This is a genomic window from Pseudomonas sp. AS2.8 (assembly GCF_014190935.1).
Classification (GTDB): Bacteria; Pseudomonadota; Gammaproteobacteria; order Pseudomonadales; family Pseudomonadaceae; genus Chryseomonas.
The window spans coordinates 1303345-1360003 of the sequence record NZ_JACHVV010000001.1 but is presented as its reverse complement, the minus strand read 5'-3'; the positions used below and the strand labels follow the sequence as shown (position 1 = coordinate 1360003).

51 protein-coding genes and 1 riboswitch (2 of these 52 running past the window's edge) are annotated in these 56659 nt (G+C 65.9%); of the genes, 28 read left to right on the top strand and 23 right to left on the bottom strand.

The genetic code is table 11. The features are described from left to right. The 8 genes from atzF to FHR73_RS06140 form a co-directional block, all read right to left on the bottom strand. A protein-coding gene (gene atzF, locus FHR73_RS06175) for an allophanate hydrolase (RefSeq protein WP_183630029.1) crosses the window boundary here: on the bottom strand, positions 1–392 show its beginning. The gene continues 1411 nt to the left of window position 1, outside the view; only the first 392 of its 1803 coding nucleotides appear in the window; it begins with the start codon at positions 390–392; its stop codon lies beyond the left edge, outside the window. Positions 393–403: 11 nt separating this feature from the next. Then, positions 404–4003 (bottom strand): urea carboxylase, encoded by a 3600-nt coding sequence (gene uca, locus FHR73_RS06170; protein ID WP_183630028.1) that lies wholly within the window; start codon positions 4001–4003, stop codon positions 404–406. 191 nt (positions 4004–4194) lie between these two features. Beyond that, a complete protein-coding gene (locus FHR73_RS06165) occupies positions 4195–4830 on the bottom strand; it encodes an urea amidolyase associated protein UAAP2 (protein ID WP_108581726.1) in 636 nt (211 codons plus the stop codon). Between the two features lie 9 nt (positions 4831–4839). Then, complete coding sequence (locus FHR73_RS06160; RefSeq protein ID WP_183630027.1) at positions 4840–5550, bottom strand: urea amidolyase associated protein UAAP1; 711 nt, start codon at positions 5548–5550, stop codon at positions 4840–4842. An 11-nt stretch (positions 5551–5561) separates the two neighbouring features. Then, positions 5562–6320 carry an ABC transporter ATP-binding protein gene (locus tag FHR73_RS06155; RefSeq protein WP_183630026.1) on the bottom strand — a complete coding sequence of 253 codons (759 nt, stop codon included), beginning with the start codon at positions 6318–6320 and terminating at the stop codon, positions 5562–5564. Continuing rightward, a complete protein-coding gene (locus FHR73_RS06150; protein WP_027599335.1) occupies positions 6320–7132 on the bottom strand; it encodes an ABC transporter permease in 813 nt (270 codons plus the stop codon). Before FHR73_RS06150 ends, FHR73_RS06155 begins: the two co-directional genes overlap by 1 nt. 23 nt (positions 7133–7155) lie before the next feature. Then, the gene (locus FHR73_RS06145) at positions 7156–8220 is read right to left on the bottom strand and encodes a putative urea ABC transporter substrate-binding protein (RefSeq protein ID WP_183630025.1); all 1065 of its coding nucleotides are present in this window, start codon (positions 8218–8220) and stop codon (positions 7156–7158) included. Between the two features lie 51 nt (positions 8221–8271). Beyond that, positions 8272–8371: riboswitch (guanidine-I (ykkC/yxkD leader) on the bottom strand. A gap of 178 nt (positions 8372–8549) precedes the next feature. Continuing rightward, complete coding sequence (locus tag FHR73_RS06140) at positions 8550–9455, bottom strand: LysR family transcriptional regulator (protein ID WP_183630024.1); 906 nt, start codon at positions 9453–9455, stop codon at positions 8550–8552. Between the two features lie 172 nt (positions 9456–9627). On the opposite strand from FHR73_RS06140, the gene FHR73_RS06135 reads away from it, so the two are divergent. The 11 genes from FHR73_RS06135 to FHR73_RS06085 all read left to right on the top strand — a co-directional run bounded on the left by FHR73_RS06135 (position 9628) and on the right by FHR73_RS06085 (position 22463). Then, positions 9628–11148, top strand: a complete 1521-nt coding sequence (locus tag FHR73_RS06135; RefSeq protein WP_183630023.1) for an ABC transporter substrate-binding protein — start codon at positions 9628–9630, stop codon at positions 11146–11148. 191 nt (positions 11149–11339) lie between these two features. Continuing rightward, on the top strand, positions 11340–12257 hold the full coding sequence (locus FHR73_RS06130) for an ABC transporter permease (protein ID WP_183630022.1): 918 nt from the start codon (positions 11340–11342) through the stop codon (positions 12255–12257). A gap of 8 nt (positions 12258–12265) precedes the next feature. Continuing rightward, positions 12266–13168 (top strand): ABC transporter permease, encoded by a 903-nt coding sequence (locus tag FHR73_RS06125; RefSeq protein WP_183630021.1) that lies wholly within the window; start codon positions 12266–12268, stop codon positions 13166–13168. 15 nt (positions 13169–13183) lie between these two features. Next, positions 13184–14179: an ABC transporter ATP-binding protein gene (locus FHR73_RS06120; protein ID WP_183630020.1), complete on the top strand. Its 996-nt coding sequence runs from the start codon at positions 13184–13186 to the stop codon at positions 14177–14179. Then, a complete protein-coding gene (locus FHR73_RS06115) occupies positions 14176–15138 on the top strand; it encodes an ABC transporter ATP-binding protein (protein WP_183630019.1) in 963 nt (320 codons plus the stop codon). Before FHR73_RS06120 ends, FHR73_RS06115 begins: the two co-directional genes overlap by 4 nt. 14 nt (positions 15139–15152) lie before the next feature. After that, complete coding sequence (locus tag FHR73_RS06110) at positions 15153–16547, top strand: M20 family metallopeptidase (protein ID WP_183630018.1); 1395 nt, start codon at positions 15153–15155, stop codon at positions 16545–16547. Further along, positions 16547–17701: a M20 family metallopeptidase gene (locus FHR73_RS06105; protein WP_183630017.1), complete on the top strand. Its 1155-nt coding sequence runs from the start codon at positions 16547–16549 to the stop codon at positions 17699–17701. The genes FHR73_RS06110 and FHR73_RS06105 overlap by 1 nt, the downstream gene beginning before the upstream one ends. 281 nt (positions 17702–17982) lie before the next feature. Further along, positions 17983–18714: a GntR family transcriptional regulator gene (locus tag FHR73_RS06100; protein WP_183630016.1), complete on the top strand. Its 732-nt coding sequence runs from the start codon at positions 17983–17985 to the stop codon at positions 18712–18714. A gap of 134 nt (positions 18715–18848) precedes the next feature. After that, on the top strand, positions 18849–20138 hold the full coding sequence (locus tag FHR73_RS06095; RefSeq protein WP_183630015.1) for an MFS transporter: 1290 nt from the start codon (positions 18849–18851) through the stop codon (positions 20136–20138). A 28-nt stretch (positions 20139–20166) separates the two neighbouring features. Beyond that, the gene (locus tag FHR73_RS06090) at positions 20167–20997 is read left to right on the top strand and encodes an amidohydrolase (protein ID WP_183630014.1); all 831 of its coding nucleotides are present in this window, start codon (positions 20167–20169) and stop codon (positions 20995–20997) included. A gap of 89 nt (positions 20998–21086) precedes the next feature. Further along, on the top strand, positions 21087–22463 hold the full coding sequence (locus FHR73_RS06085; RefSeq protein WP_183630013.1) for a GntP family permease: 1377 nt from the start codon (positions 21087–21089) through the stop codon (positions 22461–22463). Between the two features lie 110 nt (positions 22464–22573). Here the strand turns inward: FHR73_RS06085 and FHR73_RS06080 are convergent, their stop codons facing one another. Then, positions 22574–23044 (bottom strand): Lrp/AsnC family transcriptional regulator, encoded by a 471-nt coding sequence (locus tag FHR73_RS06080; protein WP_183630012.1) that lies wholly within the window; start codon positions 23042–23044, stop codon positions 22574–22576. 158 nt (positions 23045–23202) lie between these two features. On the opposite strand from FHR73_RS06080, the gene FHR73_RS06075 reads away from it, so the two are divergent. Continuing rightward, positions 23203–24216: a 1-aminocyclopropane-1-carboxylate deaminase gene (locus FHR73_RS06075; RefSeq protein WP_183630011.1), complete on the top strand. Its 1014-nt coding sequence runs from the start codon at positions 23203–23205 to the stop codon at positions 24214–24216. A gap of 34 nt (positions 24217–24250) precedes the next feature. Then, positions 24251–24649 (top strand): hypothetical protein, encoded by a 399-nt coding sequence (locus FHR73_RS06070; RefSeq protein ID WP_183630010.1) that lies wholly within the window; start codon positions 24251–24253, stop codon positions 24647–24649. 23 nt (positions 24650–24672) lie between these two features. On the opposite strand, the gene FHR73_RS06065 is transcribed toward FHR73_RS06070, so the two are convergent. From FHR73_RS06065 to FHR73_RS06055, 3 genes are all read right to left on the bottom strand, one after another. Then, on the bottom strand, positions 24673–25959 hold the full coding sequence (locus FHR73_RS06065) for a HipA domain-containing protein (protein WP_183630009.1): 1287 nt from the start codon (positions 25957–25959) through the stop codon (positions 24673–24675). Beyond that, complete coding sequence (locus FHR73_RS06060; RefSeq protein ID WP_183630008.1) at positions 25956–26207, bottom strand: helix-turn-helix domain-containing protein; 252 nt, start codon at positions 26205–26207, stop codon at positions 25956–25958. Before FHR73_RS06060 ends, FHR73_RS06065 begins: the two co-directional genes overlap by 4 nt. 137 nt (positions 26208–26344) lie before the next feature. Then, complete coding sequence (locus FHR73_RS06055) at positions 26345–27262, bottom strand: LysR family transcriptional regulator (RefSeq protein WP_183630007.1); 918 nt, start codon at positions 27260–27262, stop codon at positions 26345–26347. A gap of 118 nt (positions 27263–27380) precedes the next feature. Here FHR73_RS06055 and FHR73_RS06050 point away from each other — a divergent pair, with 118 nt between their 5' ends. The 6 genes from FHR73_RS06050 (at position 27381) to mgrA (ending at position 33284) form a co-directional block, all read left to right on the top strand. Then, positions 27381–28145: a 5-oxoprolinase subunit PxpA gene (locus FHR73_RS06050; RefSeq protein ID WP_183630006.1), complete on the top strand. Its 765-nt coding sequence runs from the start codon at positions 27381–27383 to the stop codon at positions 28143–28145. Positions 28146–28238: 93 nt separating this feature from the next. Further along, the gene (locus FHR73_RS06045) at positions 28239–28490 is read left to right on the top strand and encodes an acetyl-CoA carboxylase (RefSeq protein ID WP_183630005.1); all 252 of its coding nucleotides are present in this window, start codon (positions 28239–28241) and stop codon (positions 28488–28490) included. Continuing rightward, positions 28487–29860 (top strand): acetyl-CoA carboxylase biotin carboxylase subunit, encoded by a 1374-nt coding sequence (locus tag FHR73_RS06040; protein WP_311629117.1) that lies wholly within the window; start codon positions 28487–28489, stop codon positions 29858–29860. The genes FHR73_RS06045 and FHR73_RS06040 overlap by 4 nt, the downstream gene beginning before the upstream one ends. Next, positions 29857–30729 carry an allophanate hydrolase subunit 1 gene (locus tag FHR73_RS06035; protein WP_183630004.1) on the top strand — a complete coding sequence of 291 codons (873 nt, stop codon included), beginning with the start codon at positions 29857–29859 and terminating at the stop codon, positions 30727–30729. Before FHR73_RS06040 ends, FHR73_RS06035 begins: the two co-directional genes overlap by 4 nt. Continuing rightward, positions 30726–31700 carry a biotin-dependent carboxyltransferase family protein gene (locus FHR73_RS06030; protein ID WP_183630003.1) on the top strand — a complete coding sequence of 325 codons (975 nt, stop codon included), beginning with the start codon at positions 30726–30728 and terminating at the stop codon, positions 31698–31700. Before FHR73_RS06035 ends, FHR73_RS06030 begins: the two co-directional genes overlap by 4 nt. A 546-nt stretch (positions 31701–32246) precedes the next feature. Further along, a complete protein-coding gene (gene mgrA, locus FHR73_RS06025) occupies positions 32247–33284 on the top strand; it encodes an L-glyceraldehyde 3-phosphate reductase (RefSeq protein WP_183630002.1) in 1038 nt (345 codons plus the stop codon). Between the two features lie 93 nt (positions 33285–33377). On the opposite strand, the gene FHR73_RS06020 is transcribed toward mgrA, so the two are convergent. Beyond that, entirely contained in the window at positions 33378–34292 is a 915-nt protein-coding gene (locus tag FHR73_RS06020) for an AraC family transcriptional regulator (RefSeq protein WP_183630001.1), read from the bottom strand. Positions 34293–34540: 248 nt separating this feature from the next. Between FHR73_RS06020 and FHR73_RS06015 the strand changes: the two genes are divergently transcribed. Further along, entirely contained in the window at positions 34541–35848 is a 1308-nt protein-coding gene (locus tag FHR73_RS06015; protein WP_183630000.1) for a sugar ABC transporter substrate-binding protein, read from the top strand. 68 nt (positions 35849–35916) lie between these two features. Then, positions 35917–36690, top strand: coding sequence for an L-iditol 2-dehydrogenase (locus tag FHR73_RS06010; protein ID WP_183629999.1), 774 nt, complete (start codon positions 35917–35919; stop codon positions 36688–36690). Between the two features lie 11 nt (positions 36691–36701). On the opposite strand, the gene FHR73_RS06005 is transcribed toward FHR73_RS06010, so the two are convergent. From FHR73_RS06005 to FHR73_RS05995, 3 genes are all read right to left on the bottom strand, one after another. Next, complete coding sequence (locus FHR73_RS06005) at positions 36702–37295, bottom strand: DUF1349 domain-containing protein (RefSeq protein WP_183629998.1); 594 nt, start codon at positions 37293–37295, stop codon at positions 36702–36704. Positions 37296–37817: 522 nt separating this feature from the next. After that, complete coding sequence (locus tag FHR73_RS06000) at positions 37818–38762, bottom strand: DNA replication terminus site-binding protein (RefSeq protein ID WP_183629997.1); 945 nt, start codon at positions 38760–38762, stop codon at positions 37818–37820. A gap of 119 nt (positions 38763–38881) precedes the next feature. Next, positions 38882–40435 carry an alkaline phosphatase gene (locus FHR73_RS05995; RefSeq protein WP_183629996.1) on the bottom strand — a complete coding sequence of 518 codons (1554 nt, stop codon included), beginning with the start codon at positions 40433–40435 and terminating at the stop codon, positions 38882–38884. Positions 40436–40638: 203 nt separating this feature from the next. Between FHR73_RS05995 and FHR73_RS05990 the strand changes: the two genes are divergently transcribed. Together FHR73_RS05990 and FHR73_RS05985 are read left to right on the top strand one after the other, a co-directional pair. Beyond that, the gene (locus tag FHR73_RS05990; RefSeq protein ID WP_183629995.1) at positions 40639–41907 is read left to right on the top strand and encodes a 3-phosphoshikimate 1-carboxyvinyltransferase; all 1269 of its coding nucleotides are present in this window, start codon (positions 40639–40641) and stop codon (positions 41905–41907) included. A gap of 42 nt (positions 41908–41949) precedes the next feature. Then, complete coding sequence (locus tag FHR73_RS05985) at positions 41950–45009, top strand: hybrid sensor histidine kinase/response regulator (protein ID WP_183629994.1); 3060 nt, start codon at positions 41950–41952, stop codon at positions 45007–45009. On the opposite strand, the gene FHR73_RS05980 is transcribed toward FHR73_RS05985, so the two are convergent. Beyond that, positions 44969–45886, bottom strand: a complete 918-nt coding sequence (locus FHR73_RS05980; protein ID WP_260175600.1) for a helix-turn-helix domain-containing protein — start codon at positions 45884–45886, stop codon at positions 44969–44971. The genes FHR73_RS05985 and FHR73_RS05980 overlap by 41 nt on opposite strands. Positions 45887–46000: 114 nt before the next feature. On the opposite strand from FHR73_RS05980, the gene pobA reads away from it, so the two are divergent. Beyond that, positions 46001–47185: a 4-hydroxybenzoate 3-monooxygenase gene (gene pobA, locus FHR73_RS05975; RefSeq protein ID WP_183629993.1), complete on the top strand. Its 1185-nt coding sequence runs from the start codon at positions 46001–46003 to the stop codon at positions 47183–47185. A gap of 77 nt (positions 47186–47262) precedes the next feature. Further along, positions 47263–48039 (top strand): TSUP family transporter, encoded by a 777-nt coding sequence (locus FHR73_RS05970; RefSeq protein WP_183630208.1) that lies wholly within the window; start codon positions 47263–47265, stop codon positions 48037–48039. Here FHR73_RS05970 and nudC read toward each other — a convergent pair. The 5 genes from nudC to FHR73_RS05945 form a co-directional block, all read right to left on the bottom strand. Further along, positions 48007–48834: an NAD(+) diphosphatase gene (gene nudC / locus FHR73_RS05965; RefSeq protein WP_183629992.1), complete on the bottom strand. Its 828-nt coding sequence runs from the start codon at positions 48832–48834 to the stop codon at positions 48007–48009. The two genes, FHR73_RS05970 and nudC, sit on opposite strands and share 33 nt — an antisense overlap. Next, positions 48831–50510, bottom strand: coding sequence for a ferrous iron transporter B (locus FHR73_RS05960; protein WP_252977123.1), 1680 nt, complete (start codon positions 50508–50510; stop codon positions 48831–48833). The genes nudC and FHR73_RS05960 overlap by 4 nt, the downstream gene beginning before the upstream one ends. A gap of 435 nt (positions 50511–50945) precedes the next feature. Further along, on the bottom strand, positions 50946–51680 hold the full coding sequence (dnaQ, locus tag FHR73_RS05955; protein WP_183629990.1) for a DNA polymerase III subunit epsilon: 735 nt from the start codon (positions 51678–51680) through the stop codon (positions 50946–50948). 18 nt (positions 51681–51698) lie between these two features. Further along, positions 51699–52163 carry a ribonuclease HI gene (gene rnhA / locus FHR73_RS05950; RefSeq protein WP_007161713.1) on the bottom strand — a complete coding sequence of 155 codons (465 nt, stop codon included), beginning with the start codon at positions 52161–52163 and terminating at the stop codon, positions 51699–51701. Then, a complete protein-coding gene (locus FHR73_RS05945) occupies positions 52156–52932 on the bottom strand; it encodes a methyltransferase domain-containing protein (RefSeq protein ID WP_183629989.1) in 777 nt (258 codons plus the stop codon). Before FHR73_RS05945 ends, rnhA begins: the two co-directional genes overlap by 8 nt. Positions 52933–53015: 83 nt before the next feature. Here FHR73_RS05945 and gloB point away from each other — a divergent pair, with 83 nt between their 5' ends. From gloB to fabI, 3 genes are all read left to right on the top strand, one after another. After that, entirely contained in the window at positions 53016–53795 is a 780-nt protein-coding gene (gloB, locus tag FHR73_RS05940) for a hydroxyacylglutathione hydrolase (protein ID WP_183629988.1), read from the top strand. 145 nt (positions 53796–53940) lie between these two features. After that, positions 53941–55575 carry a lytic transglycosylase domain-containing protein gene (locus FHR73_RS05935; protein ID WP_183629987.1) on the top strand — a complete coding sequence of 545 codons (1635 nt, stop codon included), beginning with the start codon at positions 53941–53943 and terminating at the stop codon, positions 55573–55575. Between the two features lie 194 nt (positions 55576–55769). Beyond that, entirely contained in the window at positions 55770–56570 is an 801-nt protein-coding gene (gene fabI, locus FHR73_RS05930; RefSeq protein ID WP_042134086.1) for an enoyl-ACP reductase FabI, read from the top strand. A 56-nt stretch (positions 56571–56626) separates the two neighbouring features. Here fabI and FHR73_RS05925 read toward each other — a convergent pair whose 3' ends face one another. Beyond that, positions 56627–56659: the 3' end of a formate/nitrite transporter family protein gene (locus FHR73_RS05925; RefSeq protein WP_260175598.1), read on the bottom strand. It continues 831 nt past the right edge of the window; 33 of the gene's 864 nt are visible here — the last part of the coding sequence; its start codon lies off the right edge, out of view; it ends in the stop codon at positions 56627–56629.

Below are 56659 nucleotides of genomic sequence, written 5' to 3'. Positions count from 1 at the left end.
CGGGTGCCGTTGAGGCCGGTGGCGAACTGGTCGAGATTGCACTTACCCAGGGGCACGGCGCCCAGGGCGATCAGCTGCTCCACCAGGGTCGCCGAGCGCTCGGGCACATAGGCGTAGGCCGGGCAGGCCGCCGTGGTGGGGATGCCGGCGAGGTCGATATTGTCCTTGATGGCGAAGGGGACTCCATAGAGCGGCAACTCGGCGGGATCGCGGTCGTCCAGGGCGGCGAGATAGGGCTCCAGCTCGGCCAGGGTCAGCAGGTGGATGAACAGCCGGTACTCGGGATTGAGGGCCGCGGCCTGTTCGCGCAGTTCGGCGATGAGCGCGCGCGGGGTCCGGGTTCCGGCGGCATAGGCGACGCTCAGGGTGTCGAGGCGCAGATCGAATGTCATGGTGGCTTCCTTCACGTCTTGTCGATGACCAGCAGGCGCTGGCCGGCGCGGATCGGCGAGCCGGGCTGGACCTGCAGGTCGTGGATCCGGCCGCTGCACGGGGCGAGCAACGGAATTTCCATCTTCATGGACTCCAGGACCAGCAGCGGCTGGCCGGCTTCCACCTGGTCGCCCGGCTGCACCTGGGTCTGCCAGAGATTGCCGGCCACCGGACTTTCCAGGGCCAGCTGGTGGCTGGCGAGAGGCGCATCTTCGGTGGCTTCGACGGCGGCCTCCTGGCTGTCGAAATGCGCCTGGCCGGAATCGATCCAGCGCTGCCGCTCGGCGGCGAAGGCGCTCTGCTGGCGCCCGCGGAAGGTAGCGATGCCCTCGGCTTCACGGGCCAGGAAGGCCTGATAGTCAGCCAGGGACAATTCGCTCTCTTCGATGCGCAGCGGCACGCGACCCAGGGGGAAGTCGGCACGGATGCGCAGCAATTCTTCCGCCGAGACTTCGTAGAAGCGGATCTGATCGAAGAAGCGCAGCAGATAGGGCTGGCCGTGGAAGGCCTCGACCTCGCGATAGCGATTCCACATCTGCAGGGTGCGCCCGACGAACTGGTAGCCGCCGGGGCCTTCCATGCCATAGACGCAGAGATAGGCGCCACCGATGCCCACCGAGTTTTCCGCGGTCCAGGTGCGCGCCGGGTTGTACTTGGTGGTGACCAGCCGGTGGCGCGGATCTAGTGGGGTGGCCACCGGGGCACCCAGATAGACATCGCCCAGGCCCATCACCAGGTAGCTGGCGTCGAAGACGATGCGCTTCACCGCCTCCAGCGAGTCCAGATCATTCACCCGGCGGATGAACTCCAGGTTGCTCGGGCACCAGGGCGCGTCCTTGCGCACCGTGGTGGTGTATTTCTCGATGGCCAGGCGGCAGGCCGGATCGTCCCAGGACAGCGGCAGGTGGACGATGCGCGAGGGCACCCGCAGGTCCTGGGCATCGCCCAGCGCCTGCCAGCAGCGACTGACCGCCGCCAGCAGCTCCGTCAGGGGCAGCGCCTCGGGCTGATAGTGCACCTGCAGCGAACGGATGCCGGGGGTGAGCTCGCACAGCCCCGGCAGCGCCAGGGCGGCCAGTGCCTGCATCAGGCCATGGCCGCGGAAGCGCAGGGCCAGGTCCAGCTCCGCTGGGCCGATCTCCAGCAGCAGATGGGTATCCCCGGACAGCCGCGCCACCAGGCGCTCGGCGCCCTGGCCCAGGTCCAGCACCACGGGATCGCCGCGCTCGGGCGTGATGGCGATCTCCGCCTGCGGCTGCAAGCTGCTTTCCTCGGCCAGGCGTGCCTGTTGCATGCGCCGCGCGGTGGCCAGGTCCACCGGCAGGAAGCGCAGCCGGTCACCGGCCTTGAGCTGGCCCAGTTGCCAGAGATCGGCTTCGATCACCGTGACCGGGCAGACGAAGCCGCCCAGGCTGGGGCCGTCCGGGCCGAGGATGACCGGCATGTCGCCGGTGAAGTCCACGGCGCCGACCGCATAGGGATTGTCATGGATGTTGGAGGGGTGCAGGCCGGCTTCGCCACCGTCTTCGCGGGTCCATTCCGGCTTGGGCCCGATCAGGCGCACGCCGGTACGACTGGAATTGAAATGCACCTCCCAGTCGGTGGCGAGAAAGAGGTCCAGATAGGCCGGGCTGAAATAGTCCGGCGCGCCATGGGGGCCATAGATGACGCGCAGGGTGCGGGTCTCGGCCAGTTGGGTGGTCAGTGCGACGGGTAGCCGGGCCTCCGCATGCGCGTCGGTCAGCGGGTGCAGGTGCAGCACGTCGCCGGCGCGCAGGGCGCGGCCACCGTGACCGCCGAACTGGCCAAGGGTGAAGGTGCTGCGACTGCCTAGGTACTCGGGCAGGTCCAGGCCGCCTCTCAGGCAGAGATAGCTGCGGGCGCCGGCGCCGGTGATGGCGCCCAGGTGCAGGAGGGCACCGGCAGGCACGCGAAAGACGCTGTCCATGGCCTGGGGCTGGTCATCCAGCAGGATCGGCAGCGCCGCGCCGGTAACCGCCACCACGGCCTCGGTGTTGAATCTCAGGGTGGGACCGGCCAGGGTGATTTCCAGGGCGGCCGCGCGGCCGTCGTTGCCGAGCAGGCGATTGCCCAGGCGCAGGGCGCGGTCGTCCATGGGGCCGGAAGGGGGAATGCCCACCGACCAGTAGCCGAGGCGCCCGGGGGCGTCCTGCACCGTGGTCTGGGTGCCGGCGCTGAGCACCTCCAGGGTGGTGGCCTGGTAGGTCAGGCCTTCCAGGCAGCGGGTCCAGGGCTGGCCGGAGGCGAAGGGCGTGGCGGCCAGGATCTGCCGCAGGTAGTCGCCATTGGTTTCCACGCCATAGAGGCGGGTCGCGGCCAGGGCCTGGTCGAGACGCTGTCGGGCGGCGTCGCGGTCAGGTGCCCAGGCGATGACCTTGGCCACCAGGGGATCGAAATAGGGCGGGATTTCGCAGCCGGCCTCGACCCAGGTGTCCAGGCGCAGCGCCCGGCCCTCCGCCGGTGGGAAGTCGACCTGGGTCAGCAGGCCCGGACTGGGCTGGAAGTCGCGACCCGGGTCTTCCGCATAAAGTCGCGCCTGGATGGCATGCCCCTGGGGGCGAAGCTCCTTGGCCAGCTCGGCCAGTGGTGGCAGGTCGCCGGCGGCCAGTTCGATCATCCAGCGCACCAGGTCCACGCCCCAGACCTGCTCGGTGACGCCGTGCTCGACCTGCAGCCGGGTGTTCACCTCGAGAAAATAGAAGCGGTCGGCGGCGCTGTCGTAGACGAACTCCACGGTACCGGCGCTGCGATAGCTTACCGCGCGCGCCAGCTCCAGCGCGGCGGCGCAGAGCGCCTCGGCCATGCCGGCCGGCAGGTTGGGCGCCGGGGTTTCCTCCAGCACCTTCTGGTTGCGGCGTTGCACCGAGCAATCGCGCACACCCAGCGCCAGGACCTCGCCCTGACCATCGCCGAACACCTGCACCTCCAGGTGCCGCGCCCGCTCGATGTATTTCTCCAGGAAGACGCCGGCGTCGCTGAAGTTGTTCTGGCCCAGCCGGCGCACGGCGTCGAAGGCCTCGGCGAGTTCGGTGTCCGTGCGGCACACGCGCATGCCAATGCCGCCACCACCGGCGGTGCTCTTGAGCATCACCGGATAACCGATCTCATGCGCGGCCGCCAGGGCCGCGTCCAGGGTCTCCAGCAGCTCGGTGCCCTCCAGCAGCGGCACGCCCTGGGCGCGCGCCAGGGCCCGCGCCGTGTGCTTGAGTCCAAAGGTGCGCAGTTGCTCGGGGGTGGGACCGACGAAGGCGATGCCGGCGGCTTCGCAGGCTTCGGCGAAGGCGGCGTTCTCGGAAAGGAAGCCATAACCGGGGTGGATGGCCTGGGCGCCACTCTGGCGCGCGACCTCGAGCAGCTTGGCGGTGTCCAGGTAGGTGGCCGCGGCGGCGCCTTCGCCCAGGCTGAAGGCCTGGTCGGCTTCGCTGACATGGCGGCTGGCGCGATCGGCTTCGCTGTAGACGGCGACAGCGGCGACGCCGAGGTCGCGCAGGGTGCGCTGGATGCGGCAGCTGATGGCGCCACGGTTGGCGATGAGCAGGGTGGTGAACATTCGAGGCGTCCTCGAAGGCGGCGGGCCGTCCCGCCAGATAAAAGCTCCCGGGGTCGTCCCCAAGAGGCCGCGCGAGGGCGGTAGGTCAGTCAGCGGCTAGCGCTTGCCGCGGTAGCCGTAGCGTCCGGCGCGGACTTCGCACAGCCGATAGAGCTGCGGCCGCAGCCACTGCCAGAGCTGGCGTGCGCGGGTCAGTCCCATAGCAGCACCTCCGCCGGGGTGGGATTCCAGCCGTTGCAGGGATTGTTGAGTTGCGGGCAGTTGGAGATCAGCAGGATGACGTCGGTCTCGGCGCGCAACTCCACGTACTTGCCGGCGCCGGAGATGCCATCGGCGAAGGTCAGGCCGCCGTCGGCGGTCACCGGCACGTTCATGAAGAAGTTGATGTTGGCGCCGATGTCGCGCTTGCCCAGGCGCCCGTCATGGCCACCGGCGCAGAGGAAGTTGTCGCGGCAGCTGTGCATCTGCCGACGGTCCAGGGCGTAGCGCACCGTGTTGCTCTCCTGGGAGCAGGCGCCACCCAGGGTGTCGTGGCGGCCACAGGTGTCGGCGACGATGGTCAGCAGGGGATTGCCCAGGTTGGAATAGAGCACGCTGCCGGTCGACAGATAGACCCGGCCCTGGCGTCTCAGGGTGCGTTGGGGATCGTAGCGTTCCTGGGGATTGGCGGCGGCGTAGAAGAGGGTGTCCACCGCCTGGTTGCCTTCCAGGTCATGGATGCGCAGGGTCTGGCCGGCCTTGACCTCCTTGAGGTAGGGCGCTCCGGCCGGCAGGACGGCGCGGTAGCTGGCATCTTCCGGGCGTTTGGTGCTGGCGATCAGGGTCATGGCGGGGCCTCAGAGGAAGTAGCGGGCGGTGTTCTGGAAGGCGCGCTCGTTTTCCGGGCGCGAGGTGCGGCAGCGGTCGGCCACCTCGGGCGCGGCGCGCAACTGGGCGAGATCCACCGGGCGCGGTGCATAGACCGGATCCGGGTCCAGCGGATGCTGCAGGGCGGTCAGCACCACCAGGGTGTTCATGGGCGCATGCAGCTCGACCAGATCGCCGGCGCGGGAGTTGCCGGGCACGAAGGCAAAGGCGCCCTCGGCATCCACGTCCACCCGACTGAACAGATTCAGGGTCATCAGCAGGTCTTCCAGCCCCAGGCCCCACTTGGCCAGCTCCACCAGCAGGTTGTCGGTGCCGTTGCGGTGGAAGCCGTTGCGCAACTCCTGGTAGCGACCCGCGCCGTATTTATCGGCCACCTCGGCGGCATTGGCCACGCCGCCAAAGCTGTCGTGCCAGCCGCAGGTGTCGCGCACCACGGCCGCCAGCACCCGCCCCATGTCGGAATAGAGGCAGTGCCCGGCGGTGAGGCGGGCGGTGTGCTGGCCCTTGAGGGTATCCGGCAGGTTCAGCCGCTCGCTGCGGTCATCGGCATTGAACAGCAGCAGGCTGACATTGGCGCCGCCTTCCACATCGGTCAGCCGCAGGGTCTGGCCGCGGCGGAGGATGAAGGAGGCGGTACCGCCGCCGGGGACACGTTCCTGGTAGAGCAGTTCGTCAGTCATGGGCAACCTCGTCAGGTAAGGGCCGGCCGCGCCCCGGCCGCATGCACGGGCCGGGTCTTGGCGGTCAGGGGCAGGTCGTAGGTGATGCGGGCGCCATAGGCGCCAGGGGCTTGCGGATCCTGGCGGACCTTGTCGAACACCAGCACCCGGGTGGCCAGGCTGAAGCCCTCGTGCAGGTCATGGGTGACCATGAACACCGTGAGCGGGCGCTCGTGCCAGAGCTCCAGCAGCAGGGCGTGCATGTCCTTGCGGATGCCGGGGTCGAGGGCGCCGAAAGGCTCGTCCAGGAGCAGGATGCGCGGCCGGACGATCAGCGCCTGGGCGATGGCGAGGCGCTGCTGCATGCCGCCGGACAGCTGCCCCGGGTACTTGCCCAGCGCCTGGCCCAGGCCGACGCGTTCGAGCAGGGCGGCGGCCTGTTCCCGGGCCTGGCGCTTGGCGGTGCCCAGCAGCCGGCCGAGCAGCGGGGACCTGGGCAATTCCAGGCCCAGGGCGACGTTGTCCAGCACGCTCAGGTGGGGAAAGACCGAATAGCGTTGGAAGACCACGCCCCGCTCGGGATCCGGTTCCGCCGACAGCGGCTGACCATCGATGCGGATCTCGCCGCGGCTGGGGCGCTCCTGGCCGAGCAGCAGGCGCAGGAAGGTGGACTTGCCACAGCCGGAGGCACCGACCAGGGCGCAGAATTCGCCTTCGCGCACCTGCAGATTGAGGCCCTCGAGCACCACCTGCTCGCCGTAGCGTTGCCAGAGATTGCGGACCTCGATCATCAGCGACCCTCCCCATACCAGGGAAAGGCGCGCCGCGTCAGCAGGCGCAGGCCGGCGTCCAGCAGCCAGGCCAGCAGGGTGATCCAGGCTACATAGGGCAGGATCACGTCCATGGCCAGATAGCGCCGCACCAGGAAGATGCGATAGCCCAGGCCATCGGTGGCGGCGATGGCCTCGGCGGCGATGAGAAACAGCCAGGCGGCGCCCAGCTGCAGCCGCAGGGCGATGAGCAGGCGCGGCAGCAGCTGCGGCAGCACCAGGCGCAGGATCACCGTCCAGCTGTTGGCGCCCAGGGTCTGGGCCTTGATCAGCAGCTCGCGGGGCAACTCCCGGGCGCGCTGGTCCAGCTCGCGGATCAGCACCGGGGTGACGCCCACCACGATCAGCATCACCTTGGCCAGTTCACCGAGGCCGAAGACGATGAAGAGGATCGGCAGGATCGCCAGGGGCGGGATCATCGAGAGCACCGTCACCAGTGGCGACAGCGGCGCCCCGACCAGGGGCAGGCTGCCCGCGGCGATGCCCACCACCAGGGCGATCAGCGCGGCGATCCCCAGGCCCAGCCCCAGGCGTTGCAGGCTGGCCAGGGTGTCCTGCCAGAACGGATAACCCCCGGTGCGCACGTCGGCGGTAAAGGCCAGGCGCTGCACCGCATCAGCCATCTGCGCCACGCTGGGCAGCAGCTTGTCGTTGGGGTTCTCCGCCAGCCGGGTGGCCGAGCCCACCAGATAGAGCAGGGCGAGCAGGGCGAAGGGCAGCAGGACCAGCAGGAGCCGGCCGCCCCGATCGGGATGCCGATTGATGAAGCGCATGGGCGTCGTCCTCGCGGCGGGGCTCAGAGCTTGCCGTCGGCGGCCAGCTGTACGAAGGTCGGATCGAAGCGCAGCTTGAGATTGCCCGCGTCCCCACTGGTCTTGCCGCCCGGATAGGCGATGCCGATGGCCTCGGCGCTGGGCGCGCCCTGGCCCAGCAGGCCATGTTCGAAGGAGAAGTGGGCGATGCGCTGCATGGTGGTCGGCAGCGCGGGGTCCTTGACGAAGGCCAGGGCCTCGACAGGCGTGGCGAACAGCCGGGTCTTGTCGAGTTGCGCCTGGAAGCCGGCGAGGTCGGTGCCCGAGGCCTTGGCCATGGCTTCCAGGGCCGCCTTGCCCTTGGCGTCGCCGGACCGCATCAGCGCCAGCATCTCGAACCAGGCACCGGTCAGCGCCTTGCCCAGGGCCGGGTTGTCCTTGAGCGTGGCGGTGTTCACCACCAGCATGTCGAGGATCTCGCCGGGAATCTTGCTGGAATCGAACACCTCGGTGGTGTCGGGCTGGGCCTTGATCTCGGCCAGCAGCGGATTCCAGGTCACCACGTTGCGCACGTCGGCGGTCTGGAAGGCGGCCACCATGTCGGCGTCGGAGGTGTTGACGGTGGTCAGGTCCCTCTCGCTCAGACCCACGCTCTGCAGCGCCCGCGCCAGCAGGTAGTGGGAGACGGAGAACTGCACCAGGTTGACCTGCTGGCCCTTGAGATCGGCCAGGGTCCTGCCCTTGCCCTTCATCACCACGCCGTCGTTGCCGTTGGAGTAGTCGCTGACGATCAGCGCCGTGCTGTCCACGCCGCCGGCGGCCGGAATGGTCAGGGCGTCCATGTTGGTCATGGCGCAGCCGTCGAACTGGCCGGTGGTGTATTGATTGATGGATTCGACGTAGTCGTTGAGCTGCACGACGTCGATGTGGATGCCGTATTTCTTGGCCCACTTGTCGATGATGCCCTGGGCCTGGGCTTCGCCCCAGGGCATCCAGCCGGCATAGATCGTCCAGCACACCTTGAAGTCGTCGCGCGGCGCCGCCTGAGCGGTGGCACCAAGCAGCAGGGAACAACCGAGAACGAGCGAGGCGAGCAGGGGATGGCGCATGGGACCTCCAATAGGATGGACGACGGGACAGGAGCACGCGACTGGCGCTGTGTCTCCCGGGCTTTTGTCCCGCCGTGTAACCCCATCAGAGGTCGACGACTCTCGGACCAGACACCCGCACGAGCGAGTCGGAACCCTAGTCATCCATTGCAGATTGTGGTGCATCAAACCGGCTGGCCGGTGCTCCTGCACGCTGTGGCTTCTGCCAGATGCGTGCCAGTTGCCGCCAGGCCCCGAGCCAGGTGGATTTCTCGCCGGGAAGATGAGGCTGCAACCCTCGCGTCGCCCCGTTGCAGTGCGTCCGGGGCGGCAGGGTGCACCGCTTTGACTCAGCGCCCCAGGGCGGCGATCAGCGCGTGACGGAAGGCATTGACCGCCGGCGGCAATTCGCGACCCGCCATGCTCTGCAACTCGATCCGCCGCGCCGACAGGCCCTCGTCCAGCAGGGGCAGGGCCACCAGCTGGCCTTCGCGCAACCGGCTGCGCAGGCTCAACTCGCTGAACAGACCCACCCCGGCACCCAGGGCAGCGAAGCGATAGAGCGCCTGCATGTTGTTGCTTACCAGCACCGGTTCGAAGGACAGGCCCTGGACGCCACAGCAGATGTCGAACAGCTGGCGGATCGTGGTATCCGGCGTCGGTAGCGCCAGGGGATAGGGCTGCAGATCGACCAGGGCCAGGCCGGTGCGGCTGGCGAGCGGATGGTCGGGGACGACGATCGCCATGATGGCGCCGCTCAGGGTGGCCTCGACGCGGATGTCCGGCTCGGGTCTCAGGCTGAAGGTCAGCCCCAGGTCGGCATCGCCTTCCTGGACGCGGCGGGTCACCACGGCGGGGGCGCAGACCTCCAGGGAGAAGTGGATGCCGGCATAGCCCTGGCGAAAGGCGGCGATCACCTCAGGCAGGAAGTCCAGCGAAAAGCCTTCGGTGGTGGCCAGGCGTACCTGGCCGCGGCGCAGGTCGGCCAGGCCGCGCAGTTCCGCCGCCACCTGCTCGCTGGCCAGCTGCGCCTTGCGCGCGTGCACCGCCAGGCGTTCGCCGGCGGCGCTGGGCACCACCCCGCGAGCGCGGCGTTCGAGCAGCGGCGTCTCCAGCTCGCGCTCCAGCTTGGCGATCTGGCGACTCACCGCACTGGCCGCGACATTGAGCCGTTGAGAGGCTTCGCTGATGGAGCCGCAACGCACCACCTCGAGGAAATAGCGCAGGGCAGTGGACTGGATTCCGTAGGGCTGCATGGGGCCTCCTTTGCCGAAAAGGCATGGCTCGCATCTAAATATTCTGCTTGTGGCATGGGATGGCAAGACCTAGAGTCGGGCCAAGAGACCAAATAACAGGTGTCAGCTGTTCCTCCTTTCCCGCGTTTCGCGGACCTGCCTTTGACCAACCACCGCCCCGGAGACAGACGGCATGGGACTCAAAGGTTTCGCTTGTGGCATCGCGCTTTCCACTCTTCTGGCCCAGAGCCAGGCCTTCGCCGGCAAGGCCGACGACACCCTGGTCTACGCCTCCGACACCGAACCCGAAAACGTCAGTCCCTACCACAACGATGCCCGGGAAGGGGTGATCCTCGCCCACCTGGCCTGGGACACCCTGATCTACCGCGATCCCCAGACCGGTGAATACCGGCCGATGCTGGCCACGCGCTGGGAGCAGGTCGATCCGCTGACCCTCGACTTCGATCTGCGTCAGGGCGTGACCTTCCACAACGGCGATCCCTTCACCGCCGACGACGTGGTCTTCACCTTCAACTACGTGGCCTCGCCCGAAGGCAAGGTGGTCACCCAGCAGAACGTCAACTGGATCAAGAGCGCCGAGAAGCTGAGCGAATACAAGGTTCGCCTGCACCTCAAACAGCCATTCCCTGCAGCGCTGGAGTACCTGGCCAATCCCTTGCCCATCTATCCCGGCAAGTATTTCCAGAAGGTGGGCCTGGCGGGCTTCGCGCAGAAGCCGGTGGGTACCGGGCCTTATCGCATCGTCGCGGTCAACAGCGGCCAGGGGGTCACGCTGGAGCGCAATCCGGACTATTTCAAGGACAGTCCCCAGGGTCAGCCGCGCATCGGCCACATCAAGTTCCGCGTCATCCCCGACGCCGAGACCCGGCTCGCCGAGCTCATGACCGGTGGCATCGACTGGGCCTGGCGCGTGGCGCCGGACCAGGCCGAGCAACTCAAGGCCGCGCCCAACCTCACCGTGGAGAGCGGCGCCAGCATGAGGATCGGCTTCCTCAGCATGGACGCCCAGGGCGCCTCCAGCCCGGATTCGCCCTTTGCCAAGGCCGAGGTGCGCCAGGCGGTCAACTACGCGATCAACCGCAAAGCCATCGCCAGTCAGCTCATGGGGGGCGGCAGCCAGCCGCTGCAGGTGGCCTGCTATCCGGAGCAATTCGGCTGCGATGCCAAGGCGGTGCCGGGCTATGCCTACGACCCGGCCAAGGCCAAGGCGCTGCTCAAGGCCGCCGGCTATCCCAACGGCTTCAGCACCGAGATCTTCGCCTACCGCGATCGTGACGTGGTGGAGGCGCTGATCGGCGACCTGCGTGCGGTGGGCATCGACGCCAAGCTGCGCTATCTGAAATACGCCGCCCTGCGTGACCAGCAGCGCGCCGGCAAGGTGCCCATGGCCTTTCTCGCCTGGGGCTCCTTCTCCATCGCCGATGCCTCGGCGGCCACCGGCGTGTATTTCAAGGGCAATGCCGACGACGTGGCCAAGGATCCCCAGGTGATCGACTGGCTCAAGGTGGCCGACACCGCCATGGATCCGGCGGTGCGCAAGGCCAACTACCGCAAGGCGCTGCAGCGAATCGCCGAGCAGGCCTACTGGGCACCGGTGTTCAACTATTCCATCAACTACGCCTTCACCTCGGACCTGGCCTTCCAGCCTTATCCGGACGAATTGCCGCGATTCGCCCTGGCCCACTGGAACTGATCCGTCCCGGCGCCCCGCACGGGGGCGCCTTCAGAACCTGTTCAAGAGCTCGCGAGCTAGAGCCAAACAAGGCGAAAAAGCCTGAGGAAGCGGAGTTTACGAATGGTAAATGAGCATTCCGAAGGCCTTTTCAACGCCGTTTGGCCGACGCGCAGCAGCGCTTGAACAGGTTCTCAGCCGAGGAGCCGAACATGTCCGCATACCTCCTGCGCCGCCTGGGTATCGCCCTGGCCGTGGCCTTTACCGTTTCCCTCATCAGCTTCTTCCTGCTGCACCTGTCCGGCGACCTGGCCACCGCCATCGCTGGCCCCGAGGCCACCGCCGAGCAGATCGAGGTGGTGCGTCATCAGCACGGACTCGATAAACCCCTGGCGACGCAGTACGTCGAGTGGATCGGGCAGCTGCTGCGGCTGGACCTGGGCCAGTCGTTCTTCTTCCAGGAATCGGTGCGGGATCTCATCGCCAGCCGCCTGCCCATCACCCTGACCCTGGGCGCCATCGCGCTGCTGGTGGCGCTGCTCATCGCCATCCCGCTCGGGGTGCTGGCCGCGGTCCGGCGCGACACCTGGATCGACCGCCTGGCGCTGACCCTGGCGACCTTCGGCCAGGCGATGCCCAGCTTCTGGTTCGCCCTGGTGCTGATCGTCATCTTCGCCGTCACCCTGAAATGGCTGCCGGTGTCCGGCAATACCAGCTGGCAGCACTTCATCCTGCCGGCGATCGCCCTGGGCTACTACGCCACCCCCTCGCTGATGCGCCTGACCCGTGCCGGGATGCTCGATGTGCTGGGCGCCGACTACATCCGCACCGCCCGGGCCAAGGGCCTGAGTCCGGCGCGGGTGCTGTTCAAGCACGCCCTGCGCAATGCGCTGATCCCGGTGGTGGCCCTGGCCGCGGTGGAGTTCGGCTTCATGCTGGGCGGCTCGGTGGTGATCGAGGCGGTGTTCTCGCTGCAGGGCATCGGCCAGCTGGCCTGGGACGCCATCGCCCGCAACGACTTCCCGGTGGTGCAGGCCATCGTCCTCTTGATCGCGTTGATCTACATCGTGCTGACGCTGGTGGCCGATCTGCTCAACGCCTTGCTCGACCCGCGCATTCGCGTGCGCTAGGAGACTCCATGACCGTCGCCAATCCCTTCGTGCTCGACGACTATCTCCCGCCGCGTCCGACCCTGGGCCGCCAGCTGCGCCGCTGGTTCGGCCACCGCGGCTTCGCCCTCGGCGCCGTGCTGCTCGTCGGCATCCTGTTCGCCGCCCTGGCCGCGCCCTGGCTGGCGCCCCACGATCCCTATGCCCAGGACGTGATGCAGCGGATGAAACCACCGGTATGGATGGCCAAGGGCACCTGGGCCCATCCGCTGGGCACCGACAAGCTCGGCCGCGACTACCTCTCCCGCCTGCTCTATGGGGCGCGCATCTCGCTGTTCATCGGCCTGGCCGCGGCGCTCATCTCCGGCGCCATCGGCACCCTGCTCGGGGTGCTCGCCGGCTACTACGGCGGCAAGGTCGATGCCCTGGTGAGCTACCTGGTGACCACCCGCCTGGCCCTGCCGGTGGTGATGGTGGCCCTGGCCGCCGCGTCCCTGGTGGGTGGCTCGCTGCAGGTGGTGGTGATCCTGCTCGGCTGCCTGCTGTGGGATCGCTTCGCCGTGGTGGTGCGCGCCGCCGTGCAGCAGATCCGCGATGCCGAATACGTCGCCGCCGCCCAGGCGCTGGGCTGTTCGCCCTGGCGGGTCATCGTCGGCGAGATCCTGCCCAATGTGCTGGGGGCGCTGATCGTCGTGATCACCCTGGAGATGGCCCACGCCATCCTGCTGGAGGCGACCCTGTCCTTTCTCGGCGTGGGCGTGCAGCCGCCGCTGCCGTCCTGGGGGCTGATGATCGCCGAGGGCAAGCCCTACATGTTCTTTTCGCCCTGGGTGATCGCCATTCCCGGCATCGCCCTGATGCTGCTGGTGCTGGCCATCAACCTGGTGGGTGACGGTATCCGGGACCTGGCCGCGCCCAGCGGGCGCAACTAAAGCGGAGGACTGACCATGGCACTGCTCGACGTTAAAGACTTGCGCATCGATATCCCCCTGGGTGATGACACCCTGCACGCCGTACGCGGCCTCGACCTGCAGGTGGAGCGGGGCGAGATGCTCTGCCTGGTGGGCGAATCCGGCTGCGGCAAGTCGCTCACCTCCCTGGCGCTGATGGACCTCCTGCCGCGCCAGGCCCGGCGCCAGGCGGCGCGCCTTACGCTGGGCGAGCACGACCTGCTGACCCTGGGCGAAAAGGGCATGCGCGACCTGCGCGGCAATCGCCTGGCGATGATCTTCCAGGAGCCCATGACCGCCCTCAATCCGGCCTACAGCATCGGCGACCAGCTCGCCGAGGTGCTGCAGCGCCACCGCAGGCTGGACCGCAAGGCCGCCTGGGCCCGCGCCGAGGCCATGCTGGAAAAGGTCGGCATCAGCAACGCCGGCGAGCGCCTGCGCCAGTATCCGCACCAGCTCAGTGGCGGGTTGCGCCAGCGCGTGGTCATCGCCATGGCGCTGCTCTGCGAGCCGGACCTCATCATCGCCGACGAACCGACCACGGCGCTGGACGTCACCATCCAGGCGCAGATCCTGCACCTGCTGCGCGATTTGCAGCGGGAATTCGGCACGGCCATCGTCTTCATCACCCACGACCTGGGGCTGGTGGCGCGCATCGCCGACCGGGTAGCGGTGATGTATGCCGGCCAGATCGTCGAGCAGGCACCGGCCACCGAGCTTTTCGCCGCCCCCCGACATCCCTATACCCGCGGCCTGCTGGCGAGCATCCCGGTACCGGGCCGGACCCGTCCCGGGCAGCCGCTGGGCGCCATTCCCGGGCTGGTCCCCAGCCTGGTCGGCGAGCAGCACGGCTGCGCCTTTCGCAATAGATGCCCACAGGCGGTGGCGGCCTGCGCCGACAGCGTGCCCTTGCTGGCGGAGGGCGCGCACCTGGCGCGTTGCCACTTCGCCCTGCCCAGCGAACCCCTGCGCCGGGTCGGAGGTGTGCGATGAGCCGCGAGATCGCCCTGGAGCTGTGCGACATCCGCCGCGAATTCACCCTAGGTCGCGGCCTGTTTCGCCCGTCGGCCACCCTCAAGGCGGTGGATGGCATCTCGCTGCGACTCTATCGCGGCGAGACCCTAGGGCTGGTGGGGGAATCGGGGTGCGGCAAGAGCACCCTGGCCAAGCTGCTGCTGGGGCTGCTGGCGCCCACCAGCGGCGACATCCTGGTGGGCGGCGAGCACCTGCGCGGGGTGGATCGCAAGCGCATGGCCCGGCACATCCAGCCGATCTTCCAGGACCCTTATTCGTCGCTCAATCCGCGCAAGACGGTGCGCGAGATCGTGGCGCTGCCGCTCAAGGTGCATGGCCTGGGCTCGGCTGCGGAACAGCAACGGCGGGTCGCGGAGATGCTCGACGTGGTCGGTTTGCCGCGGCGCGCCGCCGACAGCCATCCTGGCCAGCTCAGTGGCGGCCAGCGCCAGCGGGTAGCCATCGCCCGCGCCCTGGTGATGCGTCCGGACGTGCTGATCTGCGACGAACCCACCTCGGCGCTGGACGTCTCGGTGCAGGCGCAGATCCTCAACCTGCTGCTGGAGCTCAAGCGCGAATTCGGCCTGACCTATCTGCTCATCAGCCACAACCTGGCGGTGGTGGAGCACCTGGCCGACCGGGTGGCGGTGATGTACCTCGGCAAGATCGTCGAGGAGCGCGAGCGGGCGGCGCTGTTCGCCCAGCCGGCGCATCCCTATACCCGGGCGCTGCTGGATGCGGTGCTCACCCCCGATCCGGCGCTGGGGCTCCCGGCGCTGGGCCTCGGCGGCAGCTTTCCCAATCCCATCTCGCCGCCCAGCGGCTGCGCCTTCCATCCCCGCTGCCCGCGCTGCTTCGGCCCCTGCGCCGAGCGCTATCCGGAACGCGAAACCATCCCCGGCGGCAGCAAGCGCTGCCACCTGCCCGAACCCGCCTGACCCCGGAGTCCGCCATGACCAGCCGTACCCATGCCCTTGAGCTCGCCGCCGCGCACTTCGACAGCGGCGCCTTCCGTGCGCGGCTCGCCACCGCGGTGGCCCATCCCACCGAAAGCCAGGAACCCGAGCGCCAGGCGGAGCTGCAGCGCTACCTGGATGAATTCATCGGCCCCTATGTCGCCAGTCTCGGCTTCAGCAGACGGCGGCTGGATAACCCGGTCGCCGGCAAGGGGCCCTTGCTGATCGCCGAGCGCATCGAGGACCCGACGCTGCCGACCCTGCTCAGCTATGGCCACGGCGACGTGGTGCGGGGCGACGCCAGTCGCTGGCGCGAGGGCCTCGCGCCCTGGACGCTGGTGGAGCAGGGCGAGCGCTGGTATGGCCGCGGCACCGCCGACAACAAGGGCCAGCACCTGCTCAACCTGGCGGCGCTGGAGCAGGTGATCGCCGCGCGCGGCGGACGCCTGGGCTACAACGTCAAGCTGCTGCTGGAAATGGGCGAGGAGATCGGCTCGGTCGGCCTGCGCGCCTTCTGCCAGGAGCAGCGCCAGGCCCTGGCCGCCGACCTGTTCCTCGCTTCCGACGGTCCGCGGGTCTCGGCATCCCGCCCCACGCTGTTCCTGGGCGCCCGCGGCACCTTCAATTTCGATCTGCACCTGGAGCTGCGCGAAGGCGGCCACCACTCCGGCAACTGGGGCGGACTGCTGGCCAACCCCGGCATCATCCTCGCCCATGCGCTGGCCAGCCTGGTGGATGCCCAGGGCCAGATCCAGGTCAAGGGGCTCAAGCCCACCGAGCTGCCCGCACCGGTGCGCCGTGCCCTGGCCGACATCGAGGTGGGCGGCGCGCCGGGCGATCCGGCCATCGATCCCCATTGGGGCGAGCCCGGGCTGACCCCGGCCGAACGCGTCTACGGCTGGAACACCTTCGAATTGCTGGCCTTCACCACCGGCAATCCCGAGGCCCCGGTGAACGCCATTCCCGGCAGTGCCCGTGCCCACTGCCAGATCCGCTTCGTCGCCGGCTGCGACTGCACGACCTTCATTCCGCTGATCGAGGCGCACCTGGCCGAACGGGGTTTCGCCGCGGTGCGGGTCTCCCGCGCCAAGGACGAGATCCTCCACGCCTCGCGGCTGGACCCGGAGAATCCCTGGGTGGACTGGGCCCTGACGTCCCTGACCCACACCCTGGGCGAGAAGCCCGCCTTGCTGCCCAATTTCGGTGGCGGCTTGCCCAATGACATCTTTGCCGACATCCTCGAGCTGCCCACGCTGTGGGTACCCCATTCCTATCCCGCCTGCTCCCAGCACGCGCCCAACGAGCATCTCCTGGCCCCGGTCGTGCGGCAGGGGCTGCAACTCATGGCCGGGCTGTTCTGGGACCTGGGCGATCGCTGGAGCCGCAGCTGATGCCCCTTGCCAAGACCGATGCCCTGGAGTGGCTCGCCACCCAGCGCGAGCCGATGACCCGCCTGCTGCAAGGCCTGGTCGATACCGATTCCAACAGCTACGACAAGGCCGGCGTCGATGCCGTCGGTGCGGTGCTTACCGCCGCCTTGGCCGAAGACGGCATCGAGGTCGTCCGGACACCGGTGGCCGACTTCGGTGACGTCCTCGCCGCCCAGGTGGGGCCTGCCACCGGCGCCGCGGTGTTGCTGCTGGGCCATCGCGACACCGTCTTTCCGCCGGGTACCGTGGCCAGCCGCGGCTTCACCCAGGATGCCAGCCAGGCCTATGGTCCCGGCGTCGCGGACATGAAGGGTGGCCTGGTGGCGAGTTGCTTTGCGCTGCGCGCGCTCAAGCGCGCCGGCGAGTTGCCGTTTCCGGTACGGGTGCTCTACACCGGCGACGAGGAGATCGGCTCAGGCACCGCCCGCCCGCACCTGGAAGCGGCGGCGCGCGGTGCCCGAGCCGTGCTCAACTGCGAGCCCGGACGGGTCAGTGGCAACGTGGTCAAGGCGCGCAAGGGCGGCGCCACCCTGGTCATCAACGTGAGCGGTCGCGCCGCCCATGCCGGCGTCAGTCACGCCGAGGGCGCCAGTGCCATCCAGGCTCTGGCGCTCAAGGTGGTCAAGCTGCACGCCCTGACCGACTACGAGCGCGGCATCACCACCAATGTTGGCCTCATCGAGGGCGGCACCTCCAGCAATACCGTCGCGCCCAGCGCCACCGCGCGCCTGGACGTGCGCTTCGTCGCCCTGGCCGACTGGCCCGAGCTGCAGGCGCGCATTGAGGCCATCGTCGCCGAAGTGGAGGTACCGGGGACTGCCGCCCGCGTCGAGCCCAGCTGCCTGTTCCTGCCCATGGAAGAGCACCTGAGCCACGACCTGCTGGCGCTCTACCAGCGCGAGGCGCAGGACCTCGGCTTCAGCGTCGAGGGCGAATTCACCGGCGGTTGCGCCGACTCCGGGTTCACCGCCAGCCTGGGCGTGCCCACCCTCTGTGGCCTGGGTCCGGTTGGCGCCAAGGCGCATACCGAGGCGGAATTCCTGGTGCTCGACACCCTGGTCCCGCGCACCCAGGCGCTGGTGGCGACCATCCTGGCCCTGGCCGTAAAGGCCTGATCCTCTTGCCGGTTTCCGAAACAGGTGCGACGCCTAGCCGACGAGGGCCACACGTGGCGGCTTTGGGTCTTCGAACCATCGACCCATAGCTGCCCTTGGTTCGGGGCAACAATCGGCCAGAATCCGACATTGCCGGCGAAGACCTGCATTTCGATGACAGGGGCGGTAGGGCAGCCCTTCGTCAGCGAGACGAAAGGCTCTTCCTTGACAGCCAGGTTGTCTGGGCAAATACTCGCCAGGATATTCATATAGATGACTAGATAACAAGGTGAATAAAGTCGATGAATTCCTTGTCCAGTGATGCCCGACTGCCGCTGTACCAGCGCCTGCGTGACCATTTGGCTGAGCAGATCGCCAATAATCGCTGGCGTCCGGGGGAGGCGATCCCTACCGAAGCGGCGCTGTCTGCGGAATATCAACTGTCCACCGGCACGGTGCGCAAAGCGATTGATGCGTTAGTCAGTGAGGGCATTCTGGAACGGCAGCAAGGGCGCGGGACGTTCATTCGACGGGCGCAGTTTCAATCCTCCCTGTTCCGTTTCTTCCGATTCCAGACTGTTTCCGGTGAGCGCCAGGTCCCGGAGAGTCGCATCCTCTCGATCGAGCCCGTTGCGGCACCTTCGGCCGTAGCGCAAGCGCTAGGGTTGCCCGCCGATGCGCCGGTCATTCGTATTGTCCGTGTGCGTCTGCTCGATGTTAAGCCGGTACTCGCCGAAGAAATCTGGTTGCCCCGCCAGCGGTTTCAGGCGCTGCTGGAGATCGACCTCAGCCGGGAAGGGCCGCTGCTGTATCCGATCTACGAAGAAGTATGCGGACAGGTCGTTGCATCGGCAGAGGAAACGCTGACCGCTGAATCGGTGAATGACGTGCAGGCCCGATTGCTCCAGGTAGCGGTCAACAGTCCGGTGATCGTGATCGAGCGTTTGGCTCGCGATTACGCGGGTAACCCGCTGGAATGGCGTCGCTCGCGCGGCCACGCGGAGCATTTCCGCTACCGCGTGGATATTCGCTAACGCCTGTCTGGGTAGCGAAGCCTTCTGCGGCGGCTCGATCGCCGCCCGATTGCTGTCTGTTTGCCAACGTTGACCCTGTCGCGGCGGGGTTGGGCGTCGGCTGCCTGGCAGTAGCACCTATAAGGATAAGAATCATGTTCAGCTGGTATCGCCAGATCACTCCTCGTGAGCGCAAGACATTCTGGGCCTGCTTCGGCGGATGGTCGCTCGACGCGCTGGAAGTACAGATGTTCGGTCTGGCGATTCCGGCGCTGATCGCCGCTTTCGCGCTGACCAAGGGCGATGCCGGATTGATCAGCGGCGTTACCCTCGTCACCTCGGCACTCGGTGGCTGGGTGGGTGGGACGTTGTCTGACCGCTACGGCCGTGTGCGCACGTTGCAGTCGATGATCCTGTGGTTCTCGTTCTTCACCTTTCTCTCGGCTTTCGTCACGGGCTTCAATCAGCTGTTGGTGGTCAAGGCGCTGCAGGGTTTCGGGCTTGGCGGGGAGTGGGCGGCCGGCGCGGTGCTGATGGCCGAGACGATCAATCCGCACTATCGCGGCAAGGTCATGGGCACTGTACAAGGTGCCTGGGCGGTGGGTTGGGGCCTGGCGGTCGGGGTGTTCACGCTGATCTATACCTCGGTGCCGCAGGACATGGCCTGGCGGGCGATGTTCCTTGTCGGGTTGCTGCCGTCGCTCCTGATCCTCTGGGTGCGTCGTAACGTCGAGGAGCCGGACAGCTTCCGGCGTCTGCAAGAAGACAACGCCATTCCGCAGAGTTTCTTCAAATCGCTCGCGGGCATCTTTCGCCCGGAACTGATTCGCGTGACCCTGTTTGGCGGGCTGCTGGGACTGGGTGCGCACGGTGGCTATCACGCGGTAATGACCTGGCTACCGACTTTCCTCAAGACCGAGCGCAATCTGTCTGTGCTGAACTCGGGCGGCTATCTGGCGGTGATCATCTTCGCCTTCTGGTGTGGTTGTGTGGCCAGCGGTTATTTGATCGATCGCCTTGGCCGTCGTAAGAACATCGTGCTGTTTGCCCTGTGCTGCGTGGTCACGGTGCAGTGCTATGTATTTTTGCCGCTGACCAATACGCAGATGCTGTTCCTGGGGTTCCCGTTGGGGTTCTTCGCCGCCGGTATTCCGGCCAGTCTGGGAGCGTTCTTCAACGAACTTTACCCTGCCGATGTACGCGGCGCCGGCGTTGGCTTTTGCTACAACTTTGGCCGGGTGCTGTCCGCTGTCTTTCCATTCCTGGTCGGGCACATGAGTGATTCCATGTCGCTGGGTTCGGCGATAGGTATCGATGCCGGAATCGCCTACGGCGTGGGAGTGCTTGCCGCACTTTGCCTGCCTGAAACCCGGGGCAGGGACCTTGCAGCCAATGCCACCTCCGTTCCGGCCAATATCAACGGCAATCAGCGCGCTCGGGCGTGATGATCCCAACCTTCAGTAGATAAAACCCATGTCAGCTCCACGCCCCAAGTCGATCACCGGCATTGACGCCCATGCCCATGTGTTCAGCCGTGATCTGCAGCTGATCGGCGCACGGCGCTACAGTCCTGAGTACGACGCCACGCTCGACCAGTACCTTGAGCATTTGCAAACGCATGGTCTGAGTCACGGTGTATTGGTGCAACCAAGTTTCCTTGGCACCGACAATAGCTACCTGTTGGCGGCGTTGAAGCAAGCACCTCGGCAGTTGCGCGGTGTGGTAGTGCTGGAGCCAGGCATCAGTCGTTCCACCTTGAACGACATGGCTCAACTGGGCGTGGTCGGCGTGCGCCTGAACCTGATCGGCAAGGCGTTACCTGATTTTCGTGACAGTGCCTGGCAAGGATTCTTCAGGGATATCGCGGATCTCGACTGGCATGTCGAGTTGCACCGGGAAGTCAAGGATCTGCCGGGCTTGATCCAGCAACTGACGCCGTTCGGCGTGAAATTGGTGATCGATCACTTTGGGCGGCCGGACGCGAATGCGGGTCTCGATCAGCCCGGGTTTGGCGAGTTGCTTGAGGCCGGATCGAAAGGTTCGATCTGGATCAAGGTATCGGGAATCTATCGTCTGGGAGGTACGCCACGACAGAACCTTGATTTCGCTCGAAGGGCATTACCGTTGCTGGAAAAAAGCTTTGGCCTGCATCAGTTGGTATGGGGTAGCGACTGGCCCCATACGCAGCATGAGCAAAGCATAGCTTTCGCCACCGTCGTCGAACAGTTGCAAGCCCTGGAGCTTTCGGCGCAAGCCAGCGCCTCGCTGCGGGTGCAAGCGCCTCGCAGGTTATTTGGTTTCTAGAAAGACGAACGCTGCAACTTAGCCGTTGCAGATGCCATTCACCTCATCCACTTACAAGAGTTTGGCACCAGCCCAACCGAGAACCTTTCATGACTCCCTTAGATATAGATCTGTTACTGACGGCATTGATCAGCGTCCTGGTGCTGGTAGCGCTGATCGTCTCGCGCCTCAAAATGCACCCGCTGCTGGCTTTGCTGGTAGTTTCCGTCGGCGTAGGCTTTGCAACCGGTATGGAGCCAGATCGCATCGTCTCGCAATTGGTCACCGGCGCCGGCAAGACACTGGGGGCAGTGGGGGTGGTCATCGCGCTGGGGGCGATGCTCGGCAAGATACTTGCGGACGCTGGCGTCACCGAGCAGATTGCGGCGGTCATCCTCAAGCGCACATCGGATCGGATGATTCCGTGGGCGATGATGATGGTCGCGTTTGTGATTGGCATTCCGATGTTTTTCGAGGTCGGCCTGGTGATCATGCTGCCGCTGATCTTCAGCGTGGCGCGCAAGCTGGAAAGTCAGGCGCGCTTCAAGGGTTCAGCGTATGTCTATGTGGGCGTTCCGGTGATTGCCGCACTGGCCGCCATGCACGGTATGGTCCCGCCGCATCCTGGCCCGTTGACGGCCATCGCCGCGCTGAAAACCTCGGTCGGTCCGACCATGCTCTATGGTTTCCTGGCGGCGATCCCGGCCATGATCTTAGGCGGCCCACTGTATGGCGCGTTCATTTCCCCGCGCATGAGCACTCGGCCCGATCAGGTGTTGCTGGATCAGTTCACCCTGGCTGAAAAAGCCGACGATAAACCAAGCCCCAGCGTATACCTTGGCGTGCTGGCAGCCTTGCTGCCGGCGATCCTGATGCTGATCCATGCCGTCGCCGAGATGGTATTGGCCAAGGACAATGCGCTACTGAAAATGGCCGGTTTCCTCGGCAATCCGCTGATAGCGATGCTGCTGGGCGTACTGTTCGCCGGGGCGAGTCTGGTACTCGCGCGCGGTGGCGATGCGGAGCTATTGCGCGAATCGCTGGGCAAGAGCCTCAAGCCAATCGCCTCGATCATCATGATCATCGCCGGCGGCGGTGCATTTCAGCAACTGCTGACCAGCGCTAAGGTGGGCGATGCGATTGTGCACCTGACTCAGCAGTCGGCGTTCCCTCCGCTGGTCCTCGGTTGGTTGATCGCCATGTTGCTTTCGGTCTCTACCGGTTCCGCCACGGTAGGTATCGTCGGGGCTGCCGGCTTGCTGGCGCCGCTTGCCGGTGCTGATCCCAGCCTCAACCTGCCGCTGCTGGCCTTGTCCATTGGCTGCGGCTCGCTGTTCTTCAACTACGCCAACCATGCAGGGTTCTGGATGGTGAAGGAATCCTTCGGCATGACGATGGGCGAAGCCACCAAGACCATTTCGGTGGTGCAATCGATCGTCGCCGTGGTCGGTTTGATTGTGGTGTTGCTGTTGAACGTGGTCGTGTAATGAGCTGAGGCGGCGTCGAATCAGGACGCCGCCATCCGTGAAAACCCTTATCCGAACGGGCGCCGCTCGGCGCCCGTCCCTCCCTGGGCGCCTGGGCGCCAACCGCCCGTTCAGATGGGCAACAGTCCCTCCGTCTTGACTTCGTTCAGCACGAAAAAGGTGCGCACCTGGCGCACGCCGGGCAGGGCGATCAGCCGTTCGCTGTGCAGGCGATTGAAGGCGGCGATGTCCTTGACCCTGAGCTTGATGAAGTAGTCGACGTCGCCGGCCACCAGGTAGCACTCCAGCACCGGGGGCAGGGCGCGGGCGGCCGCTTCGAAGGCCTGGAAGGAATCCGGGGTCGACCTGTCCAGCACCACGCCCACCAGTACCGCGGTTTCCCGTTGCACCGCCTTGGGGTCCACATGGGCCCGGACGCTGGTGATGACGCCACTCTCGAACAGCTTGCGCGTGTGGTTCCAGCATGCGCTCGGACTCAGGGAAACCTGGCGCGCCAGTTCGGCATTGCTCAGCCGTCCGTCCTGCTGCAGGGCGCGCAGGATCTTGCGTTCGACCGGGGTCAGTTCCGCAGCTTCGCTCATCGAAAGATTCTCCTTGAAAAGCGGTTGGTGGAGGAACATCCATGCGGATTTTGGGAATCGGTCAAAAGGAAAGCAGATTTCGTACCGCTCATTCGAAAGCACCTTTTTTGCCGTTTTCCCTAGCATTGAGGCGTTCTCTCACCTCTGGAGTCGCCGCTATGTCCCTGGATCTCGAAAAGCGTTTTCCCCGCGTCAAGCTCGGTTATTTCCCGTCGCCCCTGCACAAGCTGGAGCGCATGTCGAAGGACCTCGGTATCGAACTCTGGGCCAAGCGTGACGACGTCTCCTCCGGTCTCGCCTATGGCGGCAACAAGGTGCGCAAGCTGGAATGGCTGGCCGCCGATGCCCTGGCGCAGGGCTGCGATACCCTGGTGTCCATCGGCAACATCCAGTCCAACCACACGCGGCAAGTCGCCGCCGTGGCCGCGGTGCTGGGCATGAAGTGCCGGCTGGTCCAGGAGGAATGGACCAAGTGGGAAGACCCGGTCTACGACAAGGTCGGCAACATCTTGCTGTCCCGCCTGATGGGCGCCCAGACGCTGCTCGAAGGCGAGGGCTATTCCACCGCGGTGAAGGCCACCTGGGAGCGCGCCCTGGACGAGGTGCGACGCGAAGGCGGCAAGCCCTACGCCATTCCCGCCGGCGCCTCGGACCATCCGCTGGGTGGTCTTGGCTATGCCCATTTCGCCGATGAACTGGCCGCCCAGGAGCGCGAGCAGGGCGTCTTCTTCGATACCGTGGTGACAGCCACCTGTACCGGTTCTACCCAGGGCGGCATGGTGGTGGGCTTTCGCGCCCAGGAGCGCGAGCGTCGCCTGATCGGCATCGACACGGCGGCGGACGCCGAGATGACCCGTGCCGCGGTGACCAAGATCGCGCGCAACACCGCCGAGATGATCGGCTTGAAGCGGGAGATCCGCGACGAGGACGTCATCATCGAGCCACGTTTCTGCGGACCGGACTACGGCTTGCCGGATGGCCCCACCGTCGAGGCCATCCGCTATACCGCGCAGATGGAGGGGATGCTCACCGACCCGGTCTACGAGGGCAAATCCATGGCTGGGCTGATCGCCATGGCGCGCAATGGCGAGATCGCCAAGGGCAGCCGGGTGCTCTATGTTCACCTCGGGGGCGCACCGGCACTCAACGCCTACCACAACGCCTTCGCCTGAGCCCAGGCCACGACCGGTCACGAGGAGGTCCAGCATGACGAGCCAACCCTGGACAGCGATGGAAGACCTCCGACCGGCCGTGGCGCTGGTCATCCTGCATGGCGATCTCGAACCCGCGGTGACGGCGGAATTGCGCAGCGGCTTACCCGGCTGCAGCGACCTTCCGGTACTGCAACTGGAGGACGTCGGCGGGCTGCACGAGGAGTGGCTGACGCAGGGTCCGCACAGCCGGATCGTAAGGCTGTTGTCCCGGCTGGGTGGCGACTGTCTGCTGCTGGCGGTCGAACCGGCGGGCTCGAACCAGCTGGAATGGCTGGGATCGGTCGCCGGTCAACGGCTGCAGCGGTTCTCGAGCGCCACCCCCACGCCTGAGCTGATCGCCCGCCTGCAACAGCTCAGACGCGACCGGCTGCTGGCGGTGCTGCCGCTTTGAGGCTAGCCGTCAGGGGCGGGCCGTCAGGCCAGTCGCTCGACCTGTTCGGCGATCAGCGCCCTGATCGCCCGCAGGCAGCGCAACTCGCCGGCGAAGACTGCCCGCAACTCAGGCCGCGCGCCCGCCAGGGCCTGGTTCTCCCGCTCGGTCTGTTCCAGCAACTGCTGGGCCTGGGAGGGCAGGCGCTGGCGCAGGCGTTGGAGCTGCGCAGCGGCCGGCGAGCGCTTGATACCCAGCACCTCGGCGGCATCCAGCAATCGCTCGCGGTCGATGGCCACCAGCCGGTTTTCACCGAGGATCGGCCAGGCGAGGGTGGTCGCGTCCGGCCAGCGCTGCTGATCGAAGGCGCGGCTCTCGTATACGGCCGTGCAGAGCAGGTCATAGCAGGGCGCCAAGGCGAGCCCGCGGGATGAGACCAGAAAGCCCAGGTTCTTCAGATGGGCGTCGGTATTGCCCACCAGCACGTTGAACGCCAGCCAGTTGAACAGCCGCGTCCGGGTCACGGCGGGTGCCTCGCACAGTCGGGCCAGTTCGGCCAGGCGCTCCACGCTACCCGCCTGGTACTTGAAATGACGGTCCAGCCCCAGCACCTGGCAGGCGTCGATGCCATGGCGTCGCTGCCAGCCGCCCGGGGTACGGACGCGGTCGAAGCGCTCGATCAGATAGACCGGCTCGGGTACGTAGCGGCGCTCGACGGCAGGAACGATCAGCCCGGCCATACCCGCCAGGCGCATGGTGAACCACTCGTTGATCACCGAATGGGCGAATGCCTCGTGGGGATGGTCCGGCTTGAGGATATGGGTCGAGGGCAGGGCGCCCACGGGTTCCTGCAGGTCCTGCTCAGCGAGGATCACCGCCAGCTTGTGCTGGGCGCCGGCCAGCGACATGCGCTTGAGCGCCTCGTGGGTCAGCGGCAGCTGCGGCATGGCCTGGATCCGCCGGGAGAGGTCGGCGTCGCTCAGGGGGCGGCGATCCCCCGGCGACAGGCGCTGGCCTTCGGCGAGCAGCGTAAGCGAGCCGGCGGACTCGGCTCCGTACCAGCTCAGCAGGGAGAAGGCATCGGCGGCGTCCAGGCGCGCATCCTGGGCGAGCAGTTGCCGCTGGCCTTCCTCGGGCAGCAGGTTGTCGAAGTACCACTGCACCGGTCGCTGCGAACTGCCATCGATCAGCGGCGCTCGCTGCAGGGGCAACTGCGGACAGAGCCCGAAGGCCTGCCAACCGGACTCGTAATGGAACGACCAGATACCGTTTTCGTCAGCCAGCCGACCCACCAGCTGGTCGTCGATCCAGGCCAGGAGTTCACGTCTCATGGTGCCCGGGTATCCGGCTGGGCTTCCACCTCGGGAGGCAGATCCACGATCAGGCGTACCCCCAGGCCTTCCAATACCTGGAACAGCTTGCCCCACTGGACGGTCTCGCCGCCGCGCTCGACCTTGCCGAGAAAGTTTTCACTGACGCCGAGACTGCCGGCGGCATCGTCCTGGCGCAGGGCCTGGGCCTTGCGCGCCTGGCGGACGAGGGCGCCGAGATCGGCAGCATTCTTGAGTAGCACCTGCATGATTCATCCTCACGAGCGTGGGGATCAGGCTAACGCCAAAGGGAAACGCAGTACAATCCTCAAGATCGTGAGGATTTCTACTTTTAGAACTGCTGAAAAGACAAAATCCTTCTGATCGTGAGGATTTTGATCTTCCGCTAGCGTCGTGCCCCTAGCTGCTGGGGGGCCAGGAAGGCGCTGTGGAAGTAGCTGCGAAAGGCCTGCATGGCGGGTGTCAGCGGACGCTCGCGGTGCCACGCCAGCCCCACGCTCATGGGTGTGATGGACTCCACCAGGGTACGGGTTTCCAGGCGTTTGCCCTCCAGCGACCAGGGGCGATAGACCAGGTCGGAGAGGATGGCCACGCCGCTGCCGTTGGCCACCATGCTGCGCACGGCTTCCACCGAGCTGGTACGCAACCGCACCTGGGGTTCAAGGCCTGACTGGCGCCAATAGCGCATGGCGCTCTGTTCCGCTTCGTCGACGGTCAGCAGCACATAGGGCTCGCGGGCGACATCGGCCAGGCTGACGTTGGGTCGATCGCGCAGGGGATGGCCACTGGGCAGCCAGAGCCGGCGTTCGGAATTGAAGAGTGTCTCGGAAACGATGTCCTCGTGGGTCAGGTTGGCCGTGAGCACCACCGCCATGTCGATGCGCTTGTCCAGCAGCGCTTCCTCGATGGCCTGGCGCTCCTGCTCGTGCACCGCCACCGTCACCTCGGGATAGAGCTGCGCCAGGCGTTGCAGGTGGTGGGGGAGGAAGTAGCCGATCACCGTATAGCTGGCGGCGATGCGCAACTCGCCGCTGGCGCGGTGGTCGGGCAGGGCGCTGCTCAGGGCATCATCGACCCCGCGCAGGATGCCATAGGCATGGTTGAGGAAATGCCGACCGGCATCGGTCAGCGCCATGCCTTGCGCCGAGCGGACGAACAGACTGGCGCCCAGCACGCCCTCCAGTTCCTGGATGGCGCTGGTCACCGCCGACTGGGAAATGTTCAGGTGGATGGCCGCCTGGGAGATCTGCCCCAGTTCGGCGGTCGCGGTGAAGTAGCGCAGCTGACGCAGGGTAAGGGCCATGACGACTGTCCTGAGGTATCGATTTTTCCGAACACCGGACCTTGGATAATAAATCTTCCCAAGGGGGCAGGGCAGTCCTAAGGTCGAGAACAACGCACCGTAGCTAGGGAATACCGCAATGATCGAGGTGGACTTCAATTCCGACATGGGCGAGGGCTTTGGCGCCTGGACACTGGGCGACGGCGTGGACGACCAACTGCTCGACCTGGTCAGCTCGGCCAATATCGCCACCGGCTTTCACGCCGGCGATCCCGTCCTCATGCAGCGCACCGTGCTACAGGCCAAGGCGCGCAACGTGGCCATCGGTGCCCACCCGGGCTATCGCGACCTGGTGGGGTTCGGTCGCCGGCCGCTGCAGATGCCTGCCGAAGAGCTGGTGGCCGATATCGTCTATCAACTCGGTGCCCTGCGTGAATTCGCCCGGCTGCATGGCCTGCGGCTGCAGCACCTCAAGCCCCATGGCGCGCTGTTCATGCACCTGGCCCGGGACGAGGCGGCTGCCCGGCTGCTGGTGGAGACGCTGCAACGGCTCGAACCCGGGCTGCTGCTCTATTGCCTGCCCGATTCGGCCACCTGGCGAATCGGTCGCGAGCTGGGCCAGCCCCTGGTGCGCGAGTTCTATGCCGACCGGGACTACGATTGCAGCGGCTCCATCGTCCTGGTCCGGCGCATGGGCGCGCTGGATCCCCAGGCGGTGGCCGAACGGGTGCTCAGAGCCTGCCAGCAGGGAAGGGTCGCCACGGTGGAAGGGGGCGAGGTCGCGGTGGCCTTCGAATCCATCTGCCTGCACAGCGACACCCCCGGTGCGCTGGGCCTGGCCCAGGCCATCCGCCAGCGCCTGGACGCCGCCGGCATCGCCATCCGCGCCCCGGGCGCCGGCTAGTTTTCCACGCGGACACTGGCGCCAAGACGCCGGGTCCTCCCGCCTTTAGCTACGCCTGCCTTTCCGACAACATTGCCTAGAAGAGGAATCGTCATGGCCGAACATTCGGTGCTCTCGCCCTTGCCCGGAACGTTCTATCGCAAACCCACCCCCGATGCGGCGCCTTATGTGGATGTCGGGGAAACCGTCACCGCCGGCACCGTGATCGGCCTGGTCGAGGTGATGAAGCAGTTCTCGGAGGTCCACGCCGAGGTCGCCGGGACGCTCACGGCCTTCGCGGTCGAGGACGGTGATCCGGTCGAGCCGGGTCAGTTGCTGGTCACCCTGAGCGGAGTCGCCTCGTGAGTACCACAGGGGGCGGTATCCGCCGTCTGCTGGTGGCCAATCGTGGCGAGATCGCCGTCCGTATCCTGCGCGCCGCCAAGGCGCTGGATATCGAGACGGTACTGGCCTGCAGCGAGGCCGACCGGGATTCGCTGGCGGCGCGCCAGGCCGATGCCGTGGTGGTGATCGGCCCGGCGCGGGCGGATCGCAGCTACCTCAACATAGAGGCGCTGCTCACGGCCTTGCGTGACAGCGGCGCCGATGCGGTCCATCCCGGCTACGGCTTCCTGGCCGAGAACGCTGCCTTTGCCGATGCAGTGGAGGAGGCCGGTGCCGTCTTCGTCGGTCCTTCGGGTGACATCATTCGCCGCATGGGCGACAAGGCCGAGGCACGGCGTACCGCGCTGGCGGCTGGCGTCCCGGTGGTGCCAGGCTCCGCCAGCGAACCGGCTGATATAGAGGCGGCCATAGCGGCAGCCGAGACGGTGGGTTATCCGCTGCTGATCAAGGCATCGGCCGGGGGAGGAGGCCGGGGCATCCGCCTGGCGCGCGACGCCGCCGAGCTGGTGCGGGAATTTCCCATCGCCCAGCGTGAAGCCCAGACCGCCTTTGGCAGCGGCGCCCTCTATCTGGAGCGCTTCATCGAGCGCGCTCGGCATATAGAGGTGCAGATCCTTGGCGATGGCCAGCGCGCCGTGCATCTGTTCGAGCGCGAATGCTCGCTGCAGCGGCGCCGGCAGAAGCTAATGGAAGAGGCGCCATCGCCGGTCCTGAGCGCCGCTCAGCGCGAGACCCTCTGCGCCAGCGCGGTACGCCTGGCCGAAAGCCTCGGCTATCGTGGCGCCGGCACCCTGGAATACCTGTTCGACGAAGCCCGCGGCGAGTTCTTCTTCATCGAGATGAACACCCGCATCCAGGTCGAGCATCCGGTTTCCGAGATGGTCACCGGCATCGATCTGGTCCAGGCCATGTTGCGCATCGCCGGAGGTGAACCCATGGGGCTGCGCCAGGAAGACATCCATCTGCAGGGTGCCGCCATCGAGCTGAGACTCAACGCCGAAGATCCGGTGCGCAACTTCTTCCCCAGTCCCGGGACGGTCGAGCAACTCGTCTGGCCACAGGGCCCGGGCATCCGCGTCGACAGTCATCTCTATGCGGGCTATCGAGTGCCCCCTTATTACGATTCGCTGCTGGCCAAGCTCATCGCCCATGGCGCCGATCGCCGTGAGGCCCTGGCTCGTGCCCGCCAGGCGCTGGACCAGCTGCGCCTGACCGGCATGGCCACCACCGCCAGCCTGCATCGGCGCCTGCTGGACGAGCCCTGGGTGATCGAAGCCCGCTTCGACACCGGTACCCTGGAACACTGGTTGGCCGAGGAGATTTCCGCATGACGACCGCGATCCGCTACAGCTTCGGCGGCGACGAGCACCTGTTCGTCGAATTGTCCGAAAGCATGTCCCTGGAAGCCTTTTTCCGTGGCCTGGCCATGACCCGCGCGGTGCAGGCGCTGCAGTTGCCCGGCATCCACGACATCTGCCTGGCCAATGCCTCCTTCCAGATCCGCTTCGATCCCGATGTCCTGCCGCCCGACCGGCTGCTGGCCGCCGTCCAGGGCGTGGAAGACCAGGCGGTGGCCGAGCGCCAACTGGCCACGCGGCTGATCGAGATCCCGGTGCTCTACAACGACCCCTGGACCCACGAGACGCTGATGCGCTTTCGCGATCGCCACCAGGATCCGACCGCCACCGATCTGGAATACGCCGCCCGCATCAACGGCCTGGCCGACGTCGACGCCTTTATCGCAGCCCACAGCGGCGCGCCCTGGTTCGTCTCCATGGTGGGCTTCGTCGCCGGGTTGCCGTTCATGTTCCAGATGGTGGAGCCCGAACGGCAGCTGCAGGTCCCCAAGTACCTGCGACCCCGCACCGACACGCCGAAGCAGACCCTCGGCCACGGCGGCTGCTTCGGCTGCATCTATTCGGTACGGGGCGCCGGCGGCTACCAGATGTTCGGCGTGACGCCGGCGCCCATCTACGATCCGGCCCAGCGCCTCGCTTACCTGCAGGACCACATGGTGTTCTTCCGGCCCGGCGACATCGTCCGCTTTCGCGCCATCGACCGCCCCGAATACGACCGGATGCTGGCAGAGGTAGAGGAGGGTAGCTTCACCCTGAATATCCGTCCGGTGGACTTTTCCCTGGACGCCTTTCTCGACGATCCCCGTGGCTATCCGCGCACCCTGATGGAGGAGCCGGCATGATCAAGGTACTCAAACCCGGCCTGGCCACCTCGATCCAGGATCTCGGTCGCGAAGGCTACTACCACCTGGGCATCCCGCCGTCCGGGGCCATGGACAGCTACGCCTTGCGCGCGGCCAATCTGCTGGTGGGCAACGCACCCGGCGCCGCCGCCCTGGAATGTACCTTGCTCGGCCCGGAGCTGCACTTTACCGAAGACGCCCTGGTCGCCCTGAGCGGCGCGCGCATGACGCCACGCCTGGACGGCGCCGAGATGCCACTGGACGAAGCCTTCCACGTGCGCGCCGGCCAGGTGCTCAAGTTCGATTACCTCAAGGCCGGTGCCCGTGGCTATCTGGCCGTGGCCGGCGGTTTCGCCGTGCCCGAGGTGCTCGGCAGTCGCTCGACGTACACCCTGGGTAGCCTCGGTGGCTTCCAGGGTCGAAGGCTCGCCGCGGGTGACGAACTGACTGTCGGAACCCCGGCGACAGGCGCCAGGGCTGGCGTCCGCTTGCCAGGCGAGCTGGTACCGGCCTGTGGCGGCGAGGTGCCCCTGCGGGTCGTGCCGGGTCTCTATCATCACCGCCTGACCGCGGACGCCGCCGAAGCCTTTTTCGCCGATACCTGGACAGTGGGCTCCGAAGCCGATCGCATCGGCTACAGATTCAAGGGCGGCCGGCCGCTGGCATTCACGCCGCGCGAACAACCCTTTGGCGCCGGCTCGGATCCGTCCAATATCGTCGACAGCTGTTATCCCATCGGCTCGATCCAGGTGCCGGCGGGCCTCGAACCCATCGTCCTGCACCGAGACGCCGTGTCGGGTGGTGGCTACGCCATGATCGGCACGGTCATCAGCAGCGACCTGGATCTGATCGGCCAGCTGCAGCCCAACCAGAAAGCCCGATTCGTGGCGGTAACCCTGGAAGACGCGCTGGCCGCACGGCGTGCGTACCGGGAACGCCTGCAGCGACTGGAGCAGCTGTTGGCGAGCTAGAGAACCGTTGGCAAGCGGGTGACCCGTCGAGAGATCCTGAAGGCGTCGTTCGTAACGGACGCGTTTTCAGGATCGTCACTTCAAGGAATCCTGAATTTTGCAAAAGAGGCTGATTGGCAACGCCAGGGTAGGGAAGCGAGAGTCGCAGCTGGAGGCCATAGCAGGGGTAAAGCAAAAGACTGGATGGGAAGGCAAAGGGCAGTCGTCAGCCCAGGTCCATATCCAATTTAACATAATATACATTATGCGAAGTTATGGTTATGGAGTGCTGCACCGAGCATCCGCCTTTTCGCGCTGGCTGCTTTCTGAAATCCGCTACCACCTCGGCAGTTTGCCAGACATGACCGCTCCAAGGACTCAGATCGCCGCTAACCGCACACCTGCACCGCAAATTCCCCATCATCCGTTTGTACAAGATGCCGTCCACAGCTTTAATCGAATGGCGTCCGTTCCCGGAGCTCTGTTCCGATTGTCGCGCCTCTGCCTGTGTCACCACGCGCGAATGTCCTGGGTTTCCAACAATTATTCCATCCCGAGGAGTTTTGAATGGCTTATCAAGCCGCTTCCGATCGCTATGACCGTATTCCTTACCGCCGCGTGGGTCGCAGCGGTCTCGTGCTGCCGGCGTTGTCGCTGGGCCTCTGGCACAACTTCGGCGATACCACGCCGCTGGATCGTCAGCGCGCCTTGCTGCGCACCGCCTTCGATCTGGGCATCAATCATTTCGACCTGGCCAACAACTACGGGCCGCCCTATGGCAGCGCCGAGATCAATTTCGGTCGGTTGCTGCGTGAAGACTTCGCGGCCTATCGCGACGAACTGATCATCTCCAGCAAGGCCGGCTGGGACATGTGGCCCGGGCCCTATGGCCAAGGTGGCGGCTCGCGCAAATACGTCCTGGCCAGCCTGGATCAGAGCCTCAAGCGCCTGGGCGTTGATTACGTCGACATCTTCTATTCCCACCGTTTCGACGAGCACACGCCGCTGGAAGAAACCGCCAGTGCCCTGGCCACGGCGGTCCAGCAAGGCAAGGCCCTCTATATCGGCATCAGCTCCTATTCGGGCACCAAGACCCGGGAAATGGCCAAGTTGCTGGCCGACTGGAAGATCCCTCTGCTGATCCACCAGCCGGCCTACAACCTGCTCAATCGCTGGATCGAAAAGGATCTGCTGGATGCGACCGAGGACATCGGCAGCGGCGTGATCGCCTTTACGCCGCTGGCCCAGGGGTTGCTGACCGACAAGTACCTCAATGGCGTTCCGGCCGAAGCCCGGGTCAATCAGCCCGGTGGCCAGTCGCTGCAGCAAGGTCATCTGTCTGCCGAGAACCTGGCCCGGGTACGCGCCCTGGATGCCATCGCCAAGCGCCGCGGCCAGAGTCTGGCGCAACTGGCCCTGGCCTGGACCCTGCGCGATCCACGCATCACCAGCGCCCTGATCGGCGCCAGTCGGCCCGAACAGATCGTGGAAAACGTCGCGGCCCTGGACAACCTGAGCTTTACCGCCGAGGAACTGGCCGAGATCGACACCCATGCGGTCGAAGGCGATATAAACCTCTGGGCCAAGCCGTCCAGCGCGGAATAAGGCTGCGTTCGGCGTATCTGGCGCTCCAGGGCCAGGTACGCCTACCTCTATAAAAGCCCGACCGGTCCAGGGCACAACCACCCTCGCCCGCCCTCACCCATGCGGCTGCTGACGCCGGGTCCCGATCTGCTCCTGGCGATACTGACTGGGCGTCCGTCCGGTCTCGTTGCGGAAATGCCGGTTGAAATTGGACAGATTGGAATAGCCCACCTCGAAACAGATGGCGGCGATGGATAATTCCGCCTGCAGCAGCAACCGACAGGCCCGCTGGATACGCAGCTTGCGCGCCAGTTCGATGAAGCCGTGGCCGGTGACCTTCTTGAAGAAGCGTGAAAATCCCGCCTCGCTCATGCCGACGCGCCTGGCGATCACCGGCAGTCGGATATCCTCGGTGAGTTCGCTCAGCAGATAATCGAAGGCCTGATGCACCCGTGCGGAACTGCGGGCATCCAGTGCCGGCGCATAACAGGCACTGGCCAAAACGATCCTTTCGCTTCCCGGCGCCCGGGACAGCAAGCCCAGCAAGGCGAACAGCCTGAGCAGTCGCTCGGCGCCCTGGGCCTGGCCCATCGCCTCGATCAAGGCAGCCGCCTGCCGGGCCGTGTCGCCGCTGAACTCCAGCCCACGTCGGGCCTGTTCCAGCAACGGCAGATAATCGGCCAACTCCGGAGCGACCGCACTCAGCGAGCGCAACAGTTCGCCGTTGAACTGGATGACCACGTCACGGCCAGCGAGCACCTCGCCGGGCGGTAGATCGCCGATCCAGTCATGCGGCAGATCCGGCCCGATCATGGCCACGTGACCTGCCGCAAAGGGTCCGACATAGTCGCCGGCCAGCAACCGGCCGCTGCCCTGGCGGATCAGATGGATCTCGTATTCAGGGTGATGATTCCAGCGCGCCAGGGCGTAGGGATAGTCGTGCTCGTACCAGCGAAAACTCTGATCGGGCGCGGCAAGGATCACTTCCAGCTCTGCCGGCCGCGCCTCGAGGAAGGCGGTCGCCTTCATGATGTACCTCTGCTTGTTCTTGTAGGCCCGCACCGGCCGGCCTGGCTATCGATGCTTTTTTGACCTCGGTGCGCTCGGCGATCCAGGTCAAAAATGTATCGGCAACTGGTCAATGCCAGGTTAGCCAGCGGCTTGGCCCTGCTGTTGTAATCCCCTCCAGCTGCGCTGTCGAGATCAGATTTATATCGGCGGCCAGCCATTCATAACAACAACAAGCTGCCCGCCGTGGCAGTCACGGAGAGAAGAAGATGAAGCGCCCTATCGCTTTGCTGCTGTTGGCCGGTCTCGGGTTGACCGGTGTTGCCCAGGCCGTCGAATCGGTCACCGTTGCCACCGTCAACAACAGCGACATGGTGCGCATGCAGCGCCTGTCCCAGGTCTTCGAGAAACAGCACCCCGACATCAAGCTCAACTGGGTGGTGCTGGAAGAAAACGTGCTGCGGCAGCGGCTGACCACCGACATCACCACCGGGGGTGGCCAATTCGATGTGCTGACCATCGGCACCTACGAAACCCCGCTCTGGGGGGCCAAGAACTGGCTGGAGCCGCTCGACAAACTGCCTGCCAGCTATGACGTCGAAGACATCTTTCCGGCGGTCCGCCAGGGGCTGTCGGTCAACAACCATCTCTATGCCCTGCCGTTCTATGGCGAAAGCACCGTCACCTACTACCGTCAGGACCTGTTCAAAGCCGCCGGCCTGCAGATGCCCGACAAGCCGACCTGGACGCAACTCGCCGAATTCGCCAGCAAGCTCAACCAGCCGGGCAAGGAGCAATACGGTCTCTGCCTGAGAGGCAAGGCCGGCTGGGGAGAAAACGTCGCGCTGCTCAGCCTGATGGGCAACGCCTTCGGCGCGCGCTGGTTCGACGAGCAATGGCACCCCGAACTGACCAGCCCCGAGTGGACGGCAGCGGCCAACTTCTACGTCGACAACATGAAGAAGTACGGCCCGCCCGGGGCTTCCAGCAACGGCTTCAACGAAAACCTGGCGCTGTTCAACAGCGGCAAGTGCGCCCTCTGGGTGGATGCCAGCGTCGCCGGCTCCTTCACCACCGACAAGAGCCAGAGCAAGGTGGCCGATGAGGTCGGCTTCGCCGCCTCGCCCCATGAGGTCACCGACAAGGGCTCCTCCTGGCTATATGCTTGGTCGCTGGCGATCCCGGCGAGCGCCAAGCACAAGGAGGCGGCCAAGACCTTCATCACCTGGGCGACCTCCAAGGAATACATCCAGCTCGTGGCCGACCAGGATGGCATCTCCAACGTACCGCCGGGCACTCGCCAGTCCACCTACAGCCAGGCCTACCTGAGCGCTGCGCCCTTCGCCAGGATCACCCTGGAGATGATGCAGCACGCCGACCCGGCCCATCCCTCGGCCAAGCCGGTGCCCTATGTCGGCATCCAGTACGTGACCATTCCCGAGTTTCAGGCCATCGGCACCTCGGTCGGCAAGCTGTTCTCCGCAGCCCTTACCGGCCAGATGAGCGTCGAACAGGCGCTCAACGCGGCCCAGACCTCGACGACCCGCGAAATGAAACGCGCGGGCTATCTCAAGTAACGTCCCTTTATCCAAGACATGACCGCGCCCTGCACCGCGCGGTCAGTCTCTCGATTGGAGCCAAGACCATGAACAGACTGGAAGGAAAAAGCGCCCTGATCACCGGCGCCGCGCGCGGTATCGGCAAGGCCTTCGCCCAGGCCTACCTGCGGGAAGGCGCGACGGTGGCCATCGCCGACATCAATATAGAAAGAGCTCGCGAAACGGCTGAGGAGCTGGGCGAGCGCGCCTACGCCCTGGCCATGGACGTCACCGACCAGGCGTCCATCGACACGGCCATCGCCCAGGTGGTCGCTACCGCCGGCAAGCTCGACATCCTGGTCAACAATGCCGCCCTGTTCGACCTGGCACCCATCGTCGAGATCTCGCGGGAAAGCTATGACCGACTGTTCGCCATCAATGTGGCTGGGCCGCTGTTCACCCTGCAGGCCGCTGCCCGGCAGATGATCGCCCAGGGGCATGGGGGCAGGATCATCAACATGGCCAGTCAGGCCGGGCGCCGTGGCGAAGCCCTGGTCGCCGTCTATTGCGCGACCAAGGCCGCGGTGATCAGCCTGACCCAGTCGGCCGGCCTCGACCTCATCAAGTACCGCATCAACGTCAATGCCATCGCCCCGGGCGTGGTCGATGGCGAGCATTGGGAAGGTGTGGATGCCCTCTTCGCCCATTACGAGCAACGGCCGCTGGGCGAGAAGAAGCGCCTGGTCGGCGAAGCCGTACCCTATGGCCGCATGGGAACCGCCGAGGACCTGGTCGGCATGGCGCTGTTCCTGGCGTCCAGTGACAGCGATTTCGTGGTCGCCCAGACCTACAACGTCGACGGCGGCAACTGGATGAGCTGACCGGCGCGCGGTCAGCTCAGGTCGTGCAATTCCTTGACGATCGCCGGCCCGATCTGCAGGTCGGCAAAGCTGACCTCCAGGCCCTCGCGCTGCGGCGAGCAGCAATAGGGCCCGACCTGCAGCGCTGCGCCCTCTTCGCTCGCGAACCGGCACAGCCGCAACAGCGGCCAGGTCAGGCCATCCAGGGAATACTGGAGACGCAGCACCTGGTTGTGCAGCGTCATGCGCAGCCAGAAGCCGCGCAAGGCATCAGGCATGGGGCCGAGGGCCCAGTCGGAATGCCCCAGGGTGAGGACGCTGCCCAGATGGGCGATGCCATCGTTGACCTCGAGACCGGTCTTGCACCATTGCTCGCTGCCCTGCCGCACCATCAGGCCGGCCTGGTCGTACAGCTCGGTAAAGGTCCCGGTGATCCGCACCTGCACGGTGAAGTCCGCTCCGGCCGCATAACCCCGAAAATGCCCGCTGTCGCGCTCGAAGCCGTACTGGGTCTTCCGCCAGAAGTCCGTCTCGCGATCAGTGCTGATGTGCAGCAGGCCATCCACGTCGGACCAGCGCTTCGGCTCGTTCAGCCAGTGGGCAGGCAAGGTCTTCGCAAGGGTCATGACAGGTATCCGCGGCGGATGGGCTGCGCACACGATAGATCAAGGACGCCAGATGCGCCAAAGCCAGACGGTAAATCGTGCGTCCAAGGGCGCCATCCCCTGCCCTCTAGCGACCTTATTGCAGGCAAGAAAAAAGGGAGCCCTGAGGCTCCCCTGTTCAAGTACGTCTGCTGTCCTCTTGTTTTTGTTGTCGGACATCAACGTCATCGATCTCTAGTACGCCCCACCCAGGAGGTGGGAAGTGAACAGATTACTTTGGTTGCTCTGCAGCGTTCCAAAATGATCGGTTCGCGAGCCTTGGCCGTCTTGTTCTTGTTGTGGGCGGTTAGCGGCGCATCTTGTTGTTCTTGTGCCAGTAATAAAGCACTCGCCGTGCCAACATTCATAACTCATTGAAATTGCTAGCTTTCGTTGATTTCAGACCCACAGTGGGACAATTGTTGCGGAGGATTTCGTTACCTTTTCACTCGGTAGCGAAGGATCTGGTTACGACATCCACCCGCTCGGTAACGTCACCGGCGCTCAGCGGCTGTAAGTCGAGCGCTTGAGCGTCGCCTCGTTGTTGCGCTGGGCGACGGGCCGTTCCGGATTGTCGGTGGGCAGGTACAGCAGTCGCGTGGCCAACACTTCGCGACGCGGCTTGATGTCGGGTCGCAGCGCGCCGCGCTGGGTACGGTCGAAATCGCGCAGGTCGACGACCTGCATGCCGTCCTCGGCCGGTACCACGAAGACCGGGAGGTTGGCGTGGATCATGGCGTCATAGCGACTCTCCTCGCCGAACCAAAGCATCGCCCGGGGATGCGGAGCGATCTTCTTGTGGCGGACCAGGATGTCGTCGTCCGCCATGCGATTGAGGGCCTGGTGCTCCTGCCATTCCGGGGTGCGATCCAGGGCGATCCGCTCCCGGTCGGCGCGCGCCATGGCCAGGGTCTTGAGTTGCTCGCGCACCTTGGACACCTTGACCCGCTCTCCTCCGGCGGTATGGCCGGCCCAGGTAAAGGTTAGCTGCCGGACCGGATCGGGAAAGCCATGCACCTTGCGGATCAACTGCTTGGTATTGAAGGCCCCGCCCAGGGCCTTGCGCATGATGCGCGGCCGCGCCTCGGGCGCCAGCTCCAGCTCCAGGCGCGTCTGTTCGATCGCCGCGCTGAAGGCCGCCTTGCAGGTGTTGATGGCCAGGATCTCCTCCATCAGGGGTTCGGCCAGGGCGATATAGCCTGGCAGCCGGCTGACAGTACCCGGCGCCTGGCCGGGTTGCAGGTGGAACGCCAGCAAGGCATCGCGGGCGAGTTCCACCGCGGCGCTGCCCTCGAAGGACTCCGCCGCGATGTGGTCAGGTACCCGCTGCTGCGCCAGCAAAGGCAGCCGCCAGACCCGGGCGGCGATCACCTTGCCGGGCCAGCGCTCATTGAAGGTTGCGATGCTCCGCTTGAGGTCTTCGAACGCGCTCTTGATGTCTTCGTGCATAGCCAACTCCAGCCTGATATCTACCAGATTGTAGCATTTGCGCGAACTTAACCCCTCTCATTGATTACTGGGCGATGGAGTATCCTAAACCTAAGTATCTATATAGGGGTGGTATTAATCTATACGGACTGTAGCTTCTGGGTGAACTGCGGTCGGCCGTCCTGATCTCTCAGGGTGACCTGCAGCTCAGCGGTCTTGCCGTCGATCTCGACTTCGCCAAAGAACTGAAAGCCGCCCAGGGGCGAGGTATTGGCATGGGGCGGTGCCTTCTGGAACACCACTTCGGGGCCGAAGGTCGCATCCAGGGGATTGGGTCCGAAGCTGCCCGCATTGAGCGGCCCTGCCACGAATTCCCAGAAGGGCTGGAAATCCTGGAACGCCGCCCGGTCCGGGTGATAGTGATGCGCGGCGCAGTAGTGCACGTCCGCGGTGAGCCAGACGGTATTGCGGATCCCCTGCCTCGCGATGAAGCGCAACAGGTCGGCCGTTTCCAGTTCGCGCCCCTTGGGGGCGCCCGGATCACCATTGGCGATGGCTTCCCAGCGTGCCTGCCCCTGCGCATCCTTGCCGTCCGGGACCTGCAGTCCGATGGGCATATCGGCCGCGATGACCTTCCAGGTTGCCGTGGACGCCTGCAGCTCCTTCTTCAACCAGTCGAGCTGCTCCTGACCGAGGAAGGCGCCCTGACCGCCCTCCTCATCCCCCAGGTTGCTGTCATTGCCGGCGCGATAGCTGCGCATGTCCAGCACGAAAACATCCAGCAAGGGGCCATAGGCGATGCGGCGGTAGATGCGCCCTGCCCCGTCGGCCGAGACGCCGCGCATGGGCGCGTATTCCAGGAAGGCCTGGCGAGCGCGACCGCTCAGGATGTTGATGTCCTTGACCTGGTAGCGATCGTCCAGCGTCTTGCTCGGCGACCAGTTGTTGGTGGTCTCGTGGTCGTCCCATTGCCATACCTGCGGTACTTCGGCATTGAATCGTTTCAGATGGTCATCCATCAGGTTGTAGCGATAGTTGCCGCGGAATTCGTCCAGGGTCTCCGCCACCTTGCTCTTGGCCTCGGTGGTGATGTTGCGCCAGATGCGCCCTTCTTCCACCGTCAGCTGTGCCGGCACCGGGCCGTCCGCATAGATGGTATCGCCGCTGTGCAGGAAGAAGTCCGGTCGCCGTTCGCGCATGGCGTTGTAGATGCGCATGCCGCCGATATCGGGGTTGATGCCAAAGCCCTGCCCCACGGTGTCGCCGCCCCAGACGAAACGGATATCGCCACGCTGGCTCGGCGCCGAGCGCAGGTGACCGGCGACGGCGTCGCTGAGCGCACCACTGTCCACGTCCTCGAAGCGGACACGGTAGAAGATGTGCTGATCGGCAGGCAATCCGGCAAGGTCGATACGCGCCGTGTAGTCCTGTGCGGCCGTGGTGACGGCACCGGCGACCTTGCGTGGTGAGCGAAAGCTCTCCTGGGTATCCCATTCCACCAGCAGGCGAGCTGGTCGGTCCGTGCGACTCCAGATCAGCGCGCGGCCGTCGGTGACATCCCCGGCCTGGATACCGTCGGGTATCGCTGGACGTCCGGCCGGCGCGGCCCAGGTTCTTTGGCCCAGGGCCGGCAACAGGAGCGACGCGCCCAGGCCTTGCAGGACGCGACGACGATCAGGACGGAAGAGGGACATGGCAAAGGCCTCTGCTGGAAAACCGCTAGCACTACCCCGCCTTGATGACCCGTTCATGACACCAGGGGTTTCAGGTAAAACTGGGCCACCCTATAGGGGTGGTATTAACCAACGGACACTTTGGCCTGGCTCACCGAAATGGCATCATGGCGCCCCTGTTACGAACCGCCGTCACGGCCGTCGCGAAGTTGCTTGGAGCCTCCATGTCCGCCAGACCCTTTATCACCGTCACCCCGCCCAACGTCGCGCTGCACGGACGGATCGCCCCGCCCGGTTCCAAGTCCATCACCAATCGGGCGCTGCTCCTGGCTGCGCTGGCCAAGGGCACCAGTCGCCTGACCGGCGCCCTCAAGAGCGATGACACCCGGCACATGTCCGAGGCGCTGCGGCAGATGGGTGTCACCGTCGACGAGCCGGACGCCACCACCTTCGTGGTGACCAGCTCCGGGCGCCTGCAGCAGCCGGCCCAGCCGCTGTTCCTCGGCAACGCCGGCACGGCGGTCCGCTTCCTCACCGCTGCGGTGGCCACCGTCGATGGCGCCGTGACCCTGACCGGCGATGCCTACATGCAAAAGCGCCCCATCGGTCCCCTGTTGGAAACCCTGAGGGCCAATGGCATCCAGGTGGACGCCCCGACCGGCTGCCCGCCGGTGACCGTCACCGGCCAGGGACGCCTCACCGCTCGCCGCTTCGAGGTGGACGCCGGTCTCTCCAGCCAGTACGTCTCCGCCCTGCTGATGCTGGCCGCGCTCGGTAGCGAACCGGTGGACGTCGCCCTGCGCGGCAGCGACATCGGCGCCCGTGGTTATGTCGACCTGACCGTCGAGGCGATGCGCGCCTTCGGTGCCCAGGTCGAGCAGCTGGACGCCGCCACCTGGCGAGTCGCCCCGACCGGCTATGTCGCCCGGGACTACTTCATCGAGCCGGACGCCTCCGCCGCCACCTATCTATGGGCAGCCCAGGCCCTGACCGGCGGCGCCATCGACCTGGGCGTGGCCGACGACGCCTTCACCCAGCCCGATGCCAAGGCCCACGACCACATCGCCGCCTTTCCCCGGCTGGCGGCGGTCATCGACGGCTCGCAGATGCAGGATGCCATCCCTACCCTCGCCGTGCTGGCGGCCTTCAACGAGACACCGGTGCGCTTCGTCGGCCTGGCCAACCTGCGGGTCAAGGAATGCGACCGGGTAGCGGCGCTGCACGACGGCCTCAACGCCATTCGCCCCGGCCTTGCCCGCGTCGAGGGTGACGATCTGCTGGTGGCCGCGGACCCTGCCCTGGCCGGTACCCGGACCGATGCCGTGATCGAGACCCACGCCGACCACCGGATCGCCATGTGCTTCGCCCTGGCGGGCCTGAAAGTGACGGGTATCCGCATTCTGGACCCCGAATGCGTCGGCAAGACCTATCCTGAGTACTGGAATGCCCTGCGCAGTTTGAACGTCCAGCTGAGCGAGGGTATCGAAGCCTAGGAACCGCTAGCCACACGCCCGCTCGCTGAATGGAATCCCCGCATGTCGATCTCTCTGCTCGAACAGCAGGCGCTTCTGCAGTTGACCTCCCACGCCCTGGTCATCACCGACCACCACGGGTGCATCGAGCGCTGGAATCGGGGTGCCGAACTGCTGTGTGGCTGGCCGGCCAGCGAAGCCCGCGGTCAGCGCCTGACCGACCTGCTGGCGGCTGGTCGGGACGCTCCCTTCATGACCACCGCCCAGCATCAGGCGCTGGTCGATGAGCATGGCCAGGGCGCCGGCTGGATCACGGTCCAGGGCGGTACGCCGCGCTGGGTGGAGATCGCCACCACCGCCCTGAGGGACGCCGACGCCGTACTCGGCTTCGTGCACGTGCTGCAGGACCGCACCGAACAGCTGATGGCGGAAGAGCGGGTACGCCTGGCCCAGGACGTCGGTCGTGTGGGTACCTTCGAATTGCTGCCCGGAGAGGCACGATTGCTGGTGTCCTCGGGGTTCTGCCAGCTGTGGGGACTGCCGGTCAGCCGCAGCTATTCCCTGGACGAACTGGTCCGCCAGCTGCATCCCGACGATGTCGCCAGCCTGCGGACCCTGACCGCGGCGCTGGACGACGACGCCCTCGACTATCTCGAATACCGCATCCGCCGGGCCGACACCGGGGAGGAACGCTGGCTCGGTCGACGCGGCCAGCTGATGACCAGCCAGGGCAGCGACCGCTACCTGGGCGTGTGCTACGACATCACCGAGCGCAAGCTCAACGAAGCCGCCATCACCGAGCGCGATCTCTGGTTGCAGGAGCTGTATCACGGCATGCGCGAGGGCTTCTACATGGCCCAGGCGATCCGCGATGCCAATGGCCGGATGGAGGACTTCCGTTTCCTGGAGGTCAATCCCGTCTTCGCCACCCTCACCGGCATTCCCCTGGATCAGGTCCTGGGGCGGACGCTGCGCGAGTCCCTGCCGCAGCTGGAAGCCGACCTGCTGCCCGCCTATGTCGACTTCATGAACGGCGATGCCGAATTCACCCAGTTCGACATCCTGCTGCACCTGCAGCACGAACACTGGTACGAGGTGCGCGCCCACAAGCTGCCGGGCGACCGTTTCGCGGTACTGTTCATCGACATCAGTGGCCACCGGCGCCAGGCCCAGGAGCTGGCCCGCAACGAGGCGCAGCTGCGCGCCATCATCAACTCCATCGACCAGATGGTCTGGGCCACCCGCCCAGATGGCCACCACTTCTATTTCAACAACCGCTGGTACGAATTCACCGGGGTGCCGGAAGGCTCAACGGAAGGCGAAGGCTGGGCCAACGTCTTCCATCCCGACGACCAGGAGCGCACCTGGAAGGTCTGGCACCACAGCCTCAGCACCGGCGAGCCCTACCATATCGAATACCGCCTGCGGCACCGCTCCGGGCGTTACCGCTGGGTGCTCGGTCGCGCCCAGCCGGTGCGCGACGCCAAGGGCCGTATCGAGCAGTGGTTCGGCACCTGCACCGACATCCAGAGCATCGTCGACGCCCGGGAAGTGCTCACCCGCTCGCGCCAGGAGCTGGAACAGCAGATCGAGCTGCGCACCCGCGAGCGTGACCGGATGTGGCGTATCAGCCATGACCTCATGGTGATCTGCCGCCCCGATGGCGAGGTGAAGACGGTGAACAGCGCCGCCACCCGCCTGCTGGGACGACGCGAAACCGACCTGGCGACCGTCCAGCTCACCGAACTGATCCATCCGGATGACCAGCGCCAGGTCTTCGATACCCTGCGCTGCCTGGGCCGCCAGCAGGGCTCGGCGAATCTCAGGGCCCGCTTGCGCGGTCGCGATGGCAGCTATCGCATCCTCGACTGGACCGCCAGTGCAGAGGACGAGCTCATCTACGCGGTAGGGCGCGACGTCACCGAACAGCAGGAGCTGCAGGAGCAACTGCGCCAGGCGCAGAAGATGGAAGCGGTGGGCCAGCTCACCGGGGGCATCGCCCACGACTTCAACAACCTGCTGACCGGCATCATGGGCAGCCTCGACATGCTGCAGCGGCACCAGAAGGCCGGCCGTCAGGACAAGTTCGACCAGTATCTGCATTCGGCGCTGACCTCGGCCCAGCGCGCGGCCGCCCTCACCCAGCGCCTGCTGGCCTTTTCCCGACGCCAGGCGCTGGATCTGCAGCCCATCCATGTCAATGACAGTGTGCGTTCCATGGAGGAGCTGTTGCTGCGCAGCCTGCGCGGCGACATCGCCCTGGTCCTCGACCTGGACAGCCACGTCTGGCAGGCGCTGACCGATGCGCACCAGCTGGAAAGCGCCCTGCTCAACCTGGTCATCAACGCCCGCGATGCCCTGCCTCATGGCGGCACCATCCGCATCGAGACCCGCAATGTCTATCTGACCGACAGCGGCAACGGCCTGGATGCCGTGAGCGCCGGTGACTATGTGGCGCTGCTGGTGGCGGACGATGGCACCGGGATGCCGCCCGAAGTCATGGCCCGCGCCTTCGATCCCTTCTTCACCACCAAGCCCATCGGTCAGGGGACCGGCCTGGGGCTGTCGATGATCTACGGCTACGCCAAGCAGTCCAAGGGTCATGTCCGACTCGACTCCCTGCCCGGCAAGGGCACGACCGTCGGCCTCTACCTGCCGCGCTACCTGGGCGCCGATGTCGAGGCGCCGCGGCTGATGTCGCCCACCGTCACACCCCAGGGCGCGGGCAAGACCGTGCTGGTGGTGGAAGACGAACCCGTGGTCCGGCAGATGGTGGTGGATCTGCTGCGGGAGCTGGGCTACGCGACCCTGCAGGCCGAAGATGCGCGCGGCGCCCTGCCGCTGCTGGAAAGCGGACGGCCCATCGACCTGCTGCTGTCCGACGTCGGCCTGCCAGGCATGAACGGCCGCCAGTTGGCCGAGATCGCGCGGCAGCGGCGACCCGGTCTCAAGGTACTGTTCGCCACCGGCTATGCCGAGGGCGCGCACCTGGACGGCTATCTCGATCCCGGCATGACCCTGATCACCAAGCCCTTCAACCTCGACGCCCTGGCCGCACGGGTCGGCGAAACCCTGGCGACCATCAGCGCTGCCGTTGCTGGCCCGCCAGACGCCGATAATTGAGCGGGCTCTGTCCGGTGCCACGGCGAAAGAAACGCGCGAAGTAGGCCGGATCGGCGAAGCCGAGGGCATCGGCGATCTCGCCCACCGACGCCTGGGTGTAGCTCAGGGTACGGCGTGCTTCCAGCAGCAGGCGCTGGTGCACGATGGCCAGCGCCGAGGCGCCGGCCAGCTGCCGACAGAGGCCGTTGAGGTGTACCCCTGAAATGCCGAGCGCCGTCGCATAGCGACCCAGACTCCAGTGCTCGCGATAATGCTGCTCGACCAGTGCCAGGAAACGACCCAGGTGCTGTTCGGCACGGCGCGGCAAGGCTTCCCCCCGCTCATGTCGATGTTGCCGCACCAGCCAGATCGCCAGGCTGTCGAGCAGTGCTTCGAGCACTATCTCGCGACCCGGTTTGTGCCCCTCGTACTCACCGACCAGCTGGCCGATCAACTGATCGATCCAGAGGGCATCCGGCCCGGCCAGGTCCAGGCACTCGGCGGCGAGGAACAACCCCTGCCCAGCTCTCTGGCAGCGCTGCTTCAACCGCTCCACCTGGGGTACCGGCAGGGTGATGACGAAACCCTCGACCGCCGGATCGAATTCGAAGGCATGGACGCACAGCACCGGCAGCACCACCAGCAGCGGTCCGCTTCTTTCCCCCTGCCAGTCTTCCAGCTGCAGCCGCACTCCCCCTGTGCGCACATAGAGCAGTTGCGCGAGATCCGCATGGCGATGGGTCGCGATATGCCAGGCATGCAGCCGACTGCGACTCTCGATGGTCTCGCAGTGCAGCAGATCCGGCGCCGGCCAGGCCTGGGCCTCGCCATACAGCTTGAAGATGGGTGGAAAGGCGTTGGTCATCGTCAGTCCCTGGGCGATAGCCGCACGAATCATCGAAAAGTACCAGAAAGTATCGGAAAGGTCGCTGCCGATACCGGCGAAAACCGTCCAAAAATACCGGAGCCCCATAACAAGACGGCGATCACGCCGGACAAGAGGACAGACTCCATGCGTACCCAAGTCGTCATCATCGGCGCGGGCCCCTCCGGGCTGCTGCTGGGCCAACTGCTCACCCGCTCGGGTATCGACAACGTCATCGTCGAGCGCCAGAGCGCCGACCACGTACTCAGCCGCATCCGCGCCGGCGTGCTCGAACAGGGCACGGTCGATCTGCTGCGCCAGGCCGGCGTCGCCGAGCGGCTGGAGCAGGAAGGCCAGGTACACGAGGGCGTCGAATTCGCCATCCATGGCCAGCGCGAGCGACTGGACCTGAACGATCTCCTCGGCGGGCGCTGCGTCACCGTCTATGGCCAGACCGAGGTGACCCGCGACCTGATGGCCGCCCGCGAGGCCAGTGGCGCCCCTACCCTCTACCAGGCCAGCGACGTCGAGCCCCACGAGCTCAAGGGCGAGCGCCCCCATGTCACCTGCCAGGTCGAAGGTGAGACCCTGCGCATCGACTGCGACTACATCGCCGGTTGCGACGGCTTCCATGGCGTCTCGCGCCGCAGCATCCCGGACGGTGTGCTCACTGAATACGAGCGGGTCTATCCCTTCGGCTGGCTGGGTTTGCTGAGCGATACCCCGCCCGCCGCCGACGAACTCATCTACGTCAACCACCCCCGCGGCTTCGCCCTGTGCAGCATGAGATCGGCGACCCGCAGTCGTTATTACCTGCAGGTGGCAGCCGGGGACGCGGTGGAGAACTGGTCGGACGAGCGCTTCTGGGAAGAACTCAAGGCGCGCCTGCCGGCCGAGACGGCGGCCCAGCTGGTGACCGGTCCGTCCCTGGAAAAGAGCATCGCCCCGCTGCGCAGCTATGTGGTCGAGCCCATGCAGTACGGCCGACTGTTCCTGGTCGGCGATGCCGCCCATATCGTCCCGCCCACCGGCGCCAAGGGGCTGAACCTCGCCCTGGGCGACGTGCGCAATCTGCACCTGCTGCTGGAGCAGGCCTATCGCAGCGGCGATGCCGGCTGCCTCGAACGCTATTCGACGCTCTGCCTGAAACGCATCTGGGCGGCGGTGCGCTTCTCCTGGTGGATGACCACCGCCCTGCACCGCTTTCCGGATACCGATGCCTTCACTCAGCGGGTGCAGGACGCCGAACTCCAGGCGCTGCTCGATTCCAGAGCGGGTCGTACGACCCTCGCGGAAAACTACGTCGGACTGCCCTTCCCCGCACTGGACTGACCGGGAACGGCGACAGGTGGTGACGGCCGCGCGTCTGATGCATGATGGCGCCCCCGTTCCACCTGGCGCCCTACCCCATGCTCGAATTCGCCCTGGACCCCATGACCCTGACGCTGCTGGCCGGGGTCGCCTTCCTCGCCGGTTACATCGACGCCATCGCCGGCGGCGGTGGCCTGCTCACGGTGCCGGCCCTGCTGATGGCTGGTGTTCCGCCCCACCTGGCGATCGGCACCAACAAGCTCAGCTCCACCTTTGGCAGCGCCACCGCCGCCTATACCTTCTATCGACGCAAGCTGTTCCATCCCCGTCAGTGGCGACATGCCCTGGTGGCGACCGCCATCGGTGCGGGGCTCGGCGCCCTGGTCGCCCACCATCTCTCCGCGGACTTCCTCAACCAGCTGCTGCCGGTCGTGGTGTTCAGCTGCGCCCTCTATCTGCTGTTCGGCGGCACACCCAAGGCGCCGGTGCTCAGCGATGCGCCCGTGCCGCAGCGGCGCCAATGGCCGCAGGGCCTGGCGCTGGGTGCCTACGACGGCCTGTTCGGACCGGGCACGGGCGCCTTCTGGACGGTCAGCAGCCTGCTGCTTTACCCCCTGGACCTGCTCAAGGCCAGTGGCGTGGCCCGCACCATGAATTTCGTCAGCAACGGCGTCGCCCTGGTGATGTTCATCGCCCTGGGGCAGGTGCTCTGGGTACTGGGGCTGACCATGGGCCTGTCGCTGACCCTGGGTGCCTATCTGGGCGCGCGCAGCGCCATCGCCGGGGGCGCCAAGTTCATCCGCCCGGTGTTCATCTGCGTCGTGCTGGCGTTGACCGTCAAGCTAATCTGGCAGCACTGGTTCAGCGCCGCCTAGCCGCTCCACGCGATAGCGATCGATCAGAAAGCGCGAGATGGAAAAGGCCGGCGGCAGCGTCGGCAACTCGCGCAGGTGGAACCAGCGGGCGTCTTCGATTTCGTCCGGCTGGCAACGGATGTCGCCAGCCAGGTAATCGACGTGGTAGCCGAGCATCAGGGAATGCGGATAAGGCCAGTTCTGGCTGCCCTGGTAGCGCAGGTTGGCTACCGAAACGCCCACCTCTTCCATGATCTCCCGGTGCACGCAGGCCTCCGCGGACTCGCCAGGCTCGACGAAGCCCGCCAGGGTGCTGAAGACGCCAGGCGCGAAACGAGGCGACCGCGCCAGCAGCACCTCATCACCGCGCGTGACCAGGGCGATCATGCTGGGCGACAACCGTGGATACTGGGTGAGCTGGCAATTCGGGCACCTGAGGCCGCGCTGGCCATCGAGGGCGAAGGTACGGGTACCGCACTGCCCGCAGAAGCGATGCTGCCGCGCCCAGGTCCCGATCTGATTGGCATAGCCCAGCAACTTGAACAGCGTATGGGGCGATTGCAGCATCAGCGGCCGCAAGGGCTGCCAGACGCAGCCGTCGATGTCCTGAGGCGCATCCAGTTCGAGCAGCGTGACCGGCTGTGCCTGCCACTGCCCCAACCCATGGCGCTCCCCCTCGAAGCCCTGGACGCGCGGGTCATCCAGGGCGAAGAGCACATCGGTACCCGAGGTCAGAAACGCCTGGCCGCTGTGGACGACCAGCCAGCCACCGGAGGGTTGGGCGGTCTGGAACCAGCCAGGCTGCCAGACACTCATGCCGCAGCCGAGGTCCAGCCCAGGGCGCGAATGCTTTGCGCCGCGATATCGAGAATCTCCGGGGTGCCGTCCTGGCTCTCGGTACCACCGCTCTCGACGAAGAACTCGATGCTGCTGAGCGCATCCGCCAGCACCTCGAGGGTCGCCGACTCGCAGGCCTGGCCGCCTTCGATCAGGCAGCGCTGGATGTAACCGGTGCAGGCCCGCACCAGTTCGGCCGCACGGGGATTCCCCAGGAAGAACAAGGCACCGCGAACGGTATCCAGCAGCGCCGGCACGGTGGCCAGATGCAGGGTATCACCACGGGAATCGAGGAAGGCGCCAATGGCGCGCTTGGCGTCGGTCAGGCCCTTGTAGGCCTCCCGGTGCAGCAGCGCCTGGGCTTCGCCCAGCTGATAGTTGGCGACGCTGACCTGGACGCCCTCGGCTTCCAGCGGCACGTCGATCAGCGAGCCCTGCCCTTCGGGCTGGCCCAGTAGGCTTTCCACCAGCAGCAGCGCATCGGCCAGGGGCGCGAGGTCCTCCAGCACGACCGTCCTGTCGCGGAACTGGGAGATGTTCGGCAGGCACTGCTGCAGCACCTGACCGGCGTTCTCCTGCCCGACCATTTCCAGGGTCTTGCCCAACAGGCCGACCTGGACATACAGCCGGGAAAAATTATCGGAGCGCGGCAGACGATTCTGCTCGGCGCCCGTGCGCAGCTCGGCCTCGATGAGGTCGATCAGGTCCTTGACCGTCTCCACCTCTTCGCGGATCGCCGCGGACAGCGAATGCATCACGGCATGGCCGGGACCGGCGAGACGCTTCTTGCCGGCTTCGAGCTGGGCATCGGTGAAACCGAGTCGCTCGAAGCCGTAGGCGTTCATGACCTCTTGCGGATGGGCGCCTTCGACACCGGCCAGCGCCAACAGGTAGAGCAGCTCCTTGAGGGTGCTGCGGGCCGGCTCGTGCAGCTCGTTACCCAGCATCTGGCGCAATTCGCGATCGACCCGGGCGAACAGTTGCTTGCGTTCACGGGTGGCCGTCAGGCGGCCCTGGGCGAAGCCCTCGACCGTGGCCGCGGCGACCCACGGCAAGTAGCCGCCGACATGATCGTGCAGCAGCGCCGCGGAGCGCTCCAGCGCCCTCGCCATCAGCCTGAGACTGGCCACGCCATTGACGTCGCGCAGGAAACCCAGCAGGCCGACCTGATACATCTGGCGCATCCGGCGCGCCTGGGCCTGACGCTCGCGCACGCCAAGGCTGGTGGTCTCGCTGATCAGGGGACGCTGATCGAGGCGGACACTGAAGAAATAGCTTTCCGGGAGTTCGGGTTCGCCGCCGGCCAGCCGCAGGGCGTTGATCGCCGGCAGCAGCAGCTCGGGCATCTCGTCCTGACCGCTACGCAGCTGTTCGAGATAGCGGCGCAGCACGTGCAGCCCACGACAGATCGCCATGAGGTGCTCGTCGTGTTCGGCACCGGCGCCGGCAGGGATGTCGTTGGCAATCTGCAACGTCTGATGGGCGAGCAACTGGGCGCCGGTCAGCTCGATCAGCGTCAGGGCGCCACGAATCTGGCCGATGCTCTCGACCGCGCGCTGCAACAGGCTGCTGCAGTGCCGCTCGACGATGAATCGTTCAAGATGGGATTCAGCTTCCTCGATGGTCGCGAACAGCTGTTCGCGGACCAAGCTCAAAGCTCTTGCTCCGGTCACCATGGTGCCTTACGCCTCCTGCGCCATTACAACCTCGCCAACGCCATTTTAATACGGGAAGAAAGGCTTGCTATTCCAACTGGAGCCTAGGTACCTGCGTCTTCCTGACCGGGCCACACTAATCATTCCAGGCGGACGGGGATTCGACCTCTCGCCACACCAGGGAACCTTGCTCTGGAACGCTAGACCTGTAAATCCACAAAAGCGAAGCGATAATTCCGAATCGTCATATGATTTTGAGGAACAAATAAAGTTCCGCTCAATTCGAAATTCGAGGCTTCATGCGGGCTCAAATGACCAGCCTGCAGCATCTTAGTTGAACAATAGCTGAAAATTGTGAGGTCTTTCAGCTTATTCAGACGAACGCGAACGCCCGGTCAGGGGCCGACCGGGCGCTTGGGAGAAGGGAGGAAGGCGTTATTCGGTTCCGGCGCCCGCCAGCCAGAGCGGCGTCCGGCCACAGCTCTTCTCGATGGCCGCCATGCGCGCCGCATGGGCATCGAGGTCGGTGCTGGTCGCGCTGATCACCCGGGTCCGCGGGCGCTCGGCCGGCAGGCGCCTGATCGGCATGACGTAGTTGCCGTCGCCATTGCCTTCCTGGCCGTGGGCGGCCAATGACAGGCTGGTCTGGCCACCGGTCATGGCCAGGTAGACGTCCGCAAGGATCTCGGCGTCCAGCAGGGCGCCGTGCAGCTCGCGGTTGGAGTTGTCTACGCCATAGCGCTTGCACAGGGCATCCAGGCTGTTGCGCTGGCCGGGATGCCGACCGCGGGCCATGACCAGGGTGTCGAGCACCGAGCAGTACTGGGTGACGTCGGCACGCTCGGGATGGACGCCCAGCCGGGCGAACTCCATGTTGATGAAGCCCACGTCGAAGGGTGCGTTGTGGATGACCAGTTCGGCGCCTTCGATGAATTCGAAGAAGCTGTCGGCGATCTCGGCAAAGCGCGGCTTGTCGGCGACATATTCATCGGTGATGCCGTGGACCGCGATGGCGCCCTCGTCGATCTGCCGATCCGGGTTGAGATAGACATGGAAATGCCGCCCGGTCAGGCGCCGACCGATGACCTCGACCCCACCGATCTCGATGACCCTATGGCCATCGGTCACCGGCATGCCGGTGGTTTCGGTATCCAGAACTACATATCTCATCGCTAACCTCTTGGCTGGTTACGCCTTGGCGGCCTGCTTGGCCTGCCGTACTTCGTCGACACCGCGGTTGGCCAACTGGTCGGCCCGCTCGTTCTCGGGGTGGCCGGTGTGACCGCGCACCCACCGCCACTCGACCTGGTGGCGCTGGACCTGTTCGTCCAGGGCCTGCCACAACTCGGCATTCTTCACCGGCTGGCGCGCGGCGGTCTGCCAGCCGCGCTTCTTCCAGTTCACCAGCCACTGGGTGATGCCCTTCATCACGTACTCGGAGTCAGTGGTCAGACGGATCTGACAGGGGCGCTTGAGCGCCGCCAGGGCCTGGATGGCCGCCATCAACTCCATGCGATTGTTGGTGGTGTTGGCTTCGCCGCCCCAGAGCTCGCGCTCCGCACCCTTGAATTTCAGCAGGGCGCCCCAGCCACCGGGGCCGGGATTGCCCTTGCAGGCGCCGTCGGTAAAGACCTCGACGATGTCGTCACTCATTGGATTCACTCGATTCGCGGCGGCTGATCTTGGCCACCGGCATGGGCACCAGCTTGCCGCGCGGTTCCTTGCGCGCCTGGGGCACGGGGCGCAGGCCGAACATCAGCTTGCGCGCCGACAGCAGATAGAAGCCTGCACCCGCTGCCTGTTCGCAGTTGGGTTCGGCTTCGCCCTGCTCCATCCAGGCCAGCCGCTGCTGCCACTTGGGGGATGAAAGCGGCGGACGATAACACCCGAAGCGCCGTTTCTCCAGCGCGAAGCCCAGCACCGACAGCCAGTCGCCTACCCGGCTGGGGCCGAAGCAGCGGGCCTTGCGCAGGGCATCCCGGGCCAGGTAATGGCGCACGCCCCAGAGGCTCCAGGGATTGATGCCCACCACCACCAGGTGCCCGCCCGGACGCACGCTCAGCGCCGCCTCGCGCAGCAGCCGATGCGGCGCTAGGGAGAAATCCAGACCGTGCTGCAACAGCACCACGTCGGCCGCATGCTCGCCCAGCGGCCAGGCCCCCTCTTCGCAGACGATGTCCACATCGCCCAGCGGCGGTCCTATGCGCACCGCATGGCGGAGCTGGCCGCAATTGGCCGGTGCCTCGGGGTGCGGGCCGTAGTGGATCAGGTAACTGCCAAAGTGGCGCTTGAGCTCTTCGTCGATCAGCAGGCGCTCCTGCTCCAGCAGCAGCTGGCCCAGCGGTCCGGCCAGCCAGTCCCGCGCCGAGCTCATCAGCTTCAGCCAGCGCGGATCGACCTGGGCGGAGAATTCATCGTGCATCGTCTGGTCCTCTCATACTGAAGCCTTAGCCCTACCACCCACTGCTACCCTAGGGGCCTGCAGTCCGACCAGAGAGCTCGTCCATGTTCGACATTCTTCCGCTGCCCGCTTTCAACGATAACTACATCTGGCTGATCAAGGACGCCGCGACAAGACAGGCGGTCGTGGTCGATCCGGGCGATGCCGCCCCCGTCCTGGCCTGGCTCGACGCGAATCCGGACTGGCGCCTGACCGATATCCTCATCACCCACCACCATCACGACCACACCGGCGGCATCACTGCGCTCAAGGAGCGCAGCGGCGCCCGGGTCAGTGCGCCGGCCGACGAACGCATCGCCGCGGTCGACCTCCCGCTGGCGGACGGCCAGCGGCTGGAGGTGCTGGGCGTTCCCTTCGAGGTCCTGCGGGTGCCCGGCCATACCGCCGGCCACATCGCCTTCCATGTCGCGGGTGAGCGACCCCTGCTGTTCAGCGGCGATACCCTCTTCTCGGCCGGCTGCGGCCGACTCTTCGAAGGCACGCCCAGCCAGATGCTGACCTCCCTGCAGCGCCTGGCCAAGCTGCCGGACACCACCGAAATCTACTGCGGCCACGAGTACACCCTCAGCAACCTGCGTTTCGCCGAGGCGGTGGAACCGGAAAACGCCGCGGTACAGCAGGCCCTGGCCGAGACCCGGCAGCTGCGGGATGCCCAGCACCCCACCCTGCCCTCCACCCTGGGCCGCGAACGCCAGATCAATCCCTTCCTCCGTACCGCCGAAAGCAGCGTGCGCCTCCGCCTGCAGGAGGAACGCGAGGTGGCGGCGGATGCGCCGGAGGATACCTATTTCGCGGCCTTGAGAGGCTGGAAGGACACGTTCTGACACCTATTGCCCAGACCCTGCCAGCACGCTGGAAGCCAGGGTTTTCGGTCGTCGTACAGGTCACAGGCTAAAGGGTTGTTCCTTGACCCCCCGGGATGCGGTTCCTAGAATCGCCCATCCTCCAGCTCCCGGAAAGCCCAGACCGATGCCGCCAGCGACGCCGAAAACCCGCGAAATAGACGTGCTGGCCACCTCTTTCAAAGTCTCGGCGCTCTGTTTTGCCGTCTTCCTCGCCGGCTGTCAGAGCAATCAGCAGCCCGATAATCGTGCCTATCAGGCCGATCTGCACATGACGCCCAGCAAGATCCAGCGTCCGCCGGAATGGTTGCGCAAGGCCCCCACCGCGGCAGCCACCAGTGGCGATATCTGGGACCGGGTACGGGACGGCTATCAGCTGCAGGGCGCCGGCGACAACGGCACCAACCCGCGCATCGATCGTCAGCGACTCTGGTATGCCAGCCACGAAGCCGCCCTCGCGCAGTCCTGCAGCCGCGGCGCGCCCTATCTGCATTACATCGTCGAGCGCCTGGAAGAGCGCAACATGCCACTGGAACTGGCCCTGCTGCCGGTGGTGGAAAGCTCCTTCAATCCCAACGCCCTCTCGCGCAGCGCCGCCTCCGGTCTGTGGCAGTTCATCCCCACCACCGGCAAGTATTTCAATCTGCGCCAGACCCGCTTCTATGACGGTCGCCGCGACATCACCGCCTCGACCAATGCCGCCCTGGACTACCTGAGCAAGCTGCACGACATGTTCGGTGGCGACTGGCTGCTGGCGCTGGCCGCCTACAACGCCGGCGAAGGCACGGTCAGCCGCGCCATCGAGCGCAACCAGTCGCTGGGCCTGCCCACCGACTACTGGAATCTGTCGTCGCTGCCGCCGGAAACCCAGGACTACGTGCCCAAGCTGCTGGCCGTCTCCCAGATCGTGCGCAACCCGGACGCCTACGGCCTGGCCCTGGAATCCATCCCGGACGAGCCCTACTTCGAAGTGGTGGACATCAAGCAGCACCTGGACCTGGCCCGGGTTGCCGAGCTCGCGGACCTGGATGCCAACGAACTCTATCGTCTGAATCCCGCCTACACCCAGCGCGTGACCATGGACGGCCCCAAGCATCTGCTGGTGCCGGCGGAAAAGGCCAAGCGCCTGGTCGCGACCCTGCCCAACATCGCCTCCGATGCCGTGGTGCAGTGGCAGGAATATCAGGTGCGCCGCGGCGATACCATGCGCAGCGTGGCCAAGCGCAATCGGGTGAGCGTCGACCAACTCGCCGCGCTCAACAAGCTCAGCAGCAGCAGCCGCCTGTCCGCTGGCCGGGAACTCATGATCCCGCGCCGCGAGACCGGCAAGACCACGACGCCCCTGGAGACCATCGCCGTGGCCGAAGAGCCCGTGGTGCGCACCTACAAGGTGCGCACCGGCGACAGCCTCTGGTCCATCGCCCGGGCCAACGAGGTGGAGCTGGGTGACCTCAAGCGCTGGAACGATCTCGGCAAGCGCGGCCTCAAGGTCGGCGAGACGCTGAAGCTGCACGGCACGGGTAGCAGCACCGCCACCGCCGTGGCGATGCCGGCCTCCTATACGGTCAAGACCGCCAAGTCGGCAGCCAAGACCACCAAAACGGCCAAGGCCGCCCCCACCTACTACCGGGTCAAGGCCGGCGATTCCCTCTATCAGATCGCCAAGCGCTACAACATCGGCGTGCAAGCACTGCAGGACTGGAATCCGCGCATCGCGTCCGCCCTGACCCCCGGTCAGACCCTGACGCTGTTCCTCAACTGAGGCGCGACCGCTCACCGCAGCGGTCAACCAGCGCTTTTGTCCCGGGTATCGACCTGCTACCTTACCGCCCCACCCGTGCCTGACCCCTAGCGGAGCCAGGCCAAGATCTCGCTCTGACCTGCGCAGAGCCCTGCCCAACCCGGACCTCAGCCCCTGGCTGCTGCCCGGGATTCAACACAGAAGAGGAAAAAACCATGGGATTTCTCGCCGGTAAGCGCGTTCTCATCGTCGGCGTCGCCAGCAAGCTGTCCATCGCCTCCGGCATCGCCGCGGCCATGCACCGCGAAGGCGCCGAGCTGGCCTTCACCTACCAGAACGAGAAGCTCAAGGGTCGCGTCGAAGAATTCGCCGCGGGCTGGGGTTCCAATCCCGAGCTGTGCTTCCCCTGCGACGTCGCCGACGACGCCCAGATCGAAGCCGTGTTCGCCGCGCTGGCGAAGAAGTGGGATGGCCTGGATTGCATCGTCCACTCGGTCGGCTTCGCCCCGGGCGACCAGCTGGACGGTGACTTCACCGCCGTGACCACCCGTGACGGCTTCAAGATCGCCCACGATATCAGCGCCTACAGCTTTGTCGCCCTGGCCAAGGCCGGTCGCGAGATGATGCGCGGCCGCAATGGCAGCCTGCTGACCCTGTCCTACCTGGGCGCCGAGCGCACCATGCCGAACTACAACGTCATGGGCATGGCCAAGGCCAGCCTCGAGGCCGGCGTCCGTTACCTGGCCGGCAGCCTCGGCCCGGAAGGCACCCGCGTCAACGCCGTGTCCGCCGGTCCCATCCGCACCCTGGCCGCCTCGGGCATCAAGAGCTTCCGCAAGATGCTGGCCGCCAACGAGCGCCAGACACCCCTGCGCCGCAACGTGACCATCGACGAAGTCGGCAACGCCGGCGCCTTCCTGTGCTCCGACCTGGCGTCGGGCATCAGCGGCGAGATCCTCTATGTCGACGGCGGCTTCAACACCACCGCCATGGGTCAGCTGAACGACGACGAGTGATCGAGGCCGCTGCCTGATCACCGCGAAGGGCCGGCAATTTGCCGGCCCTTCTGCTTTCAGCTGTCGCTGCGCACCTGCGCATGGCTGAT

Coding starts and splice junctions, on each gene's coding strand:
- FHR73_RS06120 (WP_183630020.1), top strand. CDS start 13,184: ATGGCACTGCTCGACGTTAAAGACTTGCGCATCGATATCCCCCTGGGT.
- FHR73_RS06095 (WP_183630015.1), top strand. CDS start 18,849: ATGTTCAGCTGGTATCGCCAGATCACTCCTCGTGAGCGCAAGACATTC.
- FHR73_RS06030 (WP_183630003.1), top strand. CDS start 30,726: ATGATCAAGGTACTCAAACCCGGCCTGGCCACCTCGATCCAGGATCTC.
- FHR73_RS05995 (WP_183629996.1), bottom strand. CDS start 40,435: ATGTCCCTCTTCCGTCCTGATCGTCGTCGCGTCCTGCAAGGCCTGGGC.
- FHR73_RS06020 (WP_183630001.1), bottom strand. CDS start 34,292: ATGAAGGCGACCGCCTTCCTCGAGGCGCGGCCGGCAGAGCTGGAAGTG.
- FHR73_RS06165 (WP_108581726.1), bottom strand. CDS start 4,830: ATGACCCTGATCGCCAGCACCAAACGCCCGGAAGATGCCAGCTACCGC.
- rnhA (WP_007161713.1), bottom strand. CDS start 52,163: ATGAGTGACGACATCGTCGAGGTCTTTACCGACGGCGCCTGCAAGGGC.
- FHR73_RS06140 (WP_183630024.1), bottom strand. CDS start 9,455: ATGCAGCCCTACGGAATCCAGTCCACTGCCCTGCGCTATTTCCTCGAG.
- mgrA (WP_183630002.1), top strand. CDS start 32,247: ATGGCTTATCAAGCCGCTTCCGATCGCTATGACCGTATTCCTTACCGC.
- FHR73_RS06005 (WP_183629998.1), bottom strand. CDS start 37,295: ATGACCCTTGCGAAGACCTTGCCTGCCCACTGGCTGAACGAGCCGAAG.
- FHR73_RS06045 (WP_183630005.1), top strand. CDS start 28,239: ATGGCCGAACATTCGGTGCTCTCGCCCTTGCCCGGAACGTTCTATCGC.
- pobA (WP_183629993.1), top strand. CDS start 46,001: ATGCGTACCCAAGTCGTCATCATCGGCGCGGGCCCCTCCGGGCTGCTG.
- FHR73_RS05985 (WP_183629994.1), top strand. CDS start 41,950: ATGTCGATCTCTCTGCTCGAACAGCAGGCGCTTCTGCAGTTGACCTCC.
- FHR73_RS06115 (WP_183630019.1), top strand. CDS start 14,176: ATGAGCCGCGAGATCGCCCTGGAGCTGTGCGACATCCGCCGCGAATTC.
- dnaQ (WP_183629990.1), bottom strand. CDS start 51,680: ATGAGATATGTAGTTCTGGATACCGAAACCACCGGCATGCCGGTGACC.
- FHR73_RS06135 (WP_183630023.1), top strand. CDS start 9,628: ATGGGACTCAAAGGTTTCGCTTGTGGCATCGCGCTTTCCACTCTTCTG.
- FHR73_RS05990 (WP_183629995.1), top strand. CDS start 40,639: ATGTCCGCCAGACCCTTTATCACCGTCACCCCGCCCAACGTCGCGCTG.
- nudC (WP_183629992.1), bottom strand. CDS start 48,834: ATGAGTGTCTGGCAGCCTGGCTGGTTCCAGACCGCCCAACCCTCCGGT.
- FHR73_RS06075 (WP_183630011.1), top strand. CDS start 23,203: ATGTCCCTGGATCTCGAAAAGCGTTTTCCCCGCGTCAAGCTCGGTTAT.
- FHR73_RS06100 (WP_183630016.1), top strand. CDS start 17,983: ATGAATTCCTTGTCCAGTGATGCCCGACTGCCGCTGTACCAGCGCCTG.
- FHR73_RS06160 (WP_183630027.1), bottom strand. CDS start 5,550: ATGACTGACGAACTGCTCTACCAGGAACGTGTCCCCGGCGGCGGTACC.
- FHR73_RS05945 (WP_183629989.1), bottom strand. CDS start 52,932: ATGCACGATGAATTCTCCGCCCAGGTCGATCCGCGCTGGCTGAAGCTG.
- FHR73_RS06105 (WP_183630017.1), top strand. CDS start 16,547: ATGCCCCTTGCCAAGACCGATGCCCTGGAGTGGCTCGCCACCCAGCGC.
- FHR73_RS05980 (WP_260175600.1), bottom strand. CDS start 45,886: ATGATTCGTGCGGCTATCGCCCAGGGACTGACGATGACCAACGCCTTT.
- fabI (WP_042134086.1), top strand. CDS start 55,770: ATGGGATTTCTCGCCGGTAAGCGCGTTCTCATCGTCGGCGTCGCCAGC.
- FHR73_RS06080 (WP_183630012.1), bottom strand. CDS start 23,044: ATGAGCGAAGCTGCGGAACTGACCCCGGTCGAACGCAAGATCCTGCGC.
- FHR73_RS06085 (WP_183630013.1), top strand. CDS start 21,087: ATGACTCCCTTAGATATAGATCTGTTACTGACGGCATTGATCAGCGTC.
- FHR73_RS06070 (WP_183630010.1), top strand. CDS start 24,251: ATGACGAGCCAACCCTGGACAGCGATGGAAGACCTCCGACCGGCCGTG.
- FHR73_RS06060 (WP_183630008.1), bottom strand. CDS start 26,207: ATGCAGGTGCTACTCAAGAATGCTGCCGATCTCGGCGCCCTCGTCCGC.
- FHR73_RS06035 (WP_183630004.1), top strand. CDS start 29,857: ATGACGACCGCGATCCGCTACAGCTTCGGCGGCGACGAGCACCTGTTC.
- FHR73_RS06055 (WP_183630007.1), bottom strand. CDS start 27,262: ATGGCCCTTACCCTGCGTCAGCTGCGCTACTTCACCGCGACCGCCGAA.
- gloB (WP_183629988.1), top strand. CDS start 53,016: ATGTTCGACATTCTTCCGCTGCCCGCTTTCAACGATAACTACATCTGG.
- FHR73_RS05935 (WP_183629987.1), top strand. CDS start 53,941: ATGCCGCCAGCGACGCCGAAAACCCGCGAAATAGACGTGCTGGCCACC.
- FHR73_RS06125 (WP_183630021.1), top strand. CDS start 12,266: ATGACCGTCGCCAATCCCTTCGTGCTCGACGACTATCTCCCGCCGCGT.
- FHR73_RS06065 (WP_183630009.1), bottom strand. CDS start 25,959: ATGAGACGTGAACTCCTGGCCTGGATCGACGACCAGCTGGTGGGTCGG.
- FHR73_RS06050 (WP_183630006.1), top strand. CDS start 27,381: ATGATCGAGGTGGACTTCAATTCCGACATGGGCGAGGGCTTTGGCGCC.
- uca (WP_183630028.1), bottom strand. CDS start 4,003: ATGTTCACCACCCTGCTCATCGCCAACCGTGGCGCCATCAGCTGCCGC.
- FHR73_RS06110 (WP_183630018.1), top strand. CDS start 15,153: ATGACCAGCCGTACCCATGCCCTTGAGCTCGCCGCCGCGCACTTCGAC.
- FHR73_RS06000 (WP_183629997.1), bottom strand. CDS start 38,762: ATGCACGAAGACATCAAGAGCGCGTTCGAAGACCTCAAGCGGAGCATC.
- FHR73_RS06155 (WP_183630026.1), bottom strand. CDS start 6,320: ATGATCGAGGTCCGCAATCTCTGGCAACGCTACGGCGAGCAGGTGGTG.
- FHR73_RS06010 (WP_183629999.1), top strand. CDS start 35,917: ATGAACAGACTGGAAGGAAAAAGCGCCCTGATCACCGGCGCCGCGCGC.
- FHR73_RS06145 (WP_183630025.1), bottom strand. CDS start 8,220: ATGCGCCATCCCCTGCTCGCCTCGCTCGTTCTCGGTTGTTCCCTGCTG.
- FHR73_RS06090 (WP_183630014.1), top strand. CDS start 20,167: ATGTCAGCTCCACGCCCCAAGTCGATCACCGGCATTGACGCCCATGCC.
- FHR73_RS06150 (WP_027599335.1), bottom strand. CDS start 7,132: ATGCGCTTCATCAATCGGCATCCCGATCGGGGCGGCCGGCTCCTGCTG.
- FHR73_RS06130 (WP_183630022.1), top strand. CDS start 11,340: ATGTCCGCATACCTCCTGCGCCGCCTGGGTATCGCCCTGGCCGTGGCC.
- FHR73_RS05970 (WP_183630208.1), top strand. CDS start 47,263: ATGCTCGAATTCGCCCTGGACCCCATGACCCTGACGCTGCTGGCCGGG.
- FHR73_RS06015 (WP_183630000.1), top strand. CDS start 34,541: ATGAAGCGCCCTATCGCTTTGCTGCTGTTGGCCGGTCTCGGGTTGACC.